This window comes from Bradyrhizobium jicamae (assembly GCF_001440395.1).
Taxonomy (GTDB): domain Bacteria; phylum Pseudomonadota; class Alphaproteobacteria; order Rhizobiales; family Xanthobacteraceae; genus Bradyrhizobium; species Bradyrhizobium jicamae.
Genome location: NZ_LLXZ01000057.1, coordinates 35,987 through 86,618, shown reverse-complemented (window position 1 = coordinate 86,618; position 50,632 = coordinate 35,987). Strand labels below are relative to the sequence as shown.

The window sequence follows — 50,632 nt, the reverse complement described above, 5'->3', positions numbered from 1 at the left end:
CCCGACGCCAGCCGCGAGGAAAACCCCGTCAACCTCGATCCGCGCTTCGCCAAGCTTGCCGGCGGCGTGCACCGCCTCGACGGCCAGCTCATGGTCGTCCTCGACGTCGATCGCGTTCTCGAAATCACGCCTGACCTGATGGCGGCATGAAAATCCAACCCGGTATGAAAACATCCCCCTCGGGGATAGGTGTAAGTGGAGGCCTAAAATGAAAACCTGTCTGGTCGTCGATGACTCGAGCGTCATCCGAAAGGTCGCACGGCGCATCCTCGAAGGTCTCGATTTTCAGATCGTCGAGGCCGAGGACGGCGAGAAGGCGCTCGAAGCCTGCAAGCGCGCGATGCCCGAAGCGGTTCTGCTCGACTGGAACATGCCGGTCATGGACGGCTACGAGTTCCTCGGCAATCTGCGCCGCATGCCCGGCGGCGATGCGCCCAAGGTGGTGTTCTGCACCACCGAGAACGACGTCGCGCACATCGCACGCGCGCTGCATGCCGGCGCCAACGAGTACATCATGAAGCCGTTCGACAAGGACATCGTTACCGCGAAGTTCCAGGAAGTCGGCCTGCTCTGATCTCGCGCAGGTTTTCCCGGCGGCTCAACGGCCCTCGGCGTTGTTTTTGTAAGTGTACGCTTTTGAGTTGGGTCGGGTGAAGTAATGAGTGTTGCGTTAACGAAGTCTCCACCGCCTATCTCGACACGGCAGGACAAGCTGCGCGTCATGGTGGTCGACGACTCCGTCGTGATCCGCGGGATGATCTCGCGCTGGATCGGCGCCGAGCCGGATATGGAGGTGTCCGCCTCCTTGCGTACCGGTCTCGACGCCGTCAACCAGATCGAACGCATCAAGCCCGACGTTGCGGTGCTCGATATCGAAATGCCGGAGCTCGACGGCATTTCGGCGTTGCCGCAACTGCTGGCGAAAAAGCGCGACCTCGTCATCATCATGGCGTCGACGCTGACCCGCCGCAACGCGGAGATCAGCTTCAAGGCGCTTTCGCTCGGCGCCTCCGACTATATTCCAAAGCCGGAGAGCACGCGCGAGGCATCCGCCGCCGAGACCTTCCACCACGATCTGATCCAGAAGATCCGTCATCTCGGCGCCAGGGCGCGCCGTCGTGCCTCTCCTGCCGCGAGCCCGGCGCTGGCGCCGGCTCCCGACCGGATACGCGAGGTATTGCCTCATCCGGTCGCAGCACCCGCTCCGCAATTGCAGCTCGCGCGCCGGTCTTTCAGCATGCTGGCGCCGCGCGTGCTCCTGATCGGCTCGTCGACCGGCGGGCCGCAGGCGCTGATGGCGCTGGTCGCCGATATCGGGCCGGTGATCGACCGCTTTCCGGTGCTGATCACCCAGCACATGCCGCCGACCTTCACCACCATTCTCGCCGAGCATCTGGCGCGCGCAAGCCGCCGGCCGGCGCATGAGGCCGTCGATGGCGAGATGGTCAAGCCGGGCCGGATCTACCTTGCGCCGGGCGGCCGCCACATGCGGGTCGTGCGTCACGGCGTTGATGCGGCGATCGCGCTGGACGACGGGCCGCCGGTGAATTTCTGCAAACCCGCTGTCGATCCGCTGTTCAACTCCGCGATCGACGTCTGGCAGGGCAGCATCATGTCGGTGATCCTGACCGGCATGGGCTCCGACGGCATGCGCGGCGGCAAGGAAATCGTCGCCGCCGGCGGCAGCGTCATTGCCCAGGACGAAGCCACCAGCGTGGTGTGGGGCATGCCGGGCGCGGCTGCCAATGCAGGTATTTGCGCGGCGGTCCTGCCGCTCAATCAGATCGCGCCCAAACTGGTTCGGTTGTTTTCGGGAGATCGTTCGTGACGCCTTCAGACTATGAGTATCTGCGTAAGTTTCTGAAAGAGCGCTCCGGGCTCGATCTTTCCGCCGACAAGCAATATCTGGTCGAAAGCCGGCTGCTGCCGCTGGCCCGCAAGTCCAGCCTGCCGGGCATTTCCGAACTCGTCGAGAAGATGAAGGGCGGGGCCAGCGCGCTGACGGCCGAGGTGGTCGAGGCGATGACCACCAACGAGACGTTCTTCTTCCGCGACAAGATTCCGTTCGATCATATGCGCGAGACGGTGATCCCCGCGCTGGTGCAGGCGCGCGCCGCGCGCCGCTCCTTGCGCATTTGGTGCGCGGCTTCCTCCACGGGGCAGGAGCCGTACTCGATCGCGATGTGCCTGAAGGAAGCCGGACACCTGTTGTCGGGCTGGCGCACCGAGATCGTCGCGACCGACCTGTCGCAGGCGGTACTGGAGAAATCGAAGGCCGGGATCTTCAGCCAGTTCGAGGTGCAGCGCGGATTGCCGATTCAGTTGCTGGTGAAATACTTCACCCAGAACGGCGAGCTCTGGCAGATCAGCCCGGAGCTGCGCGGCATGGTACAGCATCGCCAGCTCAATTTGCTGCAGGACTTCTCCCATCTCGGCGTGTTCGACGTCATCTTCTGCCGCAACGTGCTGATCTATTTCGATCAGAACACCAAGACCAACATCTTCGAGCGGCTGTCGCGGATGCTGGAGCCCGATGGCGTGCTGGCGCTGGGCGCGGCCGAATCCGTCGTCGGCATTACCAACACCTTCAAGCCCTATCCGGATCGCCGTGGGCTTTATCGTCCGAACATCGCGCCGGTGATACGGGTGGGTGCGTCGACGCTGGTGCCGCAAACCCTGCGGGCGGTTGCCGCGGCGCGCTGATCTCGTTCTTCGGCCTGTGCTTCGGATGCCGCCGCGCTACAGAATCGCGTGCGGCAGGAAGCGTGACGTGTTGCCGGTGATCGGGTTCTCGTCCTCGCGGATCGATAGCCCGCACGGCGTGCCATCGACCAGCCAGCTTCCGAGCACCGGATATTGGTCGGAAAAGCTCGGCAGCGACGCGAACGCCTGCCGGATGAATCCTTCCGCGCCATAGGGGCCCTGCTGCTCGGCCAGCGTGGTACCGGCACTGACAAGCGCGACGTTGGCGCCCTCGCGCGAATAGAGCGGCTTGCGGACGAACGAGGAGCCGAGCATCGACGCCTTCGGATCGTCCTCGAAATAGGCCGGCAGCAGATTGGGGTGTTTCGGAAACATCTCCCACAGCAGCGGAAGGATGCCCTTGTTGGAGAGGATCGCTTTCCACGGCGGCTCGATCCACCGTGTCGGCGCGCTCGCCAGCTTTGCGCCAAACGCGTCCTGAAACATCCATTCCCAGGGATAAAGCTTGAAGGCGAGCTCGATGGCGCGGTCGTCGAGATCGACGAAGCGGCCATCGCCGCCGAGCCCGACGTCCTTGATGTCCATCAGCGTCGTTTTCAATCCGGCCTGGCTCGCGGTGTCCTGCAGATAGGCCAGCGTGCCGGCATCCTCGGTATTGGCGGTCATCCCCGTGAGATGCAGATGTTTCGCGCCGCCGTGCTTCTTCCAGGCGTCGATCAGGCGCTCATGGATTGAATTGAACTGATCGGCGCGCTTCGGGATGATGGCGCGCTCCATCGCCTGTTCAAGCCAGGTCCACTGAAAAACCGCCGCTTCGAAAATCGAGGTCGGCGTATCCGCGTTGTACTCCAGCAGCTTCGCCGGGCTCCAGCCGTCATAGCTCAGGTCCAGCCGGCCATAGAGGCTGGCATCGCGGCGGCGCCAGCTCTCGGCAATCAGCGGCCAGAACGCTTCCGGTATCTTCAACCGCCGCAGATATTTCTCGTCCCTGATCGCGCGGCCGACCAGTTCGAGACACATCGCGTCGATCTCGGCGGTGGGCGCCTCGATCCGCCGTTCGATCTCGTTCAACGTGAAGGCGTAATAGGCCCGTTCGTCCCAGTAGCGTTCGCCATTGATGGTGTGAAACGTAAAGCCTGTGCCTTCGGCGGTGGCACGCCAGTCGTCGCGTTCGGGGCAGGGGATGCGCTGCATGATCTCAGCCGCCCGAGAAGCCGATGGCATGCCCGAACGAGCCGAAGCCGCCGCGCTGCGCCGCGTGCGAGCCGGAATCGTAGGAGGAATGGCTCGACGACGAGGACGAGGAATCGCTGCTGTAGTAGCTGCTGCGTCCCGACGATCCGCCGCCGGAGCCGCCGCCAGAACTCGAGGAAGAGCTGCGTGAGGAGCATTCGGTCGTGGTTTGCGTCGGCGATCCGTACGCGTTCGACGGTTGCTCGCAGCTGCGGCTCGGCATCAGCGTGTAGGCGGCGCTGCCGACCGCAAACGTACCCATCAACAGCAGCGCGACATGGCCCGAGCGTTTGGCTGGCGGCGGCGGAACGGGACGCGGCGCTGCCGGCACCGAGACCTTGTTTCGCTTGCCAAAGTCCTGATTTGGTTTGTCTGCCATGGTCAGTAGACCATGCAGGCGGCGTTCAGTGCGCCGGCGGCCAGCGAGGACAATCCGAGCCAGATCGCGGCAGCCAGTTCGCCGGAGGCGATCCGCTCCGACAGTTTCGGTACGGGAAGCCTGACGAGGTAATAGACGATGATCTGCACGATCAGCGCGATTCCCGCCCAGATCAGGCAATCCCAGACATTGGCCGAATGAGTGATGGCGCTGACCAGCGGCAGCACGAAGCCGAGCAGGCTCAGGCCCAGCGCGATCGCGGCGGCCGGCTCGTTGGCGCGGATCAGGTCGAATTCGTTATGCGCCGTGACGCGGGTATAGACGAAGAGGTAGGCCACTACGGCGACGATCGCCGTGCAGAAATAGACCAGAAACGCCGGCAGCCCGGCAAGCGATTGCAGGATCATTGAATTCGCCCCAACTCGTGCATCCCCAAAGGTTCGCACGATCTGTCAGTCGGCGCATCAGGGCGGCGGGTTCAATCCCAAACAAAAACCCCGCCATTCGGCGGGGTTCGCCAATCTTCCAGGGGCCCTCGACGCCGCCGGCTATTCCTTGACCTCGATCTTGCCCTTCATCGCCGGGTGCAGGCCGCAGATGTAATCATAGGTTCCGGCATCGGCGAGCGTCAGCTGGGTGGTCTGGCCTTTCAGCGCGATCGACGAGCGCTGTGCCTTGGGGCCGGTGATCGTCACCTGGTGCGGCGAGGAATCGGAATTGTGCCAGGTGATGGTCTGGCCTTTGCCGACGACGACGGTCTCCGGCCCGAACTTGAAGTCTGATATCGACACCACGCCGGGTCCTGGCGCGGGCTTTGCCATGGCGCCTTCGGTCGTGCCCTTCAGGCCCGCCAGCGAAATCACGAAATCCTGCCCGGCATGCGGCTTGTGGCAGGTGAAGCAGGCCGTCAGATTGGCCTTGTCGTTGACCTTCCTGTCCGGGCCGAACGCCTGATACTCCCATTCGCCGTTGCGAATATCATCCTTGTACTCGGTGCCCCAGCCGTCGCGCTTTTCCATCACCGTGTAGGCGACGAGGTCGCCCTTCTGGAAACGGCCGTTGGCATCCTTGAGCGGCTCGCCGGCCGCATCGAGTTGAGCCTTGTATTGCACCAGCATCAGCACCGTGCCGCTCGGGATCGGCTGCCCCTTGCGTACCGCATCGACCGCGGCCGTCGTCGCATAGAGCTCGCGATACTGCTTGTTGTCGTAGCGATCGACGGTCGCGTAGAGCGTGCCCTTGTCGAAATTCTCCGGGAAGGCGACCTTGTCGCCGCCGGCGACCGCCGAATAGCCAATGAGCGCGCCCGATGCCGATCCGAGTGCGACAGCGGCAACAAGCCTGACGTTTTTCATGACTTCCCCCTTCGTTTTGTGGACATTCCGTCAGCTACGAGACACCGCCGAGCGGGTTTCAATCCGGTGGGAAGCGAATTTTGTCGCGGGTACGCGGCGGTCCCACACGGTTCGATGAAACTGCAACGCTCCCTGATGAGTGGGAGGGTTCTGGCCTATTGCTCGTCTGGTTGACGCGATCCCCGAGCCAGGCGGTGAAGCAGGCGGAATGCCAGCCAGAAGAACAGGACGACCAGTGCGAGCGCGGCGAGCGGCGCAGCCAGCGCCAGAATCGAGATCAGCGAGGCGCTCCCGAGTTCGGCTGTTGCCACCGCTGAATTTCCAAGTCCACCGGTGAACACGGTGGACTTTGCCCGGAGCATTGCCGTCAAGCCTTGCGTGATGCCGGCAACGCCACCTCCCGCGATAACGGCCGCCGTCCATTTCACCATCGGCGGCAGGTCGGTCATGACGGCAGCTGACACGATCGTCCCTGCGACGACGGCCCCGGGCGTCGCCACCGTGTCGAGCAGATTGTCGACGCCTGGAATGTAGAACGCGGCGATCTCCACGATGGCTGCCGTGCCGAGCATGATGAGGGCGGCTGGCGTGGCGAGCCATGCGAAGCCTTCGCTCAGGCTTGCATGCCCGGTGTAAGCCGCGCCGCCTAGAACCAGCAGCGGCAGAAACAACCGAAAGCCGGTCGCGGCCGCGAGCCCGATGCCAAGCGCAACGGACAATGCCAGATCGAAGTGCGACATGTGCGCAGGCTCCATCAGCTCCCGCGTGCAGGATCAGCGCCGACGGATCCCGATGCGTGGCGCGGCAATGTTTCTGATGCGCCAGTGCCCGCCATGAGCGGTTCGTTCAAGCCGTTCGCCGGCGCGTGATGAGACCATACACGAACAGGACGATGATCGCCCCGACGACCGCACCGATCAACCCTGCACCCTCGCCCGGGTTGTACCAGCCGAGCGCGCGTCCGAGATACGATGCAACGAAGGCCCCCACGATCCCAAGGATCGTCGTCATGATGAAGCCAGACGGCTCGTTGTCGCCGGGCATAATGAATTTGGCGATGACGCCGGCGATGAAGCCAATGATGATCGTCCAGATAATCCCCATTCACGTAACTCCCTGCTTTGAGGAGCGACTCGTTCGCTAAGGGCTTAACTGTAGCAGCTTTGATGGAACTTTGACCCGCCAAGTTGTAACATAAGGTGATTAAACTTTTGAGGCGCAATCCGAAATGAAGCGACTAACCTGAGAAGGCAACTGCACTCTTGCTCAGGAGGATCGCCATGGCGACGAATCTGGTCTCTGCAGTGATGCAATTCCTCACGCCCGACATGATCGCGAAGATCGCTTCTGTTCTTGGTCTTGATCGCAATCTCGCACAAAAAGCTATCTCGGGAGCAATTCCCGCTCTTCTTGCAAGCTTCGCTGATGTTGCCTCCACTCCCAATGGGGCGCGCCAGCTCACCAATACGCTGACACAGCAATCCGCATCGATCGACAGTCTGAAGAATCTCATCGGCGGTTCCGGCCAAAACCTGCTGCAGGAAACAGGGTCGAACATGCTTTCGGGCCTGTTCGGCGGCGGAACGCTGGATGCGATGGCGCAGACGATAGGCAAGTTCGCGGGGATCGGCGAGGGGACGACCAAGTCGATGCTTGGCATGCTGGGTCCCGTGGTCCTCAGCATGTTGGGTCAACAGCAACGCAGCGCCGGTCTCGACGCCAACGGGCTGGCGTCCCTTCTCACCTCACAGAAGGATCAGATCGCCGCAGCAATACCCTCCGGCCTTGCCGAACAGTTGAGTACCGCCGGTCTCATCGACAGTGCGACTGCAGGCGTGCGCGGTGCGGCAGCGGCCGGCGGCCGAATTGCAGAGGCTTCGGGGCGGACCGCTTACCAGGCTGGTCAGGCGGCCTCCGCGGCCGCCCGCTCGACCACGGCATCACAATGGCCGTATTGGCTGGTCGCGGCCGTGGTCCTGGGGGGCCTTGCCTGGTTCGCCCTCGGCCCTTCGCGGGAGGACTCAGTCGCTCAGCTGCCGCCGGCTTCCACGACGCGGACCGCGACCGGAACCGTGGGCGCGGCTCCGACGGATGTGACGGTCGGAGGGATGAACCTGGCGAACCAGGTCAACACCTCGGTTGGTTCCATCAGGACCTTGCTCCCCGGCATCACCGATGCGGCGTCGGCGGAGGCCGCGCTACCCAAGCTGAAGGAGGCGACCGCTCAACTGAATGAGGTCAATTCCCGCGCGGCGCAGCTCTCTCCGGAAGGAAAAAGCGTCCTCGTAAAGCTGATTGTTGCCGCTACGCCGACGATCAACCAGATGTGTGACAAGGTGCTGGCGACGCCCGGCGCCGGCACCGTCGCGAAGCCGGCGATCGATGAGCTTCGAGGCAAGCTCGACGCGCTCGCGCGTTCCTGAACGTCCTGGTGCATCGCCGTCCGACCCCGTGCCGGATGGCAGTGCAACATGCTGCGGCGGCGCTTTGCACGCGCGCCGCTGCGAATCGCTCGATCCGTTGTCTGAGTTCATCAGGAGTAAGATCCATGGCCGACAAGACAAACTTCACGAAGGATGAGTGGACGCTGTTGCTGGAGAGCCCGATGATCGCCGGTATGGCCATCACTGCGGCCGAACCCAGTGGTCTCTGGGGACTACTGAAAGAATCCTTTGCCGGAGGTGCGGCGCTCACCGAGGCCGCCTCCAGCGCCGGCACCAACGCGCTGGTCAAATCGGTCGTCACGGACTTTGCCAGCAGTGAAGGCAGGAGCGCCGCGCGAGATGGCCTGAAAGCAAAATTTGTGAACAGCAATCCGGCCGAGATGAAGGGCAAATGCATCGACGAGCTGCGGCAGGTCTCCGCTCTGCTCGCCGCGAAGGCGCCCGGTGACGCGGCGGAATTCAAGAACTGGCTGCGGCAAATCAGCAAGAGCACCGCCGAGGCGGCCTCGGAGGGCGGCGGCCTGTTCAGTGCTGGGGTCAAGGTGAGCGACGCCGAGAAAGCGACGCTCGGCGAGATATCGAACGCCTTGGGTACCTAGAAGGTCCTGTCCAAACAAAAACCCCGCCATTTCGGGCGGGGTCCAGTCGGGAGGAGTGAGCCTTTCGGCTCGCCGTAACCCTGGTGTCAGGCGGGAATGCGCTCGTCCGCCTCGTGCGGCTCGCGCAGCACGTAGCCGCGGCCCCACACGGTCTCGATGAAGTTGCGGCCTTCGGAAGCGTTCGCCAGCTTCTTGCGCAGCTTGCAGATGAAGACGTCGATGATCTTCAGCTCGGGCTCGTCCATGCCGCCATAGAGGTGGTTGAGGAACATTTCCTTGGTGAGGGTGGTTCCCTTGCGGAGCGAGAGCAGCTCCAGCATCTGGTATTCCTTGCCGGTCAGGTGCACGCGCTGGCCGCCGACCTCGACCGTCTTGGTGTCGAGATTGACCACGAGGTCGCCGGTCTGGATGACCGACTGGGCGTGACCCTTGGAACGCCGCACGATCGCATGGATGCGGGCAACCAGTTCGTCCTTGTGGAAGGGCTTGGTCATGTAGTCGTCGGCGCCGACGCCGAGACCCTTGACCTTGTCCTCGATGCCGGCGAGGCCGGAGAGGATCAGAATGGGAGTCTTGATCTTGGAGACCCGGAGCTGCTTGAGCACGTCGTAGCCGGACATGTCGGGCAGGTTAAGGTCGAGAAGGATAATATCGTAATCGTAAAGCTTACCGAGATCGACGCCTTCCTCTCCGAGGTCCGTCGTGTAGACGTTGAAACTCTCGGATTTAAGCATCAGTTCGATCGACTGCGCGACGGCGCTGTCATCTTCTATCAGCAAAACGCGCATGCCAGTCCCCTTGTAGTCCGCCGCTCCGGGCGTCAGGTCGGCCGCACTTGCGGCACTCAAAACGCCTTTGAACAACTGATTCGGATCCTGACAGACACATGGTTAACAAAATCTGATTCCGGTTCGCAAGCTCTTTAAGTGCAATTTTTATCGAATCGCCCTAAGATGTTGCTTGAAAGCAGCTTTTTCTAACCGTGCGTGCTCAGTCTCCACATTAAGAGGCGGGCCTAACCGACTCCCGCGACTTGCCCTTCTTCTGAGGGGCAAGCGCTCTCAGTCACCAAAGACAGTGACGCAATGATTAATGATGCGGGTAAACACGAGGTTAAGCGGTCTCGGCTAAAACGTGGAAACTTAAGGTTTTCGCAATGAAGGCGCTTGCGGAGCAAATCGGCGATATCGACGGCGTCAATATATATGGCCGTGTTGTGGGCGTGCGCGGGCTGATGGTCGAGATCGCAGGGCCGATCCATGCAATGTCGGTCGGTGCACGGATCGTCATCGATACCGGCGCGAACCGATTCATCCCGGCTGAGGTCATCGGGTTTTCCGGCAGCAATGCTGTCGTGATGCCGTTCGGCGGGCTCGACGGTGTCAGGCGCGGTTGCCGCGCGGTGATCGCGACCGCAGCCAGCCAGGTGCGGCCGTCGCCGGCCTGGCTCGGCCGCGTCGTCAACGCCATGGGGGAACCGATCGACGGCAAGGGGCCGCTGGTGCAGGGCCCGTCGCCGATGCCCTATCGCAACGCGCCGCCGCCGGCACATTCGCGCAAGCGCGTCGGCCCGCCGCTCGATCTCGGGGTGCGGGCGCTCAATACATTCCTGACCTGTTGCCGCGGCCAGCGGCTCGGCATCTTCGCCGGTTCCGGCGTCGGCAAGTCGGTGCTGCTGTCGATGCTGGCGCGCAACGTCGATGCCGACATCACCGTCATCGGCCTGATCGGCGAACGCGGCCGCGAGGTGCAGGAGTTTCTGCAGGAGGATCTCGGCGACGAGGGCCTGGCCCGCTCGGTCGTGGTGGTCGCGACATCGGACGAGCCCGCTTTGATGCGGCGGCAGGCGGCCTATCTGACGCTCGCGATCGCCGAGTACTTCCGCGACGAGGACAAGGACGTGCTGTGCCTGATGGACTCCGTCACGCGCTTTGCAATGGCGCAGCGCGAGATCGGGCTGTCGGCCGGCGAGCCGCCGACCGCCAAGGGCTATACGCCGACGGTGTTCACGGAACTACCGAAGCTGCTGGAGCGGGCAGGGCCGGGAACCGGGGTCGGCACCATCACCGCCATCTTCACGGTGCTGGTCGACGGCGACGACCACAACGAGCCGATCGCGGACGCGGTGCGCGGCATTCTGGACGGCCACATCGTGATGCAGCGCTCGATTGCAGAGCGCGGACGGTTTCCCGCGATCAACATCCTTAAGTCAGTCTCTCGCACCATGCCGCGAGCGGCCGATCCCGCCTACCTGCCCGTGATCACCCGCGCCCGGCAGGTAATGGCGACCTACGCCGACATGGAAGAGCTGATCCGGTTGGGCGCCTATCGGGCGGGTTCCAGTGCGGAAGTCGACGAGGCCGTACGTCTGCACGAGCCGCTGGAAGCCTTCCTGCGTCAGTCCAAGGATGAAAAATCAAGCCTTCGCGACGGCTACGGCCACTTGGCGCATATCCTCGGCAATTTGGAAACGGAACGCTAACTTTGTCAGGCCATCATTCCCGGCACATGATTAACGACGCCGGTGGGGCCCCTTGGGGGAGCCGGCTCCGTCCCGCGTTCAGATTGGGACTTCTGGGGAGTATGAGTCGATGAAGTCACGAGAAACGCTGATCCGCCTGAAGAAATTTCAGGTCGATGAGAAGCGCCGTAGGGTTACCCAGATCGAAGGCATGATCGCCGACTTCCAGCGCATGTCGGTTGATCTCGAGCGCGAAATCCAGACCGAGCAGGAGCGGGCCGGGATCAACGATCCCGCCCATTTTGCCTACCCGACCTATGCCAAGGCCGCGATCCAGCGCCGGGAAAACCTGACACGTTCCGCCGACGAACTGCGCATCCAGCTCGAAGACGCCAAGAGCCTGTTGAGCGAAGCGTTCGAGGAATTGAAGAAGGTCGAGCTGCTCGACGAGCGCGACCAGGCGCGCGAGCGCGCCGAGGAGAGCGCCCGCGAGCAGGCCGACATGGACTCCATCGGCCTGATGCGCGCCCGGCTTGGCGTCGCCTGACGAAGCCAGCTTCCGCTGATCTGACACAATCGAAAACCCGGGCCGCAAGGCCCGGGTTTTTCGTTGCCGGCATGCCGGCCCGGGCCACTTGGTGGCCCTTTTGACGCAAGGTATGCTACGAAACCTCTCGTCGGCTCCGGCGTAGGACGTGGGTGGAGGATCTGAGACTTTGGGGGAACGCTGAATGCTGACGCCAGCGGAGCTGGTCTGGCTGATTGCCGCGGTGGCGAAGGGGGATGAGGCTGCTTTTGAGCGCCTGTACGCCGCCACGCGTGCGAAACTCTTCGGCGTTGTGCTCCGTATCTTGCGGCGTCAGGACCTCGCGGAAGAGGTCATTCAGGAGGCTTACGTCAAGATCTGGAACAGTGCCGGCCAGTTCAACCCGGCCCTGTCTTCACCGATTACGTGGATGGCGTCGATCGCGCGCAACCGGGCGATCGACGTGGTGCGCAAGAAGAGCGAAAGCTCGATCGAGGAGGAGCCGGCCGCGATGGAAGTGGCCGCCGATTCGCCCGATCCGCTGGCGCGGCGCGAGATGACGGAAGAGTTGAAGCGGTTGCTGGAATGCGTCGGCCGTCTCGAGCCGGACCGGCAGAAGCTCGTGCTCCTCGCCTATTACAACGGCTGGAGCCGCGAGCAGCTCGCCGCCAAGTTCGAGGCGCCTGTGAATACGGTGAAGACGTGGCTGCGCCGCAGCATGATGGATATAAGGGAGTGTCTCGGACTAGGGTCCGGATCTTGAACGATGGCCTATAGCGAAGACCATATCGCGCTCGCTGCGGAATACGCGCTCGGCACTCTCGATGCCGACGAGCGCGCGCAGGTCGAGACCATGATGGCCGTCGACACTGAATACAGCGCGCTCGTCCACGCCTGGGAATTGAGGCTCGGCGTGCTGAACCAGATGGTCGGCTCGGTCGAACCGCGGCCGGTCGTGTGGGAAAACATCAAGGCCGCGATCGGACATTCGACAGAGGCGAAGGCGCCGCTGGTGCTGCCCCAGGCGGAGCAGCCGGCACCGCCGCCGCCTGAGCCTGCGGCCGAGCCCGTGGTGGCTCCCGTAGTCGCCCAGGCGGCGCCGGCCGTACAGGACAATACGATCGCGGACCATGCGAACGTCATCCAGTTGGCGGGCCGCGCGAGGCGCTGGCGCAGTGTCGCTTCCGTCGCCACCGCGCTTGCCGCGGCGCTGGTCGGGATGCTGGCGGTACAGGTCTATCGGCCGGAACTGCTGCCGGACGGGCTGCGGCCGAAGCCGCGCATCCAGATCGTCGAGGTCAAGACGCCGGCCCCATCGCCCGTGCCCTCGGCGCAATACGTTGCGCTGCTGCAGCGTGACGCCGGCTCGCCCGCCTTCATCCTGACGGTCGACGCCGCAACCAAGAATTTTACCGTCCGCAAGGTCGGGGCCGATGCCGAGCCCGGCAAGAGCTTTGAGCTTTGGCTGATCTCCGACAAGTTGCCGCAGCCGCGCTCGCTCGGCGTGATCGGCGGTAGCGATTTCACAGCGCGCCCCGTGCTCGCGGACTATGACGCCGGCATGATAAATTCCGCGCTCTTCGCGGTGACCGTCGAGCAGGCCGGCGGATCGCCCGATGGCAAGCCGCATTCTGCGCCGGTCTTTACCGGCAAGCTGATCGAGACGGTGCCGGCTGGTGCTCCGCGCTGAAGGTAGCCACGCGCATCTCTGCATCCCCGACAAAAAGAAAACGCCCGTGGGGAGCGGGCGTTTTCGCAGTCAACTTGGGGGTAGTTGGGGTCTTGATTATCCACACGGCGACTTTGGGGGGCTGTAAAGAGCCGCGTGAATTCCGTGAAATTTCTCCTCTAGCGTACGACTGAGTTGCCTGAACTCGTAATCACGACCGGCTTACCGGCCTTCATCACGCGCGTGCTCGCGGTCTGGGTGAGACCTTCATCCGAGGTCGTGCGTGCGGAGATGCTGAACCCGGCGACCACGATACCTGCCACGAGTGCCACAACCACGATCTTGAGATGAGTCGTGCGATCTGCGCTGTAGATCGAGTGGTTCATGGAAGTCTCCTGCCGCCTTCCTGCCTACGGATTTGTTGGATGCGTCCGCAGGTTGGTTCAATGTCTCGCGTCAGGAAACGTAGGAATCCGCCGTTCAGTTCCAAAGAGGCGATCACAAGGCGGTGAAAAGACTTGAACAGGCGCGAGCAAAAGGAACGCCCACGGCCGGTGAAAATGAACGATTGTTTATGTATTCCAGCATCTTGTATCAGGCGAAGCGCGGGCAGCGCGAAAATCCCGCCGATTTTCCTGATTCTAACAAACCGTTTGCATGTGGCGAAATCACCTCGCCATTTTCACCGCTGATTTGCTCCGCCCCGCCGGTATCCCTAGATGCTGCCGACCGTCTTCAGCCGTGCGCGCGGATGGATTTCGGCTTGCGACAAGACGGTGGTTTGCGAACGGAAGCGTTCGATCAGCGAGCGCACGAACGGGCGGATCGCAGCAGAGGTAACCAGCACCGGCGCTTCGCCCTCGCGTGCCGCCTGCTCGAAGGCGTTGCGGGTAGCGGTCATGAACTCCGACAGCTTGGACGGCTGCATGGCGAGGCTGCGCTCCTCGCCCTGGCCGACGATCGATTCCGCGAACGCCTGCTCCCATCGCGCCGACAGCGCGATCAGCGGCAGATAGCCGTTGTAGGTGGTATTCTGCGCGCAGATCTGGCGTGCCAGCCGGGCGCGGACGTGCTCGACCATGATGGCGGGGTTGCGCGAGAAGGCGAGCGCGTCGGCGATGCCTTCAAGGATGGTGGAGAGGTCGCGGATCGAGATCCGCTCGGCCAACAAGAGTTGAAGGACGCGCTGGATGCCCGATACCGTGACCTGGCTCGGCACGATGTCCTTGACCAGCTCGCCCTGTTCTTTCGGCAGGTCCTTCAGGAGCTTCTGCACCTCGCCATACGAAAGCAGGTCGCTCATGTTGTTCTTGAGCAGCTCGGTCAGGTGCGTCGACAGCACGGTCGCCGCATCGACCACCGTGTAGCCCTTCAGTGAGGCCTCTTCCTTCAGTGCCGCGTCGACCCAGGTTGCGGGGAGGCCGAAGGTCGGCTCGACGGTGTGGATGCCGGGTACGCCGACCTGGTTACCGGCCGGGTCCATGACCATGAACTGGTTCGGCCAGATCTTGCCGGAGCCGGCGTCCACTTCCTTTATTTTGATAATGTACGTGTTGGCCTCGAGCTGGACGTTGTCGAGGATCCGCACCGCCGGCATCACGAAGCCCATCTCGATCGCGAGCGAGCGGCGCAGCGCCTTGATCTGCTCGGTCAGGCGGTCGGTACCATCAGGCCCGTTGACCAGCGGCAGCAGCGCATAGCCGAGCTCGATCTTGAGGTCGTCGATCTTGAGCGCGGTGGCGATCGGCTCTTCGGCCGCAGCCTGGGCGGCAGCCGCGGCGGCGTCGGGCGCGGCGGCTGCGGCGGCTTCCTGTGCCTTGACGACCTCTTTGTGGTTGCGCGCCTTCCAGGCCAGCGCGGCGGCGCCGCCGCCCAGCGCGAGGAAGGGGAGCATCGGAATACCCGGCAGCAGCGCCAGCACCAGCATCACGCCGGCCGACATGCCGAGCGCCTGCGGATAACCCGAGAGCTGCTTCATCAGCGCCTTGTCGGCCGAGCCGGTGATGCCGGCCTTCGAGACCAGCAGGCCCGCGGCGGTCGAGACGATCAGCGCCGGCACCTGCGTGACCAGGCCGTCGCCGACGGTCAGCACGGTATAGGTGCGGGCGGCGTCGCCAAAGCTCATGCCCTGCTGGGCCACGCCGATGATGATGCCGCCGACGATATTGATGAAGACGATCAGAAGTCCCGCAATGGCATCGCCGCGGACGAATTTCGAGGCGCCGTCCATGGCGCCGAAGAAGCCGCTTTCGTCTTCCAGTTCCTTGCGGCGCGTCTTGGCGGTCTTTTCGTCGATCAGGCCGGCGGAGAGGTCGGCGTCGATCGCCATCTGCTTGCCGGGCATCGAGTCCAGTTGGAAGCGCGCCGCGACTTCGGCGATGCGCCCCGAACCCTTGGTGATGACGACGAAGTTCACGATGACCAGGATCGCGAACACGATAATTCCGATCACGAAATTACCGCCCATCACGAAATTGCCGAAGGCTTCGATGACGTGGCCGGCCGCCGCCGTACCCTCATGGCCATGCGACAGGATCAGCCGGGTCGAGGCCATGTTCAGCGACAGCCGCAGCATGGTCGAAATCAGGAGCACGGTCGGAAACGCCGAGAATTCGAGCGGCGCCTGGATGAACAGCGAAGTCATCAGGATCAGGATCGACACCGTGATCGAGATCGCCAGGAACAGGTCGAGCACGATCGAGGGCAGCGGGACGATCAGCACCACCAGGATGATGAGGACGCCGAGCGCCAGCGCCAGATCGCCGCGCTTTAGGATATCGCCGATTTCAGCAAGGCTCGGAAACTTGCCGCCCTTGCCTGCGCCGCCCTGACCAGCCGTGATATCGACCATGGTAGCCGCTTCCCCCCGCGACTGACGCCCGCGGGCGCCATGCGTCTTCGCGGCGGCCGAAGGGCCGCCGGTTCGAAAGTGAGGTACCGCACTGGCGTCCACGGGGTTCCTCCCGTTTTACGCGGCCGACGACACTCGACTTCACCCGGCAATATTTGCCGGGTGTATGGTTAGCAAAGGGTTAACGGGGGTTCCTTGCCCGTCATTCCGGGGCGGCGCGGAGCGAAGAACTACGATGTGCAAGCGCACATCGGAGAATCTCGCACCCCATACCGGCAGCAGGCACGCCGCGGTCTATCAGTCGGAGCCCGTAGGATGGGTGGAGCGCAGCGATACACATCAACCACGTGCACGGGATGAGGTCATGGGTTTCGCTGCGCTCTACCCCATCCGACGTTGCTGACTGCTCGATCCTCTTCGCGGGTGTCCTCGCGCGGCGCAGTTGTGATGCTTGCGATCATCCGACGGATGTTTTCGCGAAAGCGGTCGATAGCGCCTCAATGGTCAGACGGTGAGCCGCCGACAGATCACTAGAAACCGTGTAACCTTATGACGGAGACCGTGACACAGAGGGGGCCCGATGCATGGACTACACCGCCCGGCCACGCACTGTGTGCACTTCGTGCGGACCGACACATCCAGCCAATTTCTGGAAGAGCAAGTTGGGGCTGCCAGGAAGGTCGGCGTCAAATTCGCTTACTGGAATTATCTGGATGGCGGAAGAGAGTCGGCCACTCTCGCCGATCCTCTCGGCGCGGTGCTGGGACTGGAGCATGTCCCGTACGGCCGCCATTCATGGGTTCAGTTCCTCGATGATCTCATCACGTTGGCTTATCGATATGACGGCTTGGTGATCGTCGTTGATCGCGCAGACGTTCTCGTCACGGAAAAGAGCGACGAGATGTTCGATCTCATGGAGGCATTTCTAACTCAATTCCATCATTGGTACGATCAAAAGAAGCCGTGTCATCTTTGCTTCCAGATGGTGGAAGATGAACGTCTGGCGAGCTTTTTTACGCGCGAAGCGGAGTTGCGGGGATAGTTCGCATGATGGGTTTCGCTGCGCTCTACCAACCCCGCGTACTGCGTAATCTCTCGAAAGCCGCCGCCTTCGTGTATGGCGTTGGCCTCTACCCGTTCATCGTGCCGTTGAGACGATGCCGATGGCCATCACAGCTAGACCCGTCGCAGAACACGATTTCAAATTGATCTGCGAGCACCGCGAGCGGATGTTTGCCGAGTCCGGACGTACGCGCGAAGCGCTGCGGCCGATGACAGCAGCTTTCAACCAATGGCTTGCACCACGGCTTGGCGACGGCAGCTACTTTGGCTGGATGCTCGAGGAGGCGGGCGTGGTGATCGCCGGCCTCGGCATGATGATCATCGACTGGCCGCCGCATCCGAACCATCCGGCCGACCATCGGCGCGCTTACATCCTCAACGTCTTCGTCGAGCCCGAACATCGCGGCAAGGGACTGGCTAAGCGGTTGATGGCGCTCGCCGAAGCGAGGGCGCGCGAACTCCGCGTTGGCTATGCGATCCTTCATTCGACCAAGCAGGGCAGGCCGCTGTACGAAAGGTTAGGATGGGGGCCGACGAGCGAGATGGCGATCCGGTGGGAGTAAATGCGGGGTCATGTGCTTGCGAGCGAAGTCTGGTGGAAAGCGGACGTTCAAATGCGCTGGACTTGCCAAGCCGCCCGGTGCATTGGACGCCCTGAGATCGAAATTGGAAGCCGAGGTGGCATGCAACTGTTGCTGATTACCGGGCCCGCCGGCGTAGGTAAATCGACGCTGAGTTGGGAAATGAGTGCCCAACTCGCCGCAGCCCAAGTCGCGCATGCCGTTATCGAGACCGATGAACTCGATAGGGTGTTCCCGCGTCCCGATACAAGCGAGCTTGATCGAATTCAGCCCGGCACGATCGACGTCAGCAGCATCAACCTGGCTGCGATCTGGTCGACATACCGGGCCTTGGGACACACGCGCCTGATCATGTCGGGAGTCATGATGCACCTGCATTTTGACAAACGATGGATACTTTCCGCCATACCCGAAGCGCGGATTACGGTAGTTCGCATGCAGGCTGCCGAGCCTACGCTGTTGGCACGACTTGCGCAGCGCGAGATCGGCTCTGGGGCAGACGAACAGGCACAGCGCTCGATTCGGCAAGCAAGGCGCATGGCAAGCGAAGATGCCGAAGGCATCATCGTTCTAGCGACGGACGGCAAAAGGCCTGCGGAACTGGCAGAGATCATTCTTCGGAAAACTGGCTGGCTCAATATCGGCGGTCAGCCAGCGTAGCCCGGATTTAGTCGCACGCAGGTGGGTGGAGCGAAGCGAAACCCATCAATCACATGCGTAGAGAGATGATGGGTTTTGCTTCGCTCTACCCATCCTGCTCACTGTCTCCGTATTGCCAAAGCGAACGTTCGCGCGTCGGGAACATCCGGGCCGACGTTAACCCTGTCGGCAAACAGGCTCTACGTGGATCGAGTTGTTACGTGAACCGCCGCCAAGTTGCCGCATTAGACCGGAGAATTTTCACCACCACTGAACAAGTGGAGAAGCATCATGCTGAGAATGGTGTTGGTGGGCCTCCTCATCCCATTGGGTGTAGGAATACTCGCGGCAATGGAACTCAGAACGCCGGTGCGTAGTGCGGCAGCGGTCGTCGAGCCCGCTGCCGAGACAACCGTAGGCATTTCCGATTCACATGCTGCGTTGGCGAAGGCTGATCGACTTGAAATTGCCGCTGCGAGCAGCGAGGCCCCCGCGCAGCCTGCGCCAGTCGACGAGCGCAGTTCTCCGTTGGAGGAAATCAGTGTCGGTTCTTCGGAGCCCCCGATGGTCGTCCGCCATCGACACGATTCCAGATCAAAGGATTCCAAATCAAAGAAGATCACTACCGTGGCACATCCCAAGTCGAAACCAGAGATCATCGCTATCAAGCGAACTGCTGTTTCTGAGCGGCGAAAGGCCGCCGGCAACACCGAATCCTGCCGGCTAAGTGCGTTCGGTGGGTTACGCAAGGCTTTGAATTCAGTCGACTGCGAAATCTGATTCATTGGAACGGCTTCGGTCTGAGGTGCCGCAGCGCATGGGATCAGTTCCGCCACATCGATGCAACGTGACTTACCGAGTTTCTATGACCCATCGAGATTCGAGATCAACAAGAAGCTATCTTGCACGCGTTCCGCGCGGCTGCGGATGGGGACCACGATGTTGTTATCCGGATCAGAATGAATCCACCGCCTTGCCGGATTTGAGCCGCATTGTGACCGAGGTCGCGGCCAAAGGTCGTGCGGGGGAGGGCACAACATTGGGATTCTCATGTCCGGTCATCTGCGATTTTGCGTCGCCGTTCTTGTGCTTCTCGCGGGTCTCCCGACTTCGCCTGCGTCTTCGAATCCTCTTGCAGACTTGTTCAATGTCTCTCCTCCCCAGACAGCCGCTGAGCCTGCTCCCGTGGAGAAGGAGAGGGAGTGCTTGCCACGGCCCGGTACGTCGACGGCGGAGGGTCAACGCTGGGTCTATCGTACTGAGGGGCGCCGCAAATGCTGGTTCCAGGCTGCCGAGGAGACCGCGCCGGTGAAGCAGGTTCGTCGCGCCGCGAAGCCTCGTGTCGCCGTTCCCGAGGAGAATGAGGTCGCGCGGCGCGACAAGGCGGTCATGGATGCGCGTGCGGAGATGCTGCGCTCCGCACCGGCGGAAACGTCTCAGCCGACGCAGCCCGCTCCCGAGCTCAACGTGGTTGATGCCGCTTCCGCCCCGGCTGCGGGGGCCGCGGCCACCGTGCCGCCGGCAGCCGTCGACAACCGCGCGACCGATCAACTCACGCCCGACCACCCCGCGCCGCGCCGGCTCGACGCGGAGACGCTTCTGGCAGCCGCCCCGGCCCCAAGCGACGCCGTTGCCGTTTCCGCACCTTCAGCCACGCCGGTCGCCTCTCCCATCGCCGAGGCGGCCGATGACGGTCGGGACTCGACGGCAACCTGGGTTGGCGTGCTGCTGATGGGGCTGGGCCTCGCCTCCGTTCTGGGGTCGAGCCGGACCGTTCGAGAAGCTGTGCTGCTGCGCGATTGATGCGAAGTGCAGTGGCTGTCCTATGCGGGCATCGGGATAAGGCAGGCGCGTTGAAGTGCAGTTGATGCCGCGCGCGAAGAGGCAATGGGTATCGCTTTCGCTCCACTCATTCTGCGCGCTCAGCAACAGAGATCAGTGGACAGAAAAGCTGAAGCGAAAACGGCGCGCAGCAGATCAACTTTTTAACGACCTAGAAGCCAGATCCTTCCGCTCCATAACGCATCAAAGGTCTCGGGGATGTAATTCGGCGTCCGCGCTTGCACGGCTTCCTCCGGTGCCCAATTTTGCACGGCTTCCTTCGGCGCCCAGGCCTGCGCGTCCAGTGGATTGAAGCGCTTCTCCGGGACGATGTTCGCGACATCCCTGTCATCTTTGCGCGACGGTTGCGCGGACACGGCCTTGGGCAGCACGTCCTTAGGTGACGGTTGCGGGGACGCGCCCTTGGGCCATTCCAACAAGGCTTTCGAATATCCCGGCTTGCCTTCGTACCAGCACTTTCGTCCGTCGATGAGACGATACGACCACCATTTTCCGTTCTGATTTGACGGCATCGCGGCGCTGCATTGCTGTTTTGCTTCCACCTCGGGCATTCCCAACAACAGCGCCGCAACGAAAGCCGTCAGAGCCATTGATGAAAGCTGCTTGCTCATTTGGGCGCCTCGAAGCAACTGCGCTGCTGCAAGCGGCTCACAGCAGCCATCACATCGGGTCGTTCGAGAACTTCCACCAGCTTGTCGAGGATACGCTCATTGTTCTGAGGACGGGGTAGCAGATATTCTTCCAGTATGAGTTGGGCCTCGCCAATTGCCTGAATTGCCAATTGTTGATCGGTCATACGCGTTACTCACAAAGCGCCCCGCGAAAAGAAAGAAGGCAAATCAAGACTGCATTTGGGTTTTTCCCCGTTTTTCTCGAAAGTTCCATCAATTTTTGTTTCAGTGTCGGTCGAAGTCCGGCCGTTTAGCCCGGCATTGTCCGCAGGATCAGTGCGTCGGTTAGGTTGCATGTAGGATGGGTGGAGCGTAGCGATACACATCAATCGCGTGCGCAGATGGAGGATGGGTTTCGCTGCGCTCTACCCGTCCTACGCACCGCCTTAGACCGGCAAAGGCCACGTGATCTCCCGGCCTTTCAGCTCCCGGTAGCGCCGTGCATGAGCCTGGATGCTTCCCGGATCGGACATGCCGCGCGACAGCCAATCCCGGTCGAGGCGACCGGCCTGGTCGATGGCTGCCATGGTGGTTGCCTGTAGCGCGCGCTTCGAAAAGGCGTAGGCGGTATAGCAATCCGGCGGCACCAGCGCGGCCCAGGCGACGGCGGCATTCAGCAATGCATCCGGTGCGGTCGTCTCTTGAACAATCCCCGATCGGCTGGCGGCAGGGAGATCGTAGATCTGACCGAACAGGGTCAGCTCGAAGGCCGCGCGCGGACCGACGGCGTGCTTGATGATTTCGCAATAGACCGCCGGCATCGGGATGCCGATCGGCACCTCGTTCAGCGAGAATTGCAGCGGGCCTTCAGCAGCTATGCGGTGATCGCAATCCAGCGCCGTGATCAGCCCGCCGGCATAGGCATGACCGTTGATGGCCGCGACCGTGGGCCTCGGGTACGTGAACAGGCGCAGGTTCGTCGCGCGGTAAGCCTCGAACCAGGCGTCGATTTCCTTCAGCGAACGGCTCGCGAACAATGGAAAGTGATGGTCCAAGTCGAGGCCGGCCGAGAATGCCGCGCCCGATCCGGTCAGGACGACGGCGCAGTCGGCAAATTCTGCTTCGAGGCGGTCGAACGCGGCATGAAGGTCGGCGAAGAAGGCCGGGTTTTGTGCGTTGACCTTGTTGGTGTTCATGGTCACCACGGCCACGTGAGGGTGCCGGCGGTCGATGGTCCACGGCATCGGGTCTACTCCGCTGTTCAGGGTTGCGATCGGAAGAACAAAGGGTCAGGCGAGCTTGAACAGGCGCCGCGCGTTATCAGCGAGAAATGCGGACCGGGCGGCTTCGCCAAGGTCGAGTCGTTCAAGCCCGGCGATACATTCGCCTGCGGGCCAGAACGGGTGGTTCGATCCGAACAGAACCCGATGCCTGCCATTGTCCCGCATGTACTCGACCAGCTCGGATGGATAGCGGCTGGCCTTGTAGGCCGACGTATCGATGAAGACGTTCGGATACTTCATCACCAGCGAGAGCATCTCGCCCAGCCAGGGCACGCCGATGTGGCCGCCGAGAATGCGAAGCTCGGGGAATTCCAGCGCGACGCGATCGAGATAGGGAATAGGCCGTCCCGGCTCCGACTCGCGCAGGGGCCCTGCATGTCCGACCTGCGTGCAAAAGGGAATATCGAGCTCGCAGCACTCGGCAAACAACGGGTAGTAGCGGCGGTCGTCCGGCGGCAGGCCCCAAAGCCAGGGCAGAACGCGTAACCCCTTGAAGCCGTCGCGCTTCACCCTGAGCCTCAGTTCACGCACCGCCTCCATGGGACGAAAGAGATCGACGGATGCAATGCCGACGAAGCGATCTGGATATTCCCGGCAGTAATGTGCGACTTCGTCGTTACCGATCATTGGGCCGTTCGGACCGTACCAGGCGCAGAGCATGCCGACGGAAACGCCGGCGCGATCCATCTCGGCAACCGTATCCTGGATGGGAAGCGCCTTCTCCGACCACTTGCCGGGTCGCCACCGACGCAAGGAATCGAACATCGGATTGCCGATCCACCCCGTATTGGGATGCTGCATCCAGGCATCGATGATCATGTCGGATCTCCCGAAGCGAACGGCGGAGGAGACGGCGACTAGGTTCGATGGCGCGTCCGTCTCTTCAAAGGTGAATGGGCCGTGGCCTCGAACGGCCACACCGCCATCCTTAGGCGCGCAGATGGGCCGGCGTCTTGAAGAAATCGGACAGCCCGCGCGTGACGTCCGAGCCATGTCTGCTTGAATGCACCGGGCGAGACGCCGGCGTGCCGTTGAAACTCCCTGGTCAGGTGAGCCTGATCCGAGAAGCCCAAATTGAAGGCGACCAGTGACAGGCCGGCATTCCGGGTCGCGATTTCGTAAACCGAACGACGGAAACGCTGGACGGCCAGGAAGCGCTTTGGCGCAACGCCGGTCGATGCCTTCATCCGCCGGTGCAGCGTGCGCACCGAACCGCCGACGTGACTTGCAAGACGGGCAACCCGGTCGTGCGGTGTATCGAAATAGTCACGGCTCGCGATCGATCCGTGTCGGGTCTGCCGGGAGAGCGCGAGCAGCACCTGATCCAGGGGCGCAAGGATGGCGAGGGACGATGGGCCTTCACTGATGACGCGCGCCAGGGAATTTTGACACGCGACGATCACGGGGTCTTCGGCGTGCAACGGATAGGGCCAATTCGGTTTGAACTTGATGCCGATGATCCAGCCGAAAAACGCCCGGTCCTTCCTTCGATGCGCAAAGTTGGGTTCGTTCACAACCACCTTGCCGCTGCGCCCGAGACCAGGCGAAGCCGGTTCTCGAATGCTGAAGGTGAGCTCCCTGAAGGGCGAGGCGAATGCCAGGCGGTTTGCCGTCAGTCGCCCGCAATCCTTCAGGACGTAGATCGAATCCACAAGACGGCTGTGACTCTCCGGCGGGGCGAACTCCGCATAAAAGGCCGATCGCGCGAACAGCCGTTCGCCATCCTCGTCAGCCCGCGAGATCTGGTTCGCCAATGCTTCACCCCTGCTGGCAGATGCGCATCTTGTAGGCTTCAGTGCACAGGATGGGAAGAGCGAAGCGAAACCGAGCTGCGTGCTGGCTTGCTTAAGCCCGCAAGGATTGAAGCGATGGTGGCCTGCGCACCGCAGATAAGCGCATCCAGAAATGATCGTGCGTGCAAGCGCGCTACCGTGGTCGTTTCTGTCGGCCCCGGTCCAAATTGTTCCAGCGGAACGTTGCTTTAGTTACGGGAACTGCGTGCCCTGAAAATCGATTGTTTGTGGGCTGACCAGCATCTCGCCCTATTGGAGGCAGGGCAATCGGACGGCTCGCGCTTCTACGGGAGCACTTTAAAATGAAAACATTTCTCAAGGCCGTCATCTGGATTGCGGCCCTAGTCGTAGGTCTTGTTTTTTGGAATGTTACGCCCGACTTTCGACCGCTGGTCTCTTCGATTCTGGCGGCGGCATTCGTCTGCTACGTGTTGTCTGTCATCGTCGAAGTCACCGTCAAGCGCGTCATATCGAACGAACAAATCGAGCTTCGTAGCCGTCTGGAAGTCCTGGATCGCAAGGTAACCGCAATCCTGCGGGAGACGTTTGAACGACGCCACCTTCGATAACTGGTTTGAGCAGCGGCGCGCGCTGACAATAAAGCTCTAGCGGCCTGCATCGTTGGCGTAAGGCGCCATGATGCCTGGCAGCTTGCTTTGACGGTACTCACTCAAAAAGCAGTAAGACCAGTCCACTGCTGAGTGCTGTCAGCCAGATTAGCGAGACCACGAAGGGGACATCGTGATGCGTCATGCTCATCGACCCAGCGAAAGGCCGCCCGATCCTACGATCCCGCAGCCTCCAGGTTTACAATCAATTGCGAAGTACAATTGCCAAGTATTATTTCGACTCGCTTGATCTCGGATAATACACCAGCGGCGGGCGTTTGCCTTCACAAATGATAAGGTTCTTGGGAAAAAGCGGCAGACTCGGCCGAAGGTCCAGGGGGCGTCGGCTCGAGATTCCGACCGACGCCCCGAGCGGCAACGAACCCGTGTGAGCCGTCAGCCTAGTCGCAATACGACCACCTGCCATAGCCGTCGTCGCACCGCGCCCGGGCGCGGTAGGGCACGGGGAGCGGCGGCCGCGGCGCGTATTCCAGCGCATAGTCCTGGTCCTGCGCGTAGTAGCGCTCCCGAGCGTAGTAACGCGCGGGATAGGCGGGGGCGCGTTCGACATAGGTCGGCTGCGCGGGGTAGCCGTACTCGCCATAGACCGCGGCCGGTGCGCGGTAGGCGGGGGGCGGCGTTTCGTAAGAGCGATAGCCGTAGCCGGGTTCGGCATAAGGCGCCTGGCGATAGGCCGCTCCCGGACGCACGTAGATATTCGAGGAAGGCGCGTAAACGCCGCCCGGCGCCACGTAGACGGATGACAGGTCGCTGGCCGCGGCAGGCGCGGAGCACAGGGCAACAATGGCCAGCGCGAGCGATGATCGGTACATGTGTGAAGCCTCCAACTACTCAAGCCGCGCCAGCCAGCACGGTTAATTTTCGCTAAACAAATCGCAGGGCGCAATGATATTTTGCGCGAAGAAGTGTGCCATTTCTGGACTGCACACACATTTGCGTTCGTGTGTTCAGGAGCTGCGTGGCGCGATCAAAGGAGTCAGTGCGTGCAAGGTGCGTATTGTGATTCCACTGCTAGCAACGTCATTGCGAGCGAAGCGAAGCAATCCATCGCGCCACAAGCGGACAAATGGATTGCTTCGTCGCTTCGCTCCTCGCAATGACGGCTGAAGGACCGACCGTCATGAACGACTTCACCATCCGCGCCATGCGCCCGAACGAAATCTCCCTCGCCATCGACTGGGCCGCGGCTGAGGGCTGGAATCCGGGGCTCGCTGATGATGCCTGCTTTGCTTCCGTCGATCCCGAGGGTTTCCTGATCGGCGAGCTCGATGGCGCGCCGGTCGCCACCGTCTCCTGCGTCAATTACGATGCGCGCTTTGCCTTTCTCGGCTTCTACATCGTGCGCGCGGATCTGCGCGGCAAAGGCTACGGGATGCGGATATGGAACGCCGCGATCGCGCATGCCGGCGCGCGGGTGATCGGGCTCGACGGCGTGGTGGCGCAGCAGGACAATTACAAGAAGTCCGGCTTTCAGCTCGCTTACGCCAACATCCGCTATGGCGGCATGGTGACGGCGCCTGACGCGTCGCGGGCGGGTGTCGTTGCCCTGAGCGGCGTTCCGATGGAGGCGATCGAGGCTGACGATGCGACGGTGTTTCCGGCGCCGCGGCCTGCGTTCCTGCGCGCCTGGATCGGTGCGCCCGGGCATGCCGGTTGCGCGGTGATGCGTGATGGCGGTCTTAAGGGATGGGGCGTGATCCGGCCGTGCCGGAAGGGTTTTAAAATTGGACCGCTGGTGGCCGACGATCGCGCGAGCGCGGAGGTGGTGCTGTCGGCCTTGATCGCCGAGGTGGGCGGCGGCGAGATTTTTCTGGATGTGCCTGGTATCAACCGCGAGGCGATCGCGCTGGCGGAAAGTTTTGGGCTCGCGCCGGTGTTCGAGACGGCGCGCATGTATACGGGCCCGATTCCACCGCTGCGGCTGGAGCGGGTGTTTGGGGTCACCAGCTTTGAATTGGGGTAGGGAATGTAGGATGGGTCGAGCGTAGCGAAACCCATCATTCCCTGTCGCGGAGACGCGATGGGTATCGCTGCGCTCCACCCATCCTACGCGCTCGCACGGTCTATGCGTCCCGCCGCGATGCCGAAAAGATCTCCCAGCTCACCATGAAGATCGCCGCGATCAACGGGCCGATGACGAAACCGTTGAGGCCGAAGACTTCGATGCCGCCGAGCGTCGAGATCAGCACGACGTAATCCGGCAGCTTGGTGTCCTTGCCGACCAAGAACGGGCGCAGCACATTGTCGACAAGGCCGATGACCAGCACGCCATAGGCGATCAGGCCGAGGCCTTGCCAGATCGCGCCGGTGGCGAGGAAGTAGATGGCGACGGGGAGCCAGACCAGGCCGGCCCCGACGGCCGGCACCAGCGACAGGAACGCCATCAGCACCGCCCATAGCAGCGCGGCGTGAACGCCGAGGAACCAGAAGGCGAGGCCGCCGAGCATGCCTTGCGCCATCGCCACCAGAATGCCGCCCTTGACGGTGGCGCGGACGACGTCGGCAAAGCGGCTGAACAACGCGGCCTTGTGGTCGGCGCCGAGCGGAACGGCGTCCTTGATCCGGTCCGCCAGCGCCTTGCCGTCGCGCGTCAGGAAGAACAGCAGATAGAGCATGATGCCGAGGCCGATCATGAACTCGAACGTGTTCATGCCGATGCTGAGCGCCTGCGGCGCCAGGATCTGCCCGCCCTTCATCAGGCCGGACGATAAGGTCTCGCGCAGCCCGGAGAGATTGGTCAGGTTGAACCGCTCCAGCCAGCCCATCGCCCAGGCCGGCAGCGCATCGAAGATGCGCTGGATGTAGCTTGCGAGATCATATTCGCCGGACTGGATTTTGCCGAACAGGGAGGTGGCTTCCTGGACCAGCGAGGTCGCGACGATGGCGAGCGGCAGGATCACGATGGCGATGGTGAGCAGGACCGTCACCACCGCTGCGAGGTTCGGCCGGCCGGGCATCGTGCGCAGCAGCGCGCGGTTCACCGGCGCAAAGATGACGGCGACGATGATCGCCCAGAGGATGGCGCCGTAGAATGGCTGCAGAACCCAGGCAAAGGCGAGGGTGACGGCAAGCAGCAGCAGCCGGAAAACCTGGTCGTCAATTCGTCGCACGGGCGTCTCGTTGGTTGGTTTTTCGGCTGTGCCGTTCGTTCGGGCACCGCGGCTGATGGGCTTTGCTTGCGCTCAGCCCATCCTACGGGGTTGTGGCGCGATGTCGAGGAGCGCTCACCGGCTCTTCTGGATCTTCGTCACCGTATACGCGGCGTCGGTTTTCTCGGCCTCGAACTCGACCTTGTCACCGACCTGCACCTCCTTCAGCAGCGCGGGGTCCTTGACGCGGAACGCCATGGTCATGCTCATGTCCATGCCGAGGCTCTTGATCGGGCCGTGCTTGAGCGTGATCTTGCCGGCGGCCTCGTCGATCTTCCTGACTTCACCCTGGACGGGTTCGGCCTGGGCGCAGGCGGGCAGCAACGAGATCGCGGCGACCATTGCGGCCGCCAAAGTCTGCATCGTCTTCATCGTCATCTCCTTGGCCTCGTTGTTCACTTCACCGTCACCTTGCCGATCATGCCGTAGTCGCGATGATCGGGGATCAGGCAGGAATATTCGAACGTGCCGCGTTTGGTGAACTTCCAGAGGATCTCCGCCGATTTCGCCGGCTTGAGACGTACGCCATTGGGATCGTCATGCTCCATATGCGGGTGCTTCTTCATCTCCTCGGCGTGCTTCAGGTTTTCCTTCGTGGTGGCGAGCAGGAATTCGTGGTCTTCCTTGCCGACATTGCGGATCACGAAGCGGATCTGCTCGCCGCGCTTCACTGGGATGCGCGAGGGCGTGTATTCCATCTCGCTCATTTCAACTTGAATCGTGCGCGAAGGTTTCTTCGGGTCACCGGGCTCGCCGGCCGAATAGGTTTCGCGGGTGGGCTTGTCGTGGCTCTGCGCCGGCTGCGGCACGATTGAAGCGGCCAGCAGCGCAATGGCTGTCGTCATGATGGGTTTCATTGAGCTCTTTCTTGTTCGCTTGGAATGCGTCGCGTGGACGCGTGATCGTGCGCGCGCGGATGCGCGCGGCTGCCGGGATCATCAGGTCGGGATCAGGCGATGGGGGGACGATAAAGCCGCGGCGGCACCTCACCCGGCGGGCGCCAGGAATTTTCGGAGACGCAGACAGAGATCGGCGGCGCGGGCCTGGCAATGGCGGGCAAATCGGCTGGAAGCGCCGACAGGCAGAGCATGGCGCAGCATGGATTTGGCGCATCCTTGCCGTCATGTTGATGCTGTGCATGCTCTTGCTGGCTGTTGCCGGCGTCGTGGTGTGCATGCCCCGCATGGTCCTGGTGCGGAGAGCCGGCATGCATGTGCAGAGCCGCGGCCGGTTCGACCTTCAGGCATGATGCGGCATCGCCGAGCGCCAGCGCGGCCCCGGGGGCCAGCACGCAGAACAGATAGAGCAGGGCGGCAAACCACCCTGATCCGGCGCGCGCAGGTCCCTTCAGGCGAACGAACATGGCGGCAAACTAGAGGCGATGGCTGATTCAGCCAAGGCCGCCGCCTTACCTACCCCCACCACAACTGCATGCCCAATATCGCGGCAATGTGGCTTGACGTTAGGCGATTTGCCCCCGAAGTTGCGGTCGCCGTGGCAATTTCTTCTGAACTTTCCAAAGACTCCGACCTGTTTGTTCCCGACTCGCGCCGGGCATGGACCCGGCTTGCCGTGGCCGTGCTGATCGGTTCGCTCGGCAGCGTCGGCATGTGGTCGGTGGTGGTCGCGCTGCCGGTGGTGCAAGTGGATTTCGGCGCGAGCCGCGGCACTGCATCGCTCGCCTTTACAATGCTCATGCTCGGATTCGGCTCCGGCGCGGTGCTGACCGGCAAGATCACCGACCGCTACGGCATCGTCACCGCGATCGGGCTCGGCATCGGCATTCTCGGCCTCGGCTATGTCGTTGCGGGCATGTCGACCTCGATCTGGCACTTCATCCTGGTGCATTTCGCCATCGGGCTGTCGTCGTCGGCGACCTTCGGGCCGCTCATGGCGGAGGCCTCGCACTGGTTCGACCGCTACCGCGGGCTTGCGGTCGCTGTCGCCGCCAGCGGCAATTACATCGGCGGCGCGATCTGGCCGCCGCTGGTGAATTTCGGCATCGAGCAACTGGGCTGGCGCACCACCCACATCGCGCTCGGCATCTTCACCGCGGTGGCGATGACGCTGGCGCTGATCGTGTTGCGGCTGCTGATGGGGGCGGGCGGCCAGCGCGACCATGAGAACGCCGCCCCGCCGCGCGTGGACTTGCGGATCTCCACCAATGCGCTGACGGCGATCCTGTCGCTCGCCGCGATTGCCTGCTGCGTGGCGATGTCGATGCCGCAGGTGCATATCGTCGCCTATTGCAGCGATCTCGGTTATGGCGTGGCACGCGGCGCCGAGATGCTGTCGCTGATGCTGGGGTTCGGCATCATCAGCCGCATCGGATCGGGCTTTCTCGCCGACAAGATCGGCGGCATCCGTACGCTGCTGATCGGCTCGGTCGCACAGGGCACCGCGCTCCTTTTCTACCTGTTCTTTGACGGCCTGACCTCGCTCTATGTCATCTCCGCGATGTTCGGACTGTTCCAGGGCGGCATCGTGCCGAGCTATGCCATCATCGTGCGCGAAGCGATGCCGGCTTCGGAGGCCGCCACGCGCGTGGGCATCGTGATCTTCGCCTCCGTGTTCGGAATGTCGTTCGGCGGCTGGGTCTCCGGCGCGATCTTCGACGCGACGGGCTCGTACATGGCAGCGTTCGCCAATGGGCTGGCGTGGAATGCTCTGAATATCGGCATTATGCTTCTGCTGTTGATGCGCGCGCGGCAGCGGCTCGCGATGGCGTAGAGGTCGATCCATCAACTTTGGCGCGGCAGCGGGATCATGGCGTTCGCGATCAAGGCCGAAATCCACAATCCGCGGGCGAAGATGTTCTCGTTCATCGCGCAGAAGACGATGTATGGCGGCAAACATATTGCCGACGGCGACACGATATTCGTGTTCGCGAGCGAAAACGAGGGCGGGCAGGGGCTCATTGCGTGCGGCGTCGTCACTTCCGCCGATGCGGTTGCGAAGAAGCGTGGCGTCGCCAGGCAAACGCCGCGTGTGAGCGTCGCCATCAAACGCACCGCGCTTGCAAGGCGCCCGCTGGGACGGCGCGAACTCAGGGGATTCACCGACTGGAATGACGGCCGGCCCGAGAGCGAACTCAATTTCAAATTCTATCGCCAGGCCACGAACAAGATCGTCGGCATCTCGGACCAGACCGCGGAGTTCCTCGGTGAATTCTTCTAGCGACTAGACCGCCTGCCCCGCCTTCAACAACGAACATCCTGTGATCTTCAGGCTGCCGTCCGGCTGCTGCTCCAGCGTATACATCGCCTCCCAGGCTTCGCCATTGTCGTCGACAATATGGACGCGCTGGGCGATGCGGCCGCCGGCTGAGCGCGCTTCGCCGAATTCAAAACTCTTGTGGCGGTAGACCGGCGCATAACCCTGGCGGACCATCTGCATGAAGATATCGGCCTGCGGGAACAGCTGCTTGATCTCGGGCGCGGCATGGGAATAGGCGGCTGCGGCATCGTCGCTGGCAAAGGCTTGCTCCTGGGCGCGGATCACGCCCTGGGCCGTGGCGACGTCGTCGGCGAAGGCCGGTGCGGCGAAGCCGAGCATGAGGGCGAGAAGCAGAACGATGGCGCGCATGATGGTGCTCCGTGATCGATGCCCACCAGATACGTTCTACACCGCAACCGGTTTCCTGTCCGCAGCGTTTGGGACGCGGGAAGCTGGAATTGCACGGTCACCCGTCGTTCGGGGCAGTCCTGTGTCCGGCCACGCCATTACGGATCGATCGTGATCTCGATCGTCGCCAGCTCACCGAAATGCGCGCGAACTTGCTGGCCGGCGTGCGCCGGCACCCTTGCCCTCCCGGCACAGCACCTGGAAAGAGGCTTCATGATCGCGATCACCGCCCCTGAAATACCGCGGCGCGCCGCTCGATGAAGGACTGAATGCCTTCGCGCGCGTCCGCGCTGCCGAGCACGCGTTCGCGGACTTTCGGAATGTAGGCGATGGCGGCGGCTTCGCCCTGCTCGACATATTTCAGGGCCGCTTCCTTGGTGACCTGGATGCCGAGCGGCGCATTGCCGGCAATGATCCTGGCAAGCGCCATCGCGCGCTCGACCTGCTGGCCGGCCGGCACCACTTCCTGCACCAATCCGATCTCTTTCGCGCGCACCGCGGTGAACTCGTCGCACAGGAACAGATGATACATCGCGTTGCCCCAGCCGGTGCGCGACAGGAAGCGGAAATGCGCGCCGCCGAGCGGGGCGATGCCGCGCCTGGATTCCATCTGGCAGAAGCGGGCGTCATCGGCGGCGACGACGATGTCGCCGGCCAGCATCAGTTCGATGCCGATGGTGAAGACGATGCCCTGCACGGCGGTGACGATGGGCTTCTTGCAGCGCTTCTGCAGCCCGAAGACGTCGACATTGCCCTCCTTGAAGTTGCGCTTCTCGGCGTTGGGGCCAAAGAAACGGGGCATGTCGAGGCCGGCGGTGAAATCCTTGCCCTCGGCGCAGATGACGCCGACCCAAAGGCTCTCGGTGTTGTGCAGCTCTGTCAGGGCGTCCGACAATTGCTCCATCATCGCCGGCGAGAACGCGTTCTTCTTCGCGGGATTGTCGATGATGATCTTGAATATGCGATCATGGGTTTCGGTGCGGATCGTTCCTTCGGCGCTCATGGTCGTCCTCTTGAAATGTTTCTGGAATGTTGGTTGCGATCGGGTGTCGTTATCGTTCGTATTTGACAGCGAGCGCGGTGCGGATCGCCGCCGCCCGCTCCGGCGAGAAATGCGATGCGCCATGTTCGAGCAGGTCGACGAACGACAGCACGCCGCCGCGCGATCCCCAGCTACCTTCCTCGATGATGCGGAAATTGATCCACCAGGCCGGCGAGGGGGCCTTCATCCCGCAAGCCTCCGCCAAGGCGGTGTGGATGTTGCGGATGACGGTGGCGCGATCCTCACGCGTCCAGCAGCAGTCCATCACCGCGACATCGATCAGCATGACGTCGCTTGGTCTGTCCGACAGCAATTCTCCGCCATGGGCGATCATGTCGAGCGGCCGCTCGGCAAAATGCACCTGATAGCCGCGGCGCGCCTCCGGCGTGAGCTTGCCGACCTCCGGCACCAGCACGGCATCGGTCAGCGTCTTTGCCAATACCCGCCGCTGATCGGCGTTCAGCCGACCCTGCGGCGTCATCACCTGGATAAACGTCATGGCGTACTCCTCCGGTCGGTTTCGATTATGACGATCGTCATAACTTCACAGGGGTCTGGCTATGTCAAGTGTCATATTGTAGGATGTTCCATCCCGCCGGAGAGGATCCCGATGACGTCAGATACCCGCGCCAAGATGGTGGCAGGCGCTGCCGACCTGATGAGCCGCCGCGGCGTCAACGCCACCAGCATGCGCGAGGTGGTGCGCCATACCGCCACGCCACGCGGTTCCATCAGCCATCACTTTCCGCGCGGCAAGCAGCAGCTGATCGAGGATGCGGTGGTGTTCGCAGGGAGGCAGGTCTCAGGGCCGCTGGAGCATCTGGTGCAGTCGCGCGGCGCGATTGCGGGACTGCGCACCTTCATCGCGCTATGGCGCCAGACGCTGGAGAAATCGAAGTTTCAGGCCGGCTGTCCAGTGCTCGCGGTCGCGGTCGAGCAATATGTCAACGACGCGACGGAGAAGGACGGCGCGCCTGATGAAGCCGCGCAGCAACATCTGCTCGATCTTGCCGACGGCGTGTTCGCCGACTGGCAGCGCATCATGTTCACGGCGCTGCGCCGCGAGGGCGTTGCGCCCGCCCGCGCGCGGCGGCTGGCGGCGCTCGTCATCGCCTCGACGGAAGGAACGGTCGCGATGTGCCGCGCTGCGCGCAGCGCCCAGCCGCTCGAGGACGTCAGGCAGGAGCTCGAACTGGTGCTGTCGAGCGCGCTGGCGAAGTGAAGCCGAGATGCATCACATCCGGGTCCCGATGTCAGACATCCAGCGGAGGGGATCTAGCGAGATTGAGCGGTTTGAGGCGACGTAGTCAATCTCGCCCCGTGTGATACCAATGTCCGCAAGCTCGCTGTCCGTCAGCCGACACAACTCGGCTCGCAGCTTCTCGCGTTTGCGCCACGCCTGAAATGCATTCCAATATGCTTCGAGAGGACTGTAGACCTGCCGCTTTGCGGTTGCCGGTCCCAGCTCGGTAAGCCCGTGGATCGTGCTCATTGCGGTATGTCCTGTCTGGACTGCCTGACCAGCCAGAATTGCCGCAAGATGCGCCGGCGCGCTTAACTGGCGGCTTACATTTCCCTTACCGGCAGCTTATTCTTCGTGCCTCGGGGCTTTCGACGTGTGCCCCCAAGAAGGAATGGCAACGTGCGCTATCTCTTCGAGGATTACACGCTTGACATTGAAAAGCGTGAACTGCACCGCGGGCCGGATGCGGTGTCAATCACACCGCAGGCTCTTGACCTGCTCGATTACTTGATTCGAAACAGGGAGCGCGTCGTCAGCAAAGACGACCTCATTAGCGCCGTTTGGAATGGACGCATTGTATCGGATGCCGCGTTGACGACGCGCCTGAACGCCGCCCGGAATGCGATCGGCGATTCCGGCGAAGAGCAGCGCCTTCTCAAGACGCTGGCGCGGAAGGGCTTCCGTTTTGTCGGGCAAGTGCAGGAAGAGCGAAGCGGCGCAGCGCCCGACAACCGGGCAGAACCGCCGAAAATCTCCCTGGCGCTGCCCATGAGGCCTTCGCTCGCCGTCCTCCCCTTCGTCAACCTGAGCGGGGATCCGGAGCAGGAGTATTTTGCCGACGGCGTCGTGGAAGACATCACGATGGCGCTGTCCCGCTTTCACTGGCTGTTTGTGATCGCACGCAATTCGAGCTTCACCTACAAGGGCCGAAGGGTAGACGTAAGGCAGGTCGGGCGCGAGCTCGGGGTGCGCTACGTACTCGAAGGCAGTGTGCGCAAGGCAGGAAATCGCCTGCGTATTGCGGGACAGCTTATCGACGCCGAAACTGGAGCACATCTGTGGGCTGATCACTTTGATGGTGCACTCGAGGACATGTTTGATCTACAGGATCACGTGACTTCCAGCGTGGTGGGTGCGATCGCACCAAAGCTGCAGCGCGAGGAAATCAAACGGGCAAAGCGCAAGCCAACTGAAAATCTGGATGCATACGACTATTACCTGCGCGGGCTGGCCAGCGCAGGTCGGTGGACCAGGGACGCGAACGCCGAAGCACTCCGGCTCTTTTGCAAGGCCTTCGAGCTCGATCATGGTCTGGCCTGCGCCTATGGTATGGCCGCGTGGTGCTACGTGCGGCGGAAAGCGCGTGGTTGGATGGATGAACGCATTCAGGAAAGTGCGGAAGCCGTGCGGCTGGCTCGGAAGGCGGTGCTGCTGGGGGAAGATGACCCTATCGCGCTGTGCATGGGTGGATATGCACTCGCCTTGGTAGCCCGTGAGTTCGACGACGCGGCGGCGTTCATGGATAGGGGACTTGCGGTAAATCCTAACTTGGGGCGAAGCTGGATCCTTAGTGCGTGGTTAAGAGTCTGGAGAGGTGAGCCTGACCTGGCGCTCGAGCACGCTGCGCACGCCATGCGCTTGAGCCCACTCGATCCTTCCACATACGCCATGCATGGGGCCATGGCCTATGCCCATTTTCTCGCAGGCCGCTATGACACGGCGTCGTCATGCGCCGAAAGCTCTCTGCGCTTCAACCCGAATTTCCTGCTGGCCACATGCGTCTTCGCAGCGAGCAACGCCGTCGCGGGGCGACTTGACCTGGCACAACGAGCGATATCGCGAGCACTCGAAGATGATCCCGGCTTGCGCGCTAACAATCTGAGAGATTTGTTTCGTCGAGAGGAGGACTTAGCCACCTTCGCCAAGGGTCTCCGCAATGCGGGCCTTCCCGGTTAATCGTGATGCCTCATGGTGACCGTGAACCAGTTGGCTGACGCCGATGGCTCGGCCCCTGCCTTGGCTGACCTTTCTCCAGGGCAACAAATGTAGTCGTTGCCACCGTTGAAAGAGCTCACGATGCCAGCGCGGTTAGAAGCATCCGCGCGAGGTCGGCGCTGACATAGGGTTTCGGCAGCAGCAGAACGCCGGCATCGAGACGGCCATGATGGATGAGGGCATTCTCGGCATAACCGGAGGTGTACAGCACTTTCAGCTCCGGGCGCCTTTTCACCCCCTCGGTTGCGAGCTGGCGGCCATTCGCGCCACCGGGGAGCATGACGTCCGTGAACAGCAGGTCGATGCGTTCGGGTCCATCGATGATTGCCAGCGCTTCGGCAGCATTGGCGGCGGCGAGCGTGCGGAATCCGAAGCGGGTGATTTGCGCCACGACGTATTCGCGGACCAGCGGGTCGTCCTCGACAATCAGGATAGACTGGTCGCTATGTTCGCCCGCATATCCGCCGGTCCCGGCGACCGGCTCCTCCGGGCCGCCACCCGTGGCCTGCGGCAGATACAGCTTCACGGTCGTGCCGTGGCCTTCTTCGCTGTAGATCTTGATATGTCCGTTCGACTGCTTGACGAAGCCATACACCATGCTGAGGCCGAGCCCGGATCCTTTTCCGGCCTCCTTGGTGGTAAAGAATGGTTCAAACACCTTTTCGAGCAGGTTGTTCGGGATTCCATCCCCGGTGTCACTCACGGCAATCATGACGTAGTTGCCCGGCCTGACCTCGCTGTTCAGGCGAGCGTAGTTCTCGTCGAGCACAACATTCTTGGTTTCCAGCGTCAGCTTGCCGCCATTGGGCATGGCGTCACGCGCATTCAGGGCCAGGTTCAGCATCGCGGTCGAGAGCTGACTGGGATCGATCAGCGCCGGTGCGGAATCGTGCGCCAGCATCGATTCAATTTCGATGTGCTCGCCAAGCGTCGGTCGCAGCAGGCCCGCGGCATCGATCACCAGCGCATTGACGTCGGTATTGCGCGGCTGCAGCGGCTGTCGACGGGAGAACGCCAACAAATGCTTCGTCAGCTCGGCCCCCCTTGCCGCGGCCCCGCTGATCAGATTGGTGATCTGAACGAGATGCGGACGATCCTTGACGGCATCGCTGAGGATCTCGATGGTCCCCGTGATGACAGTCAGAATGTTGTTGAAGTCATGCGCGACGCCACCGGTAAGCTGGCCGATGGCCTCCATCCTCTGCGCCTGCTGGATTTTGGATTCGGTGGCCTCTTTCTCCTCAAAACGCTTGACCATGGCCTCGGCCTCCCGGCGTTGCCTGACTTCCTCCTCGAGTGCGGCATAGGCATTCGCAAGCTGAATGCGCGTGGGCAGCACCAGGATCCGCGGCAACGCCAGCAGTAGAACTGCCGTGATCGCGACCGAGATCAGCGCCAGGACAGCTTTGATCAGGGCCTCGATTTCGTAGGCCGGCACCCACACGGTGTAGATCGAGAGCAGGCGGCTCACGCCGGCGACCGCGACGAAGATCGCGAATATCAGAAATACGCGCCGGAACATCAGCTCGCGGTGGCGCCGCCACACGAAGAGCGCGAGAACGAACGCCGTAGCAAAGAAGGCGGTGGCGAGCATCGCGTCGGAAACGACATTCAGCCAGATCAATTCCGGCTTCCACAACAGGCACGCGCCGTGCTCGGTGAGCTTTGACATGTGGAAAGCTCCAAGAAGCGGCTGCACGCAGCCACAATCCTCCGATCCCTCCGTCGGGACCAAGGAAACTATTCAGCTTTTTCACGGCCCACGCAAGCGCAGCGCTGGCTCGGCGAATGTTCTTGCGTCCATCTTTGAAACAGCCTTAACTCGCTGGGCTTTGCGCCGAGGTCGCAGCCAGGGCCTGCCGCATCTCGGCCGGAGTAGCAGGCTCTGCGCCAAGATCGCGCACCATTCGCACGGCCTCTTCGACGAGTTCGATATTGGTCGCGGTGGTGCCGAGCGGCGCGTCCTCGAGGCCGACGCGGATATGGCCGCCTCGCGTGATCGCCTCGGCAAACAGCGGGCGAAGATCGGCGCTGACGCCTGCGATCACCCAGGGCGCGCCGGGCGCTTCCTCTTCCAATAGCGCATGGTAGGCCGCGAGCGCATATGGCTTCGGCGGAAAGCCGACCGCGACCAGATTGCAGAACATGAGACGATAGATTGGCGTCTTGACGCCGGCCGCGCGCGCCAGTGCGGCGCCGGAACGCACGAAGCCGGGCTCGTAGATCGCGAAATCGGTATGCAGGCCGTGGCGGGCTGCGAAATCGAGCGTATGGCGGATCTGGGATTCAGGATTCATGTAGGTGCCGCCGGGCTGCGTGGCCGCCGTGATGTTCGTCAGACTCAAGTTGACGCTGCCAGGATCGATGACGGCAAAGTCCAGGAGGCCGCGTGCGGCAAGTTCTTCGATGCCGGCAAATCGTGCCACGACGTCGGCGAGCGGGCTGCTCTCGCTGCCTGCGGTTATGAAAGCCGGATAGGAGGGATAGACGGGAACATCGACCTGGTTGCGAATGCCTTCGATGATGCGGGCATAGACCTGCCAGTCGTAGGTCTGCGGGCCGCCGCCATCATAGGCATGGACGTGAACGATGGTGGCGCCGGCCCGCGCGCAGGCGGCGCCCTCGGCGATGATGGTCTCAACGGTATCGGGAATGCCGGGCTGGAGCGCGCGGCCCCACGAGCCGTTCAACGCTGCCTCGATCCAGACCTTGCGCATGGTGATGCCCCCCTCAGGCCAGTCCTTCCATACAACACCGAATTCAAAACGTCGGCGGCGTGCACGCCGATATCACCTCGCACGCCTTCCCGCCGACGCAGCGGAAGCGGTGCGGCCTGCGGCTTTCGAAATAATAGGCGTCGCCGGGATCGAGGATGCGGCGCTCGTCGTCGACGGTCACTTCCAGCCGGCCGCTCACCACGATGCCGCCTTCCTCGCCGTCATGGGTCAGCGGCACACGGCCGGTGTCGCTGCCGGGCTCGTAGCGCTCTTTGAGGATCTGCAACGCGCGGCCGAACATGGTGTCGCCGACCTGGCGGTAGGAGATCGGCTGCTTGCCGATCTCGGTCAACTCATCCGAGCGATAGAACGCCTTGCGCGGACGCTCCGGCTCGATCGCGAAGAATTCGGCGAGCCCCATCGGCAGCCCGTCGAGAATGCGCTTGAGCGCGCCGACGGACGGGTTCATCTGGTTCGATTCGATCAGCGAAATCGTCGAATTGGTCACGCCGGAACGCTTGGCCAGCTCGCGCTGGGACAGCTTGTGCCGGGCCCGGATGAATCGGAGTCGCCCGCCGATATCGACGCTCATCGGAAAATCCCTGTTGCAGGTGTTTCGGATCGAACAAATATGCCTCGACGGGATCAATAAAATCAATAGGTTGCAGGACCCAAGAAAAGGACTTGTTGTCGCTTCCCGAGCGTGGCCCGGTGCTGCCTTGAGCTGCCAGCAAAGGAGCTACCCGTGACCCTTCATCAGAAGCCGAACACCCTGCAGACCGACTCGTTCTGGATGCCTTTCACGGCCAACCGGCAGTTCAAGAAAGCGCCGCGGCTGTTCGCCTCCGCCGAGGGCATGCACTACACCACCGTCGACGGCCGCAAGGTGATCGACGGCTCCGCCGGCCTCTGGTGCGTCAATGCCGGCCATGGTCGCCGCCAGATTGCGGCTGCCGTCGAGCGGCAGTTGATGAACCTCGATTTCGCGCCCTCGTTCAACATGGGCCATCCGCTGGCGTTCGATTTCGCCGAGCGGCTCACCGAGATCGCGCCGAAGGGGCTCGATCGCGTCTTCTTCACCAATTCGGGCTCTGAATCGGTCGACACCGCGCTGAAGATCGCGCTGGCCTACCAGCGCGCCATCGGACAGGCGACGCGCACGCGCCTGATCGGTCGCGAGCGCGGCTATCACGGGGTCGGCTTCGGCGGCATGTCGGTCGGCGGCATGGTGGCCAACCGCCGGGCGTTCGCGACCCATCTGCCGGGCGTCGATCACATCCGCCACACCCATGATCTCACGCGCAATGCCTTCGCCAAGGACCAGCCGGATCACGGTGCCGAACTCGCCGACGATGTCGAGCGGATGGTGGCGCTGCATGGCGCCGACACCATCGCCGCCGTCATCGTCGAGCCGGTGCCGGGCTCGACCGCGGTGCTGCCGCCGCCGAAGGGTTACCTGCAGCGCTTGCGCGAACTCTGCACCAAGCATGGCATCCTCCTGATCTTCGACGAGGTCATCACCGGCTTCGGCCGTCTCGGCGCGCCGTTCGCGGCCGACTATTTCGGCGTCACACCCGACATGATGACGACCGCCAAGGGTATCACCAACGGCACCGTGCCCTGCGGCGCGGTTTTCGCCAGCCGCAAGATCCATGACGGGCTGATGACCGGCCCGGAAGGGACGATCGAACTGTTCCACGGCTACACCTATTCGGCGCATCCGACCGCCTGCGCCGCGGGGCTGGCGACGCTCGACATCTACAAGGACGAACAGCTTCTCACGCGCGGCGCGTCGATGGCCGAATACTGGCGCGATGGGCTTCATTCGCTGAAAGGCCTGCCGAACGTCGTCGACATCCGCAATTGCGGCCTGATGGGCGCGGTGGAAGTTGCGCCACGCAGCGATGGCGTCGGCACGCGCGGCTATGACGTGATGGTCGACTGCTTCAATCGCGGGCTTTATTTGCGCATGAGCGGCGACAGCTTTGCGTTGTCGCCGCCCCTGATCGTCGAGAAGAGCCATATCGACGATATCGTCTCGATCCTCGGCGACGCGATCAAGCGGGTGGCCTGATCCTTGCTCTCAAGGAATGCATAGCGTTTTCGAGCGAAGTGGACCCCGGTTCGCGTAAAGAAAACGCGTCATGACAAAAACCTGGAGTCCTGTTCCGATTTCGATCGGAGCAGGGCTCAGCCGCGGCAGCGTTGCCGCGGCGGATGTGTGAGGAATCGTGAAAGTCATCGTTCTCGGCAGTGGCGTGATCGGAGTGACCACAGCCTATTATCTGGCGCGCGCCGGCCATGAAGTCGTTGTCGTCGACCGTCAACCTGAGCCCGCGCTGGAGACCAGTTTCGCCAATGCCGGCGAAGTCTCGCCCGGCTATTCCTCGCCCTGGGCCGGGCCGGGCGTGCCGGTGAAAGCGATCAAATGGCTGTTGATGCGGCACGGGCCGCTGGTGATATGGCCCAAGCTCGATCCCATGATGTGGATCTGGGGCCTGAAGATGCTGCGCAACTGCACGACAGAGCGCTACGCCGTCAACAAGAGCCGGATGATTCCGATCGCCGAATACAGCCGCGATTCCTTGCGGGCGCTGCGCGACGAGATCGGCATCAAATATGACGAGCGCAGCCGCGGCACGCTGCAGCTGTTTCGCAAGCAGAAGCAGCTCGACTCGACCGGCGACGACATCGCGGTGCTCAAGCAGTATGGCGTTCCCTACGAGGTGCTCGACCGCGACGGCTGCATCGGCGCGGAGCCTGCGCTGGCTACGGCGAAGGCCAGCTTCGTCGGCGGACTTCGGCTGCCGCAGGACGAGACCGGCGATTGCCACATGTTTACGCAGGCGCTCGCCCAGGAAGCAGCCAAGATCGGCGTGCAGTTCAAGTTCAACACCACCATCGAGCGGTTGGTCGCGGACGGCGGCAAGATCACCGGCGTGATGACGAGCGAAGGCCTGCTGCAGGCCGACACCTATGTCGCCGCGTTGGGAAGCTGGTCGCCGCGATTCCTTGGGCCAATCGGCATTTCCGTGCCGGTCTATCCCGTAAAGGGCTATTCGATCACCGTGCCGGTCATCGATCCCGACGGCGCGCCGGTCTCGACCGTGATGGACGAAAGCTACAAGGTCGCAATCACGCGGCTCGGGGATCGCATCCGTGTCGGCGGCACCGCGGAAATCTCGGGCTATTCCAACACGCTGCATCCGGCGCGGCAGGCGACGCTGGATCATTCGCTGACCGACATGTTTCCGCGCGGCGGCGATCTCGGCAAGGCGAGCTTCTGGAGCGGCCTGCGCCCGATGACCCCGGACGGTCCGCCTGTGATCGGCGCTACCCGATACGGCAATCTGCATCTCAACACCGGCCACGGCACGCTTGGGTGGACCATGGCGTGCGGCTCGGGAAAGGTGATGGCGGATCTGCTGTCGGGGCGGAAGCCGGATATCGACGTGAGCGAATTGAGCTTGAGCCGGTACGATCAGCGGTTCGGGTGAGAGCGCACAGCATCCGCCGCTGTCATTGCGAGGAGCGAAGCGACGAAGCAATCCATGTCTCCGCAAGCCGCGCGATGGATTGCTTCGCTTCGCTCGCAATGACGGTGGAATAGCTCGCGCTGGTCATACAAGGGGCCACTACACCGCGTCACCGCTGACCGGGAGGATCGAAGGCCCGGATCGACGGCAACGCGCCCTCATATTTCTCGCACTCGACCACCGTCACCTGACCGCAGCAGCCCTGCGCGAGGCGCGATGTGCCGATGTCGCGGGTGAGCACGTTCGGATTGCCGTGGACGCAAAGGGGCTGCTCGGTCGCACCTCGCTCCGGATCGTACCAGGCGCCGGTGGACAATTGGATCACGCCGGGCATGACGTCGTCGGTGACGGCGGCGGCGGCCAGGCACGCGCCGCGGTCGTTGAACAGGCGGACGATGTCGCCATTGGCGACGCCGCGGCGCTTGGCATCGTCAGGGTGGAGGCGCACGACTTCACGGCCGGCAACCTTGCTGGATTGGCTGTAGGCGCCGAAGTCGAGTTGGCTGTGCAGCCGGGTCGCCGGCTGGTTGGCGATCAGCGTCAGCGGGTGGCGCGCGCTCGGCGGTTCGGTCGACGGCAGCCAGGCCGGGTGCGGGGGGCAATCGTCATAGCCGAAGCTCGCGATGGCTTTCGAATAGATCTCGATCTTGCCGCTTGGCGTTGAAAGCCTGTTGGCGGCGGGATCGTTGCGGAAGGCGCGCAGGAAGCCGCCGTCATCGGGGGCCGACGGCAGCGCGAGTTCGCCGCGCCGCCAGAATTCATCGAAATCAGGTGCATCCCAACCTGCTTCGACCAGCGCCTTTCGCGTCGGCTCGTAAAGATGCGCCAGCCATTGCCGGCTATCGCGGCCCTCCGTGAACGCCTGCTCGACGCCCAGTTTTCGCGCAAGGCCGGCAAAGATATCAAAATCGTCGCGCGCTTCGCCGATCGGGTCGACCGCCCTGCGCATCGCGACCAGTCTTGGGTCGGTGCCGGCGGCGCCGATATCGTCGCGCTCCAGCGTCATGGTTGCGGGCAGCACGATGTCGGCGAATTTCGCCATCGGCGTCCAGGCGCTTTCGTGCACCACGATCGTTTGCGGCGCGTTGAAGGCTTGCCGCATGCGGTTGATGTCCTGATGATGATGGAAGGGGTTGCCGCCCGCCCAATAGACCAGCTTGATGTCGGGATAGTGCATGGACCGGCCGTTGTATTCGAACGGCTCGCCCGGATTGAGCAGCATGTCGCTGACGCGCGCGACCGGGATGAACTCGCTGACGCCGTTCTTGCCCTGCGAAAGCGTCGGAATCGGAACGGCGTTGATCCGGCGGCCAGTGTGGCCGAGCGCGCCGAGCGCGTAATTGTATCCGCCGCCGGGCAGGCCGATCTGGCCGAGCATGGCCGCGAGCACCGCACCCATCCACACCGGCTGCTCGCCATATTGCGCCCGCTGCAGCGAATGCGAGACCGCGATCAGGGTGCGCCCGCGCGGCAGGCGACGGGCGAGGTCGATGATCGTGCCGGATGAAATGCCGGTGATGTCAGCCGCCCATGCCGCATCCTTCGGCGTGCCGTCATCGCGGCCGCGCAGATAGCGTTCGAAGTTTTCAAAACCGGTGCAATAGCGTTCGATGAAGGCCTTGTCGCAGAGGTCTTCGGTCAGGAGCGTGTGCGCGAGCGCCAGCATCAGCGCGACATCGGTGCCGACCTTGATCGGCAGCCATCGTGCGTTGGCGTCTGCCGGCATGTCGTCCCGTAGCGGGCTGATGCAGTAGAAGGCCGCACCGCGGCGTGCGGCCGTCGCCATCGCGTCGCGCTCGATGTGCCGGCTGATGCCGCCGCTGGCGACATGCGAGTTCTTCAGCGCCATGCCACCGAACGCCAGCACAACGTCGCTGTGCTCGGCGATCTGGTCCCAGGTCACGTTGTGGCGCGAGACGGCCTCATAGCCGCCCATCACATGCGGCAGGATCACGGCTGATGCGCCGGCGCTGTAGCTGTTCACCGAACGCACGTAGCCGCCGAACGCCATGTTCAGGAAACGATGAACCTGGCTCTGCGCGTGGTGGAAACGTCCGGCGCTGGACCAGCCATAGGAGCCGCCGAAGACCGCGGCTGCGCCATGTTCAGCTTTGACCCGCGATAGTTCGCTAGCCAGCAGGTCGAGAACCCTATCCCACGAACACTCGACGAATTCCTGATCGAACGTGCGCTCGGTGCGCGCGCTGCGATCCAGCCACGCCTTGCGGACCATCGGCCGCAGGATGCGCGCCTTGTGGCGCATCGCGGTGGTGAAGTTTTGCAGGATCGGCGAGGGCGCCGGGTCGCCCTCGTAAGGCGTGACATCGAGGGTTTCGCCGTTCCATCGCGCGGAGAAGGCGCCCCAGTGTGCGCTGTGGGGGGCCCAATCGTCTGCGGCCTGATCCATGATTTACTCCAGACTGTGGTTCAACCCGCCTGCGTCACGCAGTTCACCCACAACACCACCGCTTTCGCATTATCAGCGGGATTTGAGAAGCGATGCGGGCGGCGGCTGGCAAAACGGAAGCTGTCGCCGGTCTTGAGCGACCAGGTCTCGGCATCCACGGTCAACGTCATCTCGCCTTCCAGCACCAATCCCGCTTCCTCGCCGTCATGGGTGTAGAGTTCGTCGCCGGTATTGCCGCCGGGCTCGAGGTGCACGAGAAACAGATTGAGGCGGTTTTCAGTTCCGGCAGGGCTCAGCAATTGCTTGGAAATGCCGGTGCGCCACAATTTTAGTTCGGCGCGCTGCAACTGGCGCGTGACCACGCCGCCGGAACCGGCATCGTCGCTCGGCTTCGAGCCGAACAGCGCGGCGATACCGACGCCGAGCACGTCCGCCAGCGTCGCCAGCACGCGCAGCGATGGCGACGACAGGCCGCGCTCGATCTGGCTGAGGAAGCCGATCGACAGATCGGTTCGATCGGCAATCACCTCCAGCGACAATTTGTGTTCGCGGCGCAGGTCGCGAATGCGGCGGCCGACCGCCAGGTCCATTGCAGGTTCAGCCGGCCTGGCGGCGGGCTTTGCCTTGGGCGTGCGCGCGGCCTTTCGGGGCTTGGGCGCTGCTTTCTTTATTCTTTTGCCACCGCTCACGTCAGGCTGCTTTCTTCATATGCATGAAAATGGCTTGCAATAGTCGGGGAACTGTGACCACAATTTCATATTGGTGAAAATAGGCCCGAACGGCGTTGCCCGCAACTCTTTGGTTCAAGGGGACGTGGGTTGGCCGGAACGGTGTCCGGTTTCAGGAGGATGTGCAATGGCTCTGAAGCGTCTCGTTCAGGCCGCGGTGGCGGCTTTGGTTCTCACAGCCGCAATGCCGGCATCCGCGCAGCAGGTGTTGAAGGTGGGCTCGACGCCGACAGGCGTGCCCTTCACCTTCCTCGACACCAAGACCAACAGCATTCAGGGCATCATGGTCGATCTCATCACCGAGATCGGCAAGGACGCCGGCTTCCAGGTGCAGATCGAGCCGATGCAGTTCTCCACCCTGATCGCTTCGCTCACCTCGAACAAGATCGACATCATCTCGGCGGCGATGTTCGTCACGCCGGCGCGCAAGGAAGTGATCGATTTCTCCGAGCCGTTCTACAGCTACGGTGAAGGGCTGCTGGTGCCGAAGAGCGACAGCAAGGCCTACGCCAGCCAGGAAGATCTGAAAGGCGCGGTGGTCGGCGCGCAGGTCGGGACGGCTTTCGTCGATGCGCTGAAGAAGTCGGGCCTGTTCAGTGAAGTAAAAGCCTACGACACCATTCCCGACATCCTGCGCGACGTGAACGCCGGGCGATTGAAGGCCGGTTTCGCCGACTATCCGATCCTCGCCTATAACCTCAAGCAGGGCGGTTTTCCCGAAGCGCGCATCGTCGAGAGCTACAAGCCCACGACCGTGGGCGCGGTCGGCATCGGCGTGCGCAAGGGCGATACCGAACTGCTGGCCAAGATCAACGCGTCGCTGGCGAAGCTCAAGGCCAACGGTACGGTGGAAAAGATCCTCGATAAATGGGGCCTGAAGGCGCAGGGGGCCTGATGCAGTCCTTCTGGCGCGACACGATCGAGTTCCTGCCGATCCTGATGAACGGCGTGGCGCTGACGATCATCGTCACCATCGGTTCGCTGCTGTTGTCCACGCTGCTCGGCCTGATCTGGGCGTTGATGCGGGTTTCCGGCATCGGCGTGCTCTCGGGATTGAGCGCCGGGCTGATCAACGTCATCCGCGGCATCCCGATCATCGTGCTGCTGTTCTATCTCTACTTCGTGATGCCGGAGTTCGGCCTGACGCTGACGGCGCTGCAGGCGGCGATCCTCGGCCTCGGCATCGCCTATTCGGCCTATCAGGCCGAGAATTTTCGCGCCGGCATCGAGGCGATCGACAAGGGGCAGGTCGAGGCAGCGCAGGCGATCGGCATGGGCTGGTGGCAGACCATGCGCCGCGTGGTGCTGCCGCAGGCGATCAAGATCGTGTTGCCGCCCTACGGCAATGTCATGATCATGATGTTGAAGGATTCTTCGCAGGCTTCGACCATCACGGTTGCCGAGCTTGCGTTGCAAGGCAAGCTGATTGCGTCCTCGACCTTCAAGAATACCAGCGTGTTCACACTTGTTGCGCTGATGTATCTCACCATGAGCATTCCACTCATTCTGCTGGTCCGCCACTTCGAAAAGCGCGCGGGCCAGAAATGATCGAGCTTTCCAACGTTCACAAGAGTTTTGGCAAGGTCGAGGTGCTCAAGGGCATCACGGCCTCCGTCGAGAAGGGCGAGGTGGTCTGCATCATTGGCCCCTCCGGCTCCGGCAAGTCCACCATCCTGCGCTGTATCAACGGGCTGGAAAGCTATGACAGCGGCGATATCACCGTCGAGGGTGCGCGGGTGGATCGCAATGCGCCTTCGATCGTTTCGATCCGCACCCAGGTCTCGATGGTGTTCCAGCGCTTCAACCTGTTTCCGCATCGGACCGCGCTGGAGAACGTCATCGAGGGGCCGGTCTATGTGAAGAAGGAGCCGCGCGCCGCGGCACTGGAGCGCGGCCGCGCGCTGCTGGCGCAGGTGGGGCTGGCCGAGAAGGCCGAAGTCCATCCGCCGCAACTCTCGGGCGGGCAGCAGCAGCGCGTGGCGATTGCGCGTGCGCTGGCGATGCAGCCGAAGGCGATTTTGTTCGACGAGCCGACCTCGGCGCTCGACCCTGAACTGGTCGGCGACGTGCTTTCGGTGATGCGCAAGCTCGCCGATGACGGCATGACCATGGTCGTCGTTACCCATGAGATGGGGTTTGCCCGCGATGTCGCCGACCGCGTGCTGTTCATCGACGGCGGCGTGATCGTCGAGCAGGGGCCGGCAAAATCAGTTCTTAACCAGCCGCAGCATGCGCGCACGCAGGACTTTTTGCGGCGCGTGCTGCATCCGCTCTAAGCCTTCGGTCTGTTGTCCATGAACGCGCCTGTATCCTTGCCGCTGCCGCCAAGCCTCTACGCCGATACGGCGGTCGCGCCGACACCGACGCCGCCGCTCGATGGCGACGGGAATGTTGCGGTCGCGATCATCGGCGGCGGCTTTACGGGACTGTCCACCGCGCTGCATCTTGCCGAGCAGGGCGTGAATGCGCTCGTGCTGGAAGCGCAGCAGCCGGGCTGGGGCGCTTCCGGCAACAATGGCGGCCAGGTCAATCCGGGCCTCAAGCACGACCCTGACCAGATCGAGGCGGATTTCGGCGCCGAGTTCGGCCGCCGCATGATCGATTTCGCCTACGGCACCACCAACTACACGTTCGACCTGATCCGCCGTTACCAGATCCCCTGCGAGGCCAGGCAGAACGGCACGCTGCGCGCGGCCTATAATGAGGCAAGCGCGGCTGCGATCGAGGTAACCGCGAAGCAATGCATCCGCCGCGGCATGCCGGTGACGCTGTTGAACCGCGATCAGATGCGGGAGATGACCGGCACCGACCGCTATCTCTGCGCCATGCTGGACAATCGCGGCGGCGACCTGCATCCGCTCAGCTATGCACGCGGACTGGCGCGCGCTGCGATCGCGGCAGGCGCTGCGGTGCACGGCGAGACGCCGGCGCTGTCGTTGTCGCGTGAAGGTGGCGGCTGGCGCATCGAGACGCCGCGCGGGATCGTGCGCGCCGAAAAAGTGCTGCTCGCGACCAATGGCTTCACCGATGATTTGTGGCCGGCGCTTCGCCGCAGCATCGTGCCGGTGTTCTCGTCCATCACCGCGACCGCGCCTCTGCCTGACGATGTCGCACGCGAAATCATGCCGACGCGGCCGGTTCTCTACGAGAGCGGACATATCACGGTCTATTACCGCATCGATCAGCACAATCGCTTGCTGATGGGCGGCCGCGGGCCGATGCGGTGGATCAGCAAGCCTGCCGACGTCGCCTATCTCATCCGCTACGCGGAACGGCTATGGCCGCGGCTGAAGGGCGCGAGCTGGACGCACGGCTGGAACAGCCGGCTCGCGATCACGCCCGATCATTATCCGCATGTGCATGAGCCCGCGGAAAACCTGCTGATCTCGCTCGGCTGCAACGGCCGCGGCGTCGCGCTGTCGACCGCAATGGGCGGGCAGCTCGCGCGCCGCCTCATCGGCGGAAAGAATGCCGGGATCGACATGCCGATCACCGGCATCAAGCCGATGGCGCTGCACGCCTTCTGGCCGGTCGGCGTCACTGCGGCTGTGCTGGCCGGGCGTGTGCGCGACCGGTTTGGGCTGTAGCGATCTCTCAATCACAGCATTAGCTGTTTCGGAACCTCCGGCATCGGCGAACGTTCGCTTGCGTAACGCCGATCTGGAGGAGATCCCAATGCGCAAACAATTGCTGTTATCGACTGGAATTATCTGCCTGATGCTGGCACCGGCCGTCTCCTATGGTCAGTCGCCGGGCGCAAGAGGCGAAGAGCAGAAACAGACGCGGCCGAGCGATTCCGGCAAGGGTGCTGCATCGCAGGAACGCGGGCAGGCTGCGGAACAAAAGGCGCAAGGAGGGCGTGAGGAGCGAGGCGCCGGTTCCCGGCAGACCGAGGAGAGGGGCAAGGCCGCGCCATCGTCCGAGCGCCCGGCAGCCGCAGCCGATGACAGCAAGCGCGGCCGCGGCGACGACGCCAGGTCCAGCGATCGCGCGCAGGATTCGCGCAATCGCGACGGCAAGGATGCCAAGGACAGCAAGGGCAGTGCTGAGATGAAACGCGACAGCGATCGCGAAAAGTCGCGCGCGGAGTCCGACAAGGGCAAGGAAGGAACCACGTCCGCCCAGAAGGAGCGTGAGGGAACGACCACGACGCAGAAGGAATCCGGCCGCGATCAGCGTGATAGCTCGAAGAATGCTGCGGAGCAGGGCAAGGATACGAGCAAGGACGCGAACCGACCGTCGACGGCGACCGACACCACGCGTACGCAGCCTTCCACCAACACACAGACCGGCCAGAGTCAGACGGGTCAGACGCAGACGGGCCAGCAGTCCAACATCTCGGTCGAAAAGCAGACGCGGATTTCGCAGACGCTGACCCGCGAGCGCCTGTCGCAACCCGAGCGTAATCTCAATATCGCGATCCGGGTCGGCGAACCCATCCCGCAGCGTGTGCGGGTCTATCGGGTGCCGGATACCATCGTGGCGATCGAGCCGGAATATCGCGGCTATGATTACTTCACGACCGAGGAGGAAATCGTGATTGTCGAGCCGCGCACGCGCCGGATCGTGAGCCAGGTCCCGCGTGATGCCTCCCGCATTCGTGCCGCCGGCGGCGCGAGCGGTACGGCCGGCACCAGTGGCACCAGCAGCTCAGGCAGTTACACCGGCACGGTGGCCGCTGCCGGTGGCGCCTCGCCGTGCCGCATCATGCGGCGGGACACCGCGGGCAATGTCACTGAACTGACGCCGCAGACGGTCGGCTCAGCGGCGGCGCAGCAGGAAACCATCAGCGTCACGGTCCGCGTCCCCGGCGGCGCCTCGACCGCGCCGATTGCGCTCGGTGCTGCGGACGGACAGATCGTGGTGTCCGGCCAGAGCGGCGCCGATTGCATGGTGACGATCGAGCCGCAGACAAGGTAGGGCTGCGGCATCGCAGTTAAACGACGAAGTGCGGCACCTCGGTGCCGCACTTTCTTATTTGGGACGCCGGATTCGTCCAAACCTCACCCCTCCGCCACCGCCTCGCTCCAGGCGTGGAACGGCTCGGTCGCGCCGCTATTGGTTTCGCCGTTGCGCATCACGATGCTCGGGCAGGCGAATTTCATCGGCAGGGTCTGGATGCGTGCTTCCTCATAATCGAAGCGTGCGCCCAAGGCTTCGCGCGCGGCCTGCGGCAGGCGGACGTCGCCGATCACGATCGCGCCCTCGCTGGCGTCGATGCGGGGCTGATGGATCGCCGCATCGAGGTCCATGCCAAAATCCATCACGAAGGACAGAAGCTGGCTCACCGCCGGCAGGATGCGGCGGCCGCCGGAGGCGCCGACCGCAACGCGGCGGCCATCAGCCACCTGCGCCAGCACCGGCGTGTAGTTGGTCAGGCAGCGTTTGCCGGGTGCCAGCGAGTTCGGCACGCCGGGTGTCGGGTCGAACCACATGATGCCGTTGTTCATGGTGATGCCGGTCTGGCCCGATACGAACTTCGAGCCGAAGGTCGAGAGCAGCGTCTGCGTCACCGCAGCCATGTTGCCGTC

Annotated in this window: 56 protein-coding genes and 1 pseudogene; 28 read left to right on the top strand and 29 right to left on the bottom strand. The window is 63.0% G+C overall.

All coding sequences use genetic code 11. From position 1 onward, the window contains the following. The 4 genes and pseudogenes from CQ12_RS46205 to CQ12_RS09205 form a co-directional block, all read left to right on the top strand. A pseudogene (locus CQ12_RS46205) lies at window positions 1–150 on the top strand (chemotaxis protein CheW); the annotation flags it as partial. A 58-nt stretch (window positions 151–208) separates the two neighbouring features. After that, a complete protein-coding gene (locus CQ12_RS09215; protein WP_057834994.1) occupies window positions 209–574 on the top strand; it encodes a response regulator in 366 nt (121 codons plus the stop codon). A gap of 84 nt (window positions 575–658) precedes the next feature. Next, the gene (locus tag CQ12_RS09210; protein WP_057834993.1) at window positions 659–1,828 is read left to right on the top strand and encodes a protein-glutamate methylesterase/protein-glutamine glutaminase; all 1,170 of its coding nucleotides are present in this window, start codon (window positions 659–661) and stop codon (window positions 1,826–1,828) included. After that, window positions 1,825–2,703 (top strand): CheR family methyltransferase, encoded by an 879-nt coding sequence (locus CQ12_RS09205; protein ID WP_057834992.1) that lies wholly within the window; start codon window positions 1,825–1,827, stop codon window positions 2,701–2,703. Before CQ12_RS09210 ends, CQ12_RS09205 begins: the two co-directional genes overlap by 4 nt. 36 nt (window positions 2,704–2,739) lie before the next feature. Here CQ12_RS09205 and CQ12_RS09200 read toward each other — a convergent pair whose 3' ends face one another. From CQ12_RS09200 to CQ12_RS09175, 6 genes are all read right to left on the bottom strand, one after another. Continuing rightward, the gene (locus CQ12_RS09200) at window positions 2,740–3,897 is read right to left on the bottom strand and encodes a glutathionylspermidine synthase family protein (RefSeq protein ID WP_057834991.1); all 1,158 of its coding nucleotides are present in this window, start codon (window positions 3,895–3,897) and stop codon (window positions 2,740–2,742) included. A 4-nt stretch (window positions 3,898–3,901) separates the two neighbouring features. Further along, window positions 3,902–4,315, bottom strand: coding sequence for a hypothetical protein (locus CQ12_RS09195; protein WP_057834990.1), 414 nt, complete (start codon window positions 4,313–4,315; stop codon window positions 3,902–3,904). A gap of 2 nt (window positions 4,316–4,317) precedes the next feature. Further along, window positions 4,318–4,722: a DUF350 domain-containing protein gene (locus CQ12_RS09190; RefSeq protein ID WP_057834989.1), complete on the bottom strand. Its 405-nt coding sequence runs from the start codon at window positions 4,720–4,722 to the stop codon at window positions 4,318–4,320. Window positions 4,723–4,863: 141 nt separating this feature from the next. Next, window positions 4,864–5,670, bottom strand: a complete 807-nt coding sequence (locus CQ12_RS09185; protein ID WP_057834988.1) for a cytochrome P460 family protein — start codon at window positions 5,668–5,670, stop codon at window positions 4,864–4,866. Window positions 5,671–5,825: 155 nt separating this feature from the next. Then, the gene (locus CQ12_RS09180) at window positions 5,826–6,410 is read right to left on the bottom strand and encodes a DUF4126 domain-containing protein (RefSeq protein ID WP_057835003.1); all 585 of its coding nucleotides are present in this window, start codon (window positions 6,408–6,410) and stop codon (window positions 5,826–5,828) included. A gap of 106 nt (window positions 6,411–6,516) precedes the next feature. Continuing rightward, a complete protein-coding gene (locus CQ12_RS09175; protein ID WP_057834987.1) occupies window positions 6,517–6,774 on the bottom strand; it encodes a GlsB/YeaQ/YmgE family stress response membrane protein in 258 nt (85 codons plus the stop codon). Window positions 6,775–6,950: 176 nt separating this feature from the next. Here CQ12_RS09175 and CQ12_RS09170 point away from each other — a divergent pair, with 176 nt between their 5' ends. Then, window positions 6,951–8,093 (top strand): DUF937 domain-containing protein, encoded by a 1,143-nt coding sequence (locus CQ12_RS09170; protein WP_057834986.1) that lies wholly within the window; start codon window positions 6,951–6,953, stop codon window positions 8,091–8,093. Window positions 8,094–8,218: 125 nt separating this feature from the next. After that, on the top strand, window positions 8,219–8,713 hold the full coding sequence (locus CQ12_RS09165; RefSeq protein ID WP_057834985.1) for a hypothetical protein: 495 nt from the start codon (window positions 8,219–8,221) through the stop codon (window positions 8,711–8,713). Window positions 8,714–8,799: 86 nt separating this feature from the next. Here CQ12_RS09165 and ctrA read toward each other — a convergent pair whose 3' ends face one another. Then, window positions 8,800–9,501: a response regulator transcription factor CtrA gene (gene ctrA / locus CQ12_RS09160; protein ID WP_016848562.1), complete on the bottom strand. Its 702-nt coding sequence runs from the start codon at window positions 9,499–9,501 to the stop codon at window positions 8,800–8,802. A gap of 368 nt (window positions 9,502–9,869) precedes the next feature. On the opposite strand from ctrA, the gene fliI reads away from it, so the two are divergent. The 4 genes from fliI to CQ12_RS09140 all read left to right on the top strand — a co-directional run bounded on the left by fliI (window position 9,870) and on the right by CQ12_RS09140 (window position 13,390). Then, entirely contained in the window at window positions 9,870–11,195 is a 1,326-nt protein-coding gene (gene fliI, locus CQ12_RS09155; protein WP_057834984.1) for a flagellar protein export ATPase FliI, read from the top strand. A gap of 109 nt (window positions 11,196–11,304) precedes the next feature. Further along, window positions 11,305–11,721, top strand: coding sequence for a flagellar export protein FliJ (gene fliJ / locus CQ12_RS09150; protein ID WP_057834983.1), 417 nt, complete (start codon window positions 11,305–11,307; stop codon window positions 11,719–11,721). A 184-nt stretch (window positions 11,722–11,905) separates the two neighbouring features. Beyond that, complete coding sequence (locus tag CQ12_RS09145) at window positions 11,906–12,463, top strand: sigma-70 family RNA polymerase sigma factor (protein ID WP_057834982.1); 558 nt, start codon at window positions 11,906–11,908, stop codon at window positions 12,461–12,463. Window positions 12,464–12,466: 3 nt separating this feature from the next. Next, window positions 12,467–13,390: an anti-sigma factor gene (locus tag CQ12_RS09140; RefSeq protein ID WP_057834981.1), complete on the top strand. Its 924-nt coding sequence runs from the start codon at window positions 12,467–12,469 to the stop codon at window positions 13,388–13,390. 158 nt (window positions 13,391–13,548) lie between these two features. Here the strand turns inward: CQ12_RS09140 and CQ12_RS09135 are convergent, their stop codons facing one another. Further along, window positions 13,549–13,755: a hypothetical protein gene (locus tag CQ12_RS09135; RefSeq protein WP_057834980.1), complete on the bottom strand. Its 207-nt coding sequence runs from the start codon at window positions 13,753–13,755 to the stop codon at window positions 13,549–13,551. Window positions 13,756–14,084: 329 nt separating this feature from the next. After that, complete coding sequence (flhA, locus tag CQ12_RS09130; protein ID WP_057834979.1) at window positions 14,085–16,220, bottom strand: flagellar biosynthesis protein FlhA; 2,136 nt, start codon at window positions 16,218–16,220, stop codon at window positions 14,085–14,087. Window positions 16,221–16,800: 580 nt separating this feature from the next. Here flhA and CQ12_RS09125 point away from each other — a divergent pair. From CQ12_RS09125 to CQ12_RS09105, 5 genes are all read left to right on the top strand, one after another. Continuing rightward, the gene (locus CQ12_RS09125) at window positions 16,801–17,262 is read left to right on the top strand and encodes a hypothetical protein (RefSeq protein ID WP_157088087.1); all 462 of its coding nucleotides are present in this window, start codon (window positions 16,801–16,803) and stop codon (window positions 17,260–17,262) included. Between the two features lie 121 nt (window positions 17,263–17,383). Continuing rightward, window positions 17,384–17,845: a GNAT family N-acetyltransferase gene (locus tag CQ12_RS09120; protein WP_083519202.1), complete on the top strand. Its 462-nt coding sequence runs from the start codon at window positions 17,384–17,386 to the stop codon at window positions 17,843–17,845. 120 nt (window positions 17,846–17,965) lie between these two features. Next, window positions 17,966–18,523, top strand: coding sequence for an AAA family ATPase (locus CQ12_RS09115; protein ID WP_057834977.1), 558 nt, complete (start codon window positions 17,966–17,968; stop codon window positions 18,521–18,523). Between the two features lie 270 nt (window positions 18,524–18,793). Next, a complete protein-coding gene (locus tag CQ12_RS09110) occupies window positions 18,794–19,282 on the top strand; it encodes a hypothetical protein (RefSeq protein WP_057834976.1) in 489 nt (162 codons plus the stop codon). 528 nt (window positions 19,283–19,810) lie between these two features. Next, complete coding sequence (locus tag CQ12_RS09105) at window positions 19,811–20,305, top strand: hypothetical protein (protein WP_245309814.1); 495 nt, start codon at window positions 19,811–19,813, stop codon at window positions 20,303–20,305. A gap of 182 nt (window positions 20,306–20,487) precedes the next feature. Here the strand turns inward: CQ12_RS09105 and CQ12_RS09100 are convergent, their stop codons facing one another. From CQ12_RS09100 to CQ12_RS09080, 5 genes are all read right to left on the bottom strand, one after another. Further along, window positions 20,488–20,955 carry a hypothetical protein gene (locus CQ12_RS09100; RefSeq protein WP_057834974.1) on the bottom strand — a complete coding sequence of 156 codons (468 nt, stop codon included), beginning with the start codon at window positions 20,953–20,955 and terminating at the stop codon, window positions 20,488–20,490. Beyond that, window positions 20,952–21,140: a hypothetical protein gene (locus CQ12_RS09095; RefSeq protein WP_057834973.1), complete on the bottom strand. Its 189-nt coding sequence runs from the start codon at window positions 21,138–21,140 to the stop codon at window positions 20,952–20,954. The genes CQ12_RS09100 and CQ12_RS09095 overlap by 4 nt, the downstream gene beginning before the upstream one ends. A 261-nt stretch (window positions 21,141–21,401) precedes the next feature. Continuing rightward, window positions 21,402–22,199: an enoyl-CoA hydratase/isomerase family protein gene (locus tag CQ12_RS09090; protein ID WP_057834972.1), complete on the bottom strand. Its 798-nt coding sequence runs from the start codon at window positions 22,197–22,199 to the stop codon at window positions 21,402–21,404. A gap of 45 nt (window positions 22,200–22,244) precedes the next feature. After that, window positions 22,245–23,057 carry an amidohydrolase family protein gene (locus CQ12_RS09085; RefSeq protein ID WP_057834971.1) on the bottom strand — a complete coding sequence of 271 codons (813 nt, stop codon included), beginning with the start codon at window positions 23,055–23,057 and terminating at the stop codon, window positions 22,245–22,247. Window positions 23,058–23,095: 38 nt separating this feature from the next. Next, window positions 23,096–23,992 (bottom strand): helix-turn-helix transcriptional regulator, encoded by an 897-nt coding sequence (locus CQ12_RS09080; protein WP_057834970.1) that lies wholly within the window; start codon window positions 23,990–23,992, stop codon window positions 23,096–23,098. A 341-nt stretch (window positions 23,993–24,333) separates the two neighbouring features. On the opposite strand from CQ12_RS09080, the gene CQ12_RS09075 reads away from it, so the two are divergent. After that, window positions 24,334–24,600, top strand: coding sequence for a hypothetical protein (locus CQ12_RS09075; RefSeq protein WP_057834969.1), 267 nt, complete (start codon window positions 24,334–24,336; stop codon window positions 24,598–24,600). 440 nt (window positions 24,601–25,040) lie between these two features. Here the strand turns inward: CQ12_RS09075 and CQ12_RS09070 are convergent, their stop codons facing one another. Continuing rightward, entirely contained in the window at window positions 25,041–25,472 is a 432-nt protein-coding gene (locus CQ12_RS09070) for a hypothetical protein (protein ID WP_057834968.1), read from the bottom strand. Window positions 25,473–25,780: 308 nt separating this feature from the next. Here CQ12_RS09070 and CQ12_RS09065 point away from each other — a divergent pair, with 308 nt between their 5' ends. Beyond that, entirely contained in the window at window positions 25,781–26,623 is an 843-nt protein-coding gene (locus CQ12_RS09065) for a GNAT family N-acetyltransferase (protein WP_057835001.1), read from the top strand. A 100-nt stretch (window positions 26,624–26,723) separates the two neighbouring features. Here the strand turns inward: CQ12_RS09065 and CQ12_RS09060 are convergent, their stop codons facing one another. The 4 genes from CQ12_RS09060 to CQ12_RS09045 all read right to left on the bottom strand — a co-directional run bounded on the left by CQ12_RS09060 (window position 26,724) and on the right by CQ12_RS09045 (window position 29,172). After that, complete coding sequence (locus CQ12_RS09060; RefSeq protein ID WP_057834967.1) at window positions 26,724–27,770, bottom strand: AI-2E family transporter; 1,047 nt, start codon at window positions 27,768–27,770, stop codon at window positions 26,724–26,726. A gap of 114 nt (window positions 27,771–27,884) precedes the next feature. Next, window positions 27,885–28,181 carry a copper-binding protein gene (locus tag CQ12_RS09055; RefSeq protein WP_057835000.1) on the bottom strand — a complete coding sequence of 99 codons (297 nt, stop codon included), beginning with the start codon at window positions 28,179–28,181 and terminating at the stop codon, window positions 27,885–27,887. Between the two features lie 23 nt (window positions 28,182–28,204). Next, a complete protein-coding gene (locus CQ12_RS09050; RefSeq protein ID WP_057834966.1) occupies window positions 28,205–28,666 on the bottom strand; it encodes a cupredoxin domain-containing protein in 462 nt (153 codons plus the stop codon). A gap of 92 nt (window positions 28,667–28,758) precedes the next feature. After that, window positions 28,759–29,172 carry a hypothetical protein gene (locus CQ12_RS09045; protein ID WP_057834965.1) on the bottom strand — a complete coding sequence of 138 codons (414 nt, stop codon included), beginning with the start codon at window positions 29,170–29,172 and terminating at the stop codon, window positions 28,759–28,761. A 167-nt stretch (window positions 29,173–29,339) separates the two neighbouring features. Here CQ12_RS09045 and CQ12_RS09040 point away from each other — a divergent pair, with 167 nt between their 5' ends. Further along, window positions 29,340–30,539: an MFS transporter gene (locus CQ12_RS09040; protein ID WP_430642196.1), complete on the top strand. Its 1,200-nt coding sequence runs from the start codon at window positions 29,340–29,342 to the stop codon at window positions 30,537–30,539. A gap of 36 nt (window positions 30,540–30,575) precedes the next feature. Further along, window positions 30,576–30,986: a hypothetical protein gene (locus tag CQ12_RS09035; RefSeq protein WP_057834963.1), complete on the top strand. Its 411-nt coding sequence runs from the start codon at window positions 30,576–30,578 to the stop codon at window positions 30,984–30,986. A 3-nt stretch (window positions 30,987–30,989) separates the two neighbouring features. Here CQ12_RS09035 and CQ12_RS09030 read toward each other — a convergent pair whose 3' ends face one another. From CQ12_RS09030 to CQ12_RS09020, 3 genes are all read right to left on the bottom strand, one after another. Then, window positions 30,990–31,394, bottom strand: coding sequence for a DUF4864 domain-containing protein (locus CQ12_RS09030; RefSeq protein WP_057834962.1), 405 nt, complete (start codon window positions 31,392–31,394; stop codon window positions 30,990–30,992). Between the two features lie 262 nt (window positions 31,395–31,656). Further along, a complete protein-coding gene (locus tag CQ12_RS09025; protein ID WP_057834961.1) occupies window positions 31,657–32,436 on the bottom strand; it encodes a crotonase/enoyl-CoA hydratase family protein in 780 nt (259 codons plus the stop codon). A gap of 49 nt (window positions 32,437–32,485) precedes the next feature. Beyond that, window positions 32,486–32,974 (bottom strand): tautomerase family protein, encoded by a 489-nt coding sequence (locus tag CQ12_RS09020; protein WP_057834960.1) that lies wholly within the window; start codon window positions 32,972–32,974, stop codon window positions 32,486–32,488. A 111-nt stretch (window positions 32,975–33,085) separates the two neighbouring features. Between CQ12_RS09020 and CQ12_RS09015 the strand changes: the two genes are divergently transcribed. Then, on the top strand, window positions 33,086–33,697 hold the full coding sequence (locus CQ12_RS09015) for a TetR/AcrR family transcriptional regulator (protein ID WP_057834959.1): 612 nt from the start codon (window positions 33,086–33,088) through the stop codon (window positions 33,695–33,697). A 12-nt stretch (window positions 33,698–33,709) separates the two neighbouring features. Here the strand turns inward: CQ12_RS09015 and CQ12_RS09010 are convergent, their stop codons facing one another. Continuing rightward, window positions 33,710–33,967 carry a DUF1127 domain-containing protein gene (locus CQ12_RS09010; protein ID WP_057834958.1) on the bottom strand — a complete coding sequence of 86 codons (258 nt, stop codon included), beginning with the start codon at window positions 33,965–33,967 and terminating at the stop codon, window positions 33,710–33,712. 150 nt (window positions 33,968–34,117) lie between these two features. Between CQ12_RS09010 and CQ12_RS09005 the strand changes: the two genes are divergently transcribed. Continuing rightward, window positions 34,118–35,674, top strand: a complete 1,557-nt coding sequence (locus CQ12_RS09005; RefSeq protein WP_057834957.1) for a winged helix-turn-helix domain-containing tetratricopeptide repeat protein — start codon at window positions 34,118–34,120, stop codon at window positions 35,672–35,674. 115 nt (window positions 35,675–35,789) lie between these two features. Here the strand turns inward: CQ12_RS09005 and CQ12_RS09000 are convergent, their stop codons facing one another. The 3 genes from CQ12_RS09000 to CQ12_RS08990 all read right to left on the bottom strand — a co-directional run bounded on the left by CQ12_RS09000 (window position 35,790) and on the right by CQ12_RS08990 (window position 39,022). Beyond that, window positions 35,790–37,385 carry an ATP-binding protein gene (locus CQ12_RS09000; RefSeq protein ID WP_057834956.1) on the bottom strand — a complete coding sequence of 532 codons (1,596 nt, stop codon included), beginning with the start codon at window positions 37,383–37,385 and terminating at the stop codon, window positions 35,790–35,792. A 145-nt stretch (window positions 37,386–37,530) separates the two neighbouring features. Continuing rightward, complete coding sequence (locus CQ12_RS08995) at window positions 37,531–38,430, bottom strand: beta-keto acid cleavage family enzyme (RefSeq protein ID WP_057834955.1); 900 nt, start codon at window positions 38,428–38,430, stop codon at window positions 37,531–37,533. A 43-nt stretch (window positions 38,431–38,473) separates the two neighbouring features. Next, entirely contained in the window at window positions 38,474–39,022 is a 549-nt protein-coding gene (locus CQ12_RS08990) for a cupin domain-containing protein (RefSeq protein ID WP_057834954.1), read from the bottom strand. A 153-nt stretch (window positions 39,023–39,175) separates the two neighbouring features. Here CQ12_RS08990 and aptA point away from each other — a divergent pair, with 153 nt between their 5' ends. Both aptA and CQ12_RS08980 read left to right on the top strand, forming a co-directional pair. Then, window positions 39,176–40,504 carry an omega-aminotransferase AptA gene (gene aptA / locus CQ12_RS08985; RefSeq protein ID WP_057834953.1) on the top strand — a complete coding sequence of 443 codons (1,329 nt, stop codon included), beginning with the start codon at window positions 39,176–39,178 and terminating at the stop codon, window positions 40,502–40,504. A 157-nt stretch (window positions 40,505–40,661) separates the two neighbouring features. Then, window positions 40,662–41,927, top strand: a complete 1,266-nt coding sequence (locus tag CQ12_RS08980; protein ID WP_057834952.1) for a D-amino acid dehydrogenase — start codon at window positions 40,662–40,664, stop codon at window positions 41,925–41,927. 148 nt (window positions 41,928–42,075) lie between these two features. Here CQ12_RS08980 and CQ12_RS08975 read toward each other — a convergent pair whose 3' ends face one another. Then, window positions 42,076–44,373: a molybdopterin-dependent oxidoreductase gene (locus CQ12_RS08975; protein WP_057834951.1), complete on the bottom strand. Its 2,298-nt coding sequence runs from the start codon at window positions 44,371–44,373 to the stop codon at window positions 42,076–42,078. Window positions 44,374–44,393: 20 nt separating this feature from the next. Then, on the bottom strand, window positions 44,394–45,062 hold the full coding sequence (locus CQ12_RS08970) for a cupin domain-containing protein (RefSeq protein WP_057834950.1): 669 nt from the start codon (window positions 45,060–45,062) through the stop codon (window positions 44,394–44,396). 166 nt (window positions 45,063–45,228) lie between these two features. Between CQ12_RS08970 and CQ12_RS08965 the strand changes: the two genes are divergently transcribed. From CQ12_RS08965 to CQ12_RS08945, 5 genes are all read left to right on the top strand, one after another. Continuing rightward, the gene (locus CQ12_RS08965) at window positions 45,229–45,996 is read left to right on the top strand and encodes an ABC transporter substrate-binding protein (protein WP_082650011.1); all 768 of its coding nucleotides are present in this window, start codon (window positions 45,229–45,231) and stop codon (window positions 45,994–45,996) included. After that, window positions 45,996–46,649 (top strand): amino acid ABC transporter permease, encoded by a 654-nt coding sequence (locus tag CQ12_RS08960; RefSeq protein ID WP_057834949.1) that lies wholly within the window; start codon window positions 45,996–45,998, stop codon window positions 46,647–46,649. Before CQ12_RS08965 ends, CQ12_RS08960 begins: the two co-directional genes overlap by 1 nt. Further along, window positions 46,646–47,377, top strand: a complete 732-nt coding sequence (locus CQ12_RS08955) for an amino acid ABC transporter ATP-binding protein (protein WP_057834948.1) — start codon at window positions 46,646–46,648, stop codon at window positions 47,375–47,377. Before CQ12_RS08960 ends, CQ12_RS08955 begins: the two co-directional genes overlap by 4 nt. A gap of 18 nt (window positions 47,378–47,395) precedes the next feature. Next, window positions 47,396–48,688 (top strand): NAD(P)/FAD-dependent oxidoreductase, encoded by a 1,293-nt coding sequence (locus CQ12_RS08950; RefSeq protein WP_057834947.1) that lies wholly within the window; start codon window positions 47,396–47,398, stop codon window positions 48,686–48,688. A gap of 88 nt (window positions 48,689–48,776) precedes the next feature. Then, on the top strand, window positions 48,777–50,021 hold the full coding sequence (locus tag CQ12_RS08945; protein ID WP_063799704.1) for a DUF1236 domain-containing protein: 1,245 nt from the start codon (window positions 48,777–48,779) through the stop codon (window positions 50,019–50,021). An 83-nt stretch (window positions 50,022–50,104) separates the two neighbouring features. Here CQ12_RS08945 and CQ12_RS46200 read toward each other — a convergent pair. Next, the coding region (locus tag CQ12_RS46200; protein WP_245309813.1) for a gamma-glutamyltransferase at window positions 50,105–50,632 on the bottom strand (528 nt) is incomplete at its 5' end.

What these genes read in the sequence shown, in the direction of transcription:
- CQ12_RS09100 (WP_057834974.1), bottom strand. Translation starts at nt 20,955, where the DNA reads ATGAGCAAGCAGCTTTCATCAATGGCTCTGACGGCTTTCGTTGCGGCG.
- CQ12_RS09140 (WP_057834981.1), top strand. Translation starts at nt 12,467, where the DNA reads ATGGCCTATAGCGAAGACCATATCGCGCTCGCTGCGGAATACGCGCTC.
- CQ12_RS09145 (WP_057834982.1), top strand. Translation starts at nt 11,906, where the DNA reads ATGCTGACGCCAGCGGAGCTGGTCTGGCTGATTGCCGCGGTGGCGAAG.
- CQ12_RS09185 (WP_057834988.1), bottom strand. Translation starts at nt 5,670, where the DNA reads ATGAAAAACGTCAGGCTTGTTGCCGCTGTCGCACTCGGATCGGCATCG.
- fliI (WP_057834984.1), top strand. Translation starts at nt 9,870, where the DNA reads ATGAAGGCGCTTGCGGAGCAAATCGGCGATATCGACGGCGTCAATATA.
- CQ12_RS09125 (WP_157088087.1), top strand. Translation starts at nt 16,801, where the DNA reads ATGCATGGACTACACCGCCCGGCCACGCACTGTGTGCACTTCGTGCGG.
- CQ12_RS08955 (WP_057834948.1), top strand. Translation starts at nt 46,646, where the DNA reads ATGATCGAGCTTTCCAACGTTCACAAGAGTTTTGGCAAGGTCGAGGTG.
- CQ12_RS09035 (WP_057834963.1), top strand. Translation starts at nt 30,576, where the DNA reads ATGGCGTTCGCGATCAAGGCCGAAATCCACAATCCGCGGGCGAAGATG.
- CQ12_RS09030 (WP_057834962.1), bottom strand. Translation starts at nt 31,394, where the DNA reads ATGCGCGCCATCGTTCTGCTTCTCGCCCTCATGCTCGGCTTCGCCGCA.
- CQ12_RS09165 (WP_057834985.1), top strand. Translation starts at nt 8,219, where the DNA reads ATGGCCGACAAGACAAACTTCACGAAGGATGAGTGGACGCTGTTGCTG.
- CQ12_RS08950 (WP_057834947.1), top strand. Translation starts at nt 47,396, where the DNA reads ATGAACGCGCCTGTATCCTTGCCGCTGCCGCCAAGCCTCTACGCCGAT.
- CQ12_RS09170 (WP_057834986.1), top strand. Translation starts at nt 6,951, where the DNA reads ATGGCGACGAATCTGGTCTCTGCAGTGATGCAATTCCTCACGCCCGAC.
- CQ12_RS09090 (WP_057834972.1), bottom strand. Translation starts at nt 22,199, where the DNA reads ATGCCGTGGACCATCGACCGCCGGCACCCTCACGTGGCCGTGGTGACC.
- CQ12_RS08975 (WP_057834951.1), bottom strand. Translation starts at nt 44,373, where the DNA reads ATGGATCAGGCCGCAGACGATTGGGCCCCCCACAGCGCACACTGGGGC.
- CQ12_RS09120 (WP_083519202.1), top strand. Translation starts at nt 17,384, where the DNA reads ATGGCCATCACAGCTAGACCCGTCGCAGAACACGATTTCAAATTGATC.
- CQ12_RS09045 (WP_057834965.1), bottom strand. Translation starts at nt 29,172, where the DNA reads ATGTTCGTTCGCCTGAAGGGACCTGCGCGCGCCGGATCAGGGTGGTTT.
- CQ12_RS08945 (WP_063799704.1), top strand. Translation starts at nt 48,777, where the DNA reads ATGCGCAAACAATTGCTGTTATCGACTGGAATTATCTGCCTGATGCTG.
- CQ12_RS09070 (WP_057834968.1), bottom strand. Translation starts at nt 25,472, where the DNA reads ATGTACCGATCATCGCTCGCGCTGGCCATTGTTGCCCTGTGCTCCGCG.
- CQ12_RS09055 (WP_057835000.1), bottom strand. Translation starts at nt 28,181, where the DNA reads ATGAAGACGATGCAGACTTTGGCGGCCGCAATGGTCGCCGCGATCTCG.
- CQ12_RS09085 (WP_057834971.1), bottom strand. Translation starts at nt 23,057, where the DNA reads ATGATCATCGATGCCTGGATGCAGCATCCCAATACGGGGTGGATCGGC.
- CQ12_RS09020 (WP_057834960.1), bottom strand. Translation starts at nt 32,974, where the DNA reads ATGACGTTTATCCAGGTGATGACGCCGCAGGGTCGGCTGAACGCCGAT.
- CQ12_RS09015 (WP_057834959.1), top strand. Translation starts at nt 33,086, where the DNA reads ATGACGTCAGATACCCGCGCCAAGATGGTGGCAGGCGCTGCCGACCTG.
- CQ12_RS09195 (WP_057834990.1), bottom strand. Translation starts at nt 4,315, where the DNA reads ATGGCAGACAAACCAAATCAGGACTTTGGCAAGCGAAACAAGGTCTCG.
- CQ12_RS09000 (WP_057834956.1), bottom strand. Translation starts at nt 37,385, where the DNA reads ATGTCAAAGCTCACCGAGCACGGCGCGTGCCTGTTGTGGAAGCCGGAA.
- CQ12_RS08990 (WP_057834954.1), bottom strand. Translation starts at nt 39,022, where the DNA reads ATGAGCGTCGATATCGGCGGGCGACTCCGATTCATCCGGGCCCGGCAC.
- CQ12_RS09075 (WP_057834969.1), top strand. Translation starts at nt 24,334, where the DNA reads ATGAAAACATTTCTCAAGGCCGTCATCTGGATTGCGGCCCTAGTCGTA.
- fliJ (WP_057834983.1), top strand. Translation starts at nt 11,305, where the DNA reads ATGAAGTCACGAGAAACGCTGATCCGCCTGAAGAAATTTCAGGTCGAT.
- CQ12_RS09175 (WP_057834987.1), bottom strand. Translation starts at nt 6,774, where the DNA reads ATGGGGATTATCTGGACGATCATCATTGGCTTCATCGCCGGCGTCATC.
- CQ12_RS09110 (WP_057834976.1), top strand. Translation starts at nt 18,794, where the DNA reads ATGCTGAGAATGGTGTTGGTGGGCCTCCTCATCCCATTGGGTGTAGGA.
- CQ12_RS09115 (WP_057834977.1), top strand. Translation starts at nt 17,966, where the DNA reads ATGCAACTGTTGCTGATTACCGGGCCCGCCGGCGTAGGTAAATCGACG.
- CQ12_RS09095 (WP_057834973.1), bottom strand. Translation starts at nt 21,140, where the DNA reads ATGACCGATCAACAATTGGCAATTCAGGCAATTGGCGAGGCCCAACTC.
- ctrA (WP_016848562.1), bottom strand. Translation starts at nt 9,501, where the DNA reads ATGCGCGTTTTGCTGATAGAAGATGACAGCGCCGTCGCGCAGTCGATC.
- CQ12_RS09210 (WP_057834993.1), top strand. Translation starts at nt 659, where the DNA reads ATGAGTGTTGCGTTAACGAAGTCTCCACCGCCTATCTCGACACGGCAG.
- CQ12_RS08995 (WP_057834955.1), bottom strand. Translation starts at nt 38,430, where the DNA reads ATGCGCAAGGTCTGGATCGAGGCAGCGTTGAACGGCTCGTGGGGCCGC.
- CQ12_RS09180 (WP_057835003.1), bottom strand. Translation starts at nt 6,410, where the DNA reads ATGTCGCACTTCGATCTGGCATTGTCCGTTGCGCTTGGCATCGGGCTC.
- flhA (WP_057834979.1), bottom strand. Translation starts at nt 16,220, where the DNA reads ATGGTCGATATCACGGCTGGTCAGGGCGGCGCAGGCAAGGGCGGCAAG.
- CQ12_RS09010 (WP_057834958.1), bottom strand. Translation starts at nt 33,967, where the DNA reads ATGAGCACGATCCACGGGCTTACCGAGCTGGGACCGGCAACCGCAAAG.
- CQ12_RS09050 (WP_057834966.1), bottom strand. Translation starts at nt 28,666, where the DNA reads ATGAAACCCATCATGACGACAGCCATTGCGCTGCTGGCCGCTTCAATC.
- CQ12_RS09200 (WP_057834991.1), bottom strand. Translation starts at nt 3,897, where the DNA reads ATGCAGCGCATCCCCTGCCCCGAACGCGACGACTGGCGTGCCACCGCC.
- CQ12_RS08960 (WP_057834949.1), top strand. Translation starts at nt 45,996, where the DNA reads ATGCAGTCCTTCTGGCGCGACACGATCGAGTTCCTGCCGATCCTGATG.
- CQ12_RS08965 (WP_082650011.1), top strand. Translation starts at nt 45,229, where the DNA reads ATGGCTCTGAAGCGTCTCGTTCAGGCCGCGGTGGCGGCTTTGGTTCTC.
- CQ12_RS09215 (WP_057834994.1), top strand. Translation starts at nt 209, where the DNA reads ATGAAAACCTGTCTGGTCGTCGATGACTCGAGCGTCATCCGAAAGGTC.
- CQ12_RS09135 (WP_057834980.1), bottom strand. Translation starts at nt 13,755, where the DNA reads ATGAACCACTCGATCTACAGCGCAGATCGCACGACTCATCTCAAGATC.
- CQ12_RS09190 (WP_057834989.1), bottom strand. Translation starts at nt 4,722, where the DNA reads ATGATCCTGCAATCGCTTGCCGGGCTGCCGGCGTTTCTGGTCTATTTC.
- CQ12_RS09025 (WP_057834961.1), bottom strand. Translation starts at nt 32,436, where the DNA reads ATGAGCGCCGAAGGAACGATCCGCACCGAAACCCATGATCGCATATTC.
- CQ12_RS09065 (WP_057835001.1), top strand. Translation starts at nt 25,781, where the DNA reads ATGAACGACTTCACCATCCGCGCCATGCGCCCGAACGAAATCTCCCTC.